Origin of the sequence: Mycobacterium sp. BK086 (assembly GCA_004362315.1) — a bacterium.
Classification (GTDB): Bacteria; Actinomycetota; Actinomycetes; order Mycobacteriales; family Mycobacteriaceae; genus Mycobacterium.
Genome location: SNWL01000010.1, coordinates 57672 through 115342 on the forward strand (window position 1 = coordinate 57672; position 57671 = coordinate 115342).

Annotated in this window: 51 protein-coding genes (1 of these 51 only partly in view); 20 read left to right on the forward strand and 31 right to left on the reverse strand. The window is 64.0% G+C overall.

The window, feature by feature from the left end; translation table 11 throughout:
* From EV580_RS32135 to EV580_RS32180, 10 genes are all read right to left on the reverse strand, one after another.
* Positions 1-124, reverse strand: partial view of a 3-isopropylmalate dehydratase large subunit gene (locus EV580_RS32135; protein ID WP_108055265.1) — the 5' portion only. The gene continues 1106 nt to the left of window position 1, outside the view; 124 of the gene's 1230 nt are visible here — the first part of the coding sequence; it begins with the start codon at positions 122-124; its stop codon lies beyond the left edge, outside the window.
* Positions 125-189: 65 nt separating this feature from the next.
* A complete protein-coding gene (locus EV580_RS32140) occupies positions 190-1569 on the reverse strand; it encodes an MmgE/PrpD family protein (protein ID WP_165934671.1) in 1380 nt (459 codons plus the stop codon).
* Between the two features lie 106 nt (positions 1570-1675).
* Positions 1676-2848 (reverse strand): amidohydrolase family protein, encoded by a 1173-nt coding sequence (locus EV580_RS32145; protein ID WP_108055263.1) that lies wholly within the window; start codon positions 2846-2848, stop codon positions 1676-1678.
* A 73-nt stretch (positions 2849-2921) separates the two neighbouring features.
* Entirely contained in the window at positions 2922-5447 is a 2526-nt protein-coding gene (locus EV580_RS32150) for a CaiB/BaiF CoA-transferase family protein (protein WP_108055262.1), read from the reverse strand.
* A gap of 29 nt (positions 5448-5476) precedes the next feature.
* Positions 5477-6691 carry an amidohydrolase family protein gene (locus EV580_RS32155; RefSeq protein ID WP_158279041.1) on the reverse strand — a complete coding sequence of 405 codons (1215 nt, stop codon included), beginning with the start codon at positions 6689-6691 and terminating at the stop codon, positions 5477-5479.
* Positions 6692-6890: 199 nt separating this feature from the next.
* Positions 6891-7604: a dienelactone hydrolase family protein gene (locus tag EV580_RS32160; RefSeq protein ID WP_255497306.1), complete on the reverse strand. Its 714-nt coding sequence runs from the start codon at positions 7602-7604 to the stop codon at positions 6891-6893.
* A 76-nt stretch (positions 7605-7680) separates the two neighbouring features.
* On the reverse strand, positions 7681-8625 hold the full coding sequence (locus EV580_RS32165; protein WP_158279040.1) for an acyl-CoA dehydrogenase family protein: 945 nt from the start codon (positions 8623-8625) through the stop codon (positions 7681-7683).
* Entirely contained in the window at positions 8625-9797 is a 1173-nt protein-coding gene (locus tag EV580_RS32170; RefSeq protein WP_255497305.1) for an acyl-CoA dehydrogenase family protein, read from the reverse strand. Before EV580_RS32170 ends, EV580_RS32165 begins: the two co-directional genes overlap by 1 nt.
* Positions 9785-10594, reverse strand: coding sequence for an enoyl-CoA hydratase/isomerase family protein (locus EV580_RS32175; protein ID WP_353619872.1), 810 nt, complete (start codon positions 10592-10594; stop codon positions 9785-9787). The genes EV580_RS32170 and EV580_RS32175 overlap by 13 nt, the downstream gene beginning before the upstream one ends.
* Positions 10595-10701: 107 nt before the next feature.
* Positions 10702-11622: a ParB/RepB/Spo0J family partition protein gene (locus tag EV580_RS32180; protein ID WP_108055258.1), complete on the reverse strand. Its 921-nt coding sequence runs from the start codon at positions 11620-11622 to the stop codon at positions 10702-10704.
* Positions 11623-12039: 417 nt separating this feature from the next.
* On the opposite strand from EV580_RS32180, the gene EV580_RS32185 reads away from it, so the two are divergent.
* The gene (locus tag EV580_RS32185) at positions 12040-12657 is read left to right on the forward strand and encodes a TetR/AcrR family transcriptional regulator (protein ID WP_108055257.1); all 618 of its coding nucleotides are present in this window, start codon (positions 12040-12042) and stop codon (positions 12655-12657) included.
* Here EV580_RS32185 and EV580_RS32190 read toward each other — a convergent pair.
* The 4 genes from EV580_RS32190 to EV580_RS32205 form a co-directional block, all read right to left on the reverse strand.
* Entirely contained in the window at positions 12654-12863 is a 210-nt protein-coding gene (locus EV580_RS32190; RefSeq protein WP_108055256.1) for a (2Fe-2S)-binding protein, read from the reverse strand. The two genes, EV580_RS32185 and EV580_RS32190, sit on opposite strands and share 4 nt — an antisense overlap.
* Before the next feature lie 34 nt (positions 12864-12897).
* Positions 12898-13110 carry a ferredoxin gene (locus tag EV580_RS32195; protein WP_199238897.1) on the reverse strand — a complete coding sequence of 71 codons (213 nt, stop codon included), beginning with the start codon at positions 13108-13110 and terminating at the stop codon, positions 12898-12900.
* Complete coding sequence (locus EV580_RS32200; RefSeq protein ID WP_158279039.1) at positions 13107-13964, reverse strand: cytochrome P450; 858 nt, start codon at positions 13962-13964, stop codon at positions 13107-13109. Before EV580_RS32200 ends, EV580_RS32195 begins: the two co-directional genes overlap by 4 nt.
* Positions 13965-14287: 323 nt before the next feature.
* The gene (locus EV580_RS32205) at positions 14288-14713 is read right to left on the reverse strand and encodes a Rieske (2Fe-2S) protein (protein WP_108055254.1); all 426 of its coding nucleotides are present in this window, start codon (positions 14711-14713) and stop codon (positions 14288-14290) included.
* 268 nt (positions 14714-14981) lie between these two features.
* Here EV580_RS32205 and EV580_RS32210 point away from each other — a divergent pair, with 268 nt between their 5' ends.
* The 3 genes from EV580_RS32210 to EV580_RS32220 are packed head-to-tail and all read left to right on the forward strand — an operon-like array spanning position 14982 to position 19395.
* Complete coding sequence (locus EV580_RS32210; RefSeq protein ID WP_108055253.1) at positions 14982-16802, forward strand: FAD-binding protein; 1821 nt, start codon at positions 14982-14984, stop codon at positions 16800-16802.
* Positions 16795-18414 (forward strand): AMP-binding protein, encoded by a 1620-nt coding sequence (locus EV580_RS32215; protein WP_132163817.1) that lies wholly within the window; start codon positions 16795-16797, stop codon positions 18412-18414. Before EV580_RS32210 ends, EV580_RS32215 begins: the two co-directional genes overlap by 8 nt.
* A gap of 18 nt (positions 18415-18432) precedes the next feature.
* Positions 18433-19395, forward strand: a complete 963-nt coding sequence (locus EV580_RS32220; protein WP_108055251.1) for a DUF2889 domain-containing protein — start codon at positions 18433-18435, stop codon at positions 19393-19395.
* A 1-nt stretch (position 19396) separates the two neighbouring features.
* Here EV580_RS32220 and EV580_RS32225 read toward each other — a convergent pair whose 3' ends face one another.
* The 3 genes from EV580_RS32225 to EV580_RS32235 form a co-directional block, all read right to left on the reverse strand.
* A complete protein-coding gene (locus tag EV580_RS32225) occupies positions 19397-20782 on the reverse strand; it encodes an amidohydrolase family protein (protein ID WP_108055250.1) in 1386 nt (461 codons plus the stop codon).
* Positions 20783-21118: 336 nt separating this feature from the next.
* Positions 21119-21889, reverse strand: coding sequence for an SDR family NAD(P)-dependent oxidoreductase (locus EV580_RS32230; RefSeq protein WP_108055249.1), 771 nt, complete (start codon positions 21887-21889; stop codon positions 21119-21121).
* 123 nt (positions 21890-22012) lie between these two features.
* The gene (locus EV580_RS32235) at positions 22013-22744 is read right to left on the reverse strand and encodes an alpha/beta fold hydrolase (protein ID WP_286171962.1); all 732 of its coding nucleotides are present in this window, start codon (positions 22742-22744) and stop codon (positions 22013-22015) included.
* 230 nt (positions 22745-22974) lie between these two features.
* Here EV580_RS32235 and EV580_RS32240 point away from each other — a divergent pair, with 230 nt between their 5' ends.
* From EV580_RS32240 to EV580_RS33985, 3 genes are all read left to right on the forward strand, one after another.
* Entirely contained in the window at positions 22975-24168 is a 1194-nt protein-coding gene (locus tag EV580_RS32240; protein WP_286171963.1) for a cytochrome P450, read from the forward strand.
* Positions 24169-24378: 210 nt separating this feature from the next.
* Positions 24379-24558, forward strand: a complete 180-nt coding sequence (locus EV580_RS33980; RefSeq protein ID WP_158279037.1) for a hypothetical protein — start codon at positions 24379-24381, stop codon at positions 24556-24558.
* Between the two features lie 439 nt (positions 24559-24997).
* Positions 24998-25852 carry an alpha/beta hydrolase fold domain-containing protein gene (locus EV580_RS33985; protein ID WP_166654985.1) on the forward strand — a complete coding sequence of 285 codons (855 nt, stop codon included), beginning with the start codon at positions 24998-25000 and terminating at the stop codon, positions 25850-25852.
* A gap of 123 nt (positions 25853-25975) precedes the next feature.
* On the opposite strand, the gene EV580_RS32250 is transcribed toward EV580_RS33985, so the two are convergent.
* The 4 genes from EV580_RS32250 to EV580_RS32265 all read right to left on the reverse strand — a co-directional run bounded on the left by EV580_RS32250 (position 25976) and on the right by EV580_RS32265 (position 29793).
* Complete coding sequence (locus EV580_RS32250; RefSeq protein WP_166654986.1) at positions 25976-26830, reverse strand: PucR family transcriptional regulator; 855 nt, start codon at positions 26828-26830, stop codon at positions 25976-25978.
* Positions 26831-26917: 87 nt separating this feature from the next.
* Positions 26918-27847, reverse strand: coding sequence for an SDR family NAD(P)-dependent oxidoreductase (locus EV580_RS32255; RefSeq protein WP_108055244.1), 930 nt, complete (start codon positions 27845-27847; stop codon positions 26918-26920).
* A 248-nt stretch (positions 27848-28095) separates the two neighbouring features.
* On the reverse strand, positions 28096-29088 hold the full coding sequence (locus tag EV580_RS32260; RefSeq protein ID WP_132163765.1) for an NADPH:quinone reductase: 993 nt from the start codon (positions 29086-29088) through the stop codon (positions 28096-28098).
* A gap of 183 nt (positions 29089-29271) precedes the next feature.
* Entirely contained in the window at positions 29272-29793 is a 522-nt protein-coding gene (locus EV580_RS32265) for a MarR family winged helix-turn-helix transcriptional regulator (RefSeq protein ID WP_199238896.1), read from the reverse strand.
* 121 nt (positions 29794-29914) lie between these two features.
* Between EV580_RS32265 and EV580_RS32270 the strand changes: the two genes are divergently transcribed.
* Together EV580_RS32270 and EV580_RS32275 are read left to right on the forward strand one after the other, a co-directional pair.
* Complete coding sequence (locus EV580_RS32270) at positions 29915-30442, forward strand: VOC family protein (protein WP_108055242.1); 528 nt, start codon at positions 29915-29917, stop codon at positions 30440-30442.
* Between the two features lie 26 nt (positions 30443-30468).
* A complete protein-coding gene (locus EV580_RS32275) occupies positions 30469-30906 on the forward strand; it encodes a DoxX family protein (protein ID WP_108055241.1) in 438 nt (145 codons plus the stop codon).
* 96 nt (positions 30907-31002) lie between these two features.
* Here the strand turns inward: EV580_RS32275 and EV580_RS32280 are convergent, their stop codons facing one another.
* Positions 31003-31572: a TetR/AcrR family transcriptional regulator gene (locus EV580_RS32280; RefSeq protein ID WP_133696900.1), complete on the reverse strand. Its 570-nt coding sequence runs from the start codon at positions 31570-31572 to the stop codon at positions 31003-31005.
* Between the two features lie 80 nt (positions 31573-31652).
* Here EV580_RS32280 and EV580_RS32285 point away from each other — a divergent pair, with 80 nt between their 5' ends.
* The 3 genes from EV580_RS32285 to EV580_RS32295 all read left to right on the forward strand — a co-directional run bounded on the left by EV580_RS32285 (position 31653) and on the right by EV580_RS32295 (position 36791).
* Positions 31653-32636: an amidohydrolase family protein gene (locus EV580_RS32285; protein WP_108055239.1), complete on the forward strand. Its 984-nt coding sequence runs from the start codon at positions 31653-31655 to the stop codon at positions 32634-32636.
* Between the two features lie 591 nt (positions 32637-33227).
* On the forward strand, positions 33228-34685 hold the full coding sequence (locus tag EV580_RS32290) for an APC family permease (protein ID WP_133696901.1): 1458 nt from the start codon (positions 33228-33230) through the stop codon (positions 34683-34685).
* A 96-nt stretch (positions 34686-34781) separates the two neighbouring features.
* Positions 34782-36791, forward strand: coding sequence for a primary-amine oxidase (locus EV580_RS32295; RefSeq protein ID WP_133696903.1), 2010 nt, complete (start codon positions 34782-34784; stop codon positions 36789-36791).
* A gap of 59 nt (positions 36792-36850) precedes the next feature.
* Here the strand turns inward: EV580_RS32295 and EV580_RS32300 are convergent, their stop codons facing one another.
* The 5 genes from EV580_RS32300 to EV580_RS32320 form a co-directional block, all read right to left on the reverse strand.
* A complete protein-coding gene (locus tag EV580_RS32300; protein ID WP_158279034.1) occupies positions 36851-37519 on the reverse strand; it encodes an IclR family transcriptional regulator in 669 nt (222 codons plus the stop codon).
* Between the two features lie 74 nt (positions 37520-37593).
* The gene (locus EV580_RS32305) at positions 37594-39177 is read right to left on the reverse strand and encodes an APC family permease (RefSeq protein WP_166654987.1); all 1584 of its coding nucleotides are present in this window, start codon (positions 39175-39177) and stop codon (positions 37594-37596) included.
* A gap of 140 nt (positions 39178-39317) precedes the next feature.
* Positions 39318-40046, reverse strand: a complete 729-nt coding sequence (gene fabG, locus EV580_RS32310) for a 3-oxoacyl-ACP reductase FabG (protein ID WP_108055500.1) — start codon at positions 40044-40046, stop codon at positions 39318-39320.
* A gap of 14 nt (positions 40047-40060) precedes the next feature.
* Positions 40061-41272 (reverse strand): CaiB/BaiF CoA transferase family protein, encoded by a 1212-nt coding sequence (locus EV580_RS32315; protein WP_133696912.1) that lies wholly within the window; start codon positions 41270-41272, stop codon positions 40061-40063.
* A complete protein-coding gene (locus tag EV580_RS32320) occupies positions 41269-42447 on the reverse strand; it encodes an acyl-CoA dehydrogenase family protein (RefSeq protein WP_108055234.1) in 1179 nt (392 codons plus the stop codon). Before EV580_RS32320 ends, EV580_RS32315 begins: the two co-directional genes overlap by 4 nt.
* Positions 42448-42557: 110 nt before the next feature.
* Here EV580_RS32320 and EV580_RS32325 point away from each other — a divergent pair, with 110 nt between their 5' ends.
* From EV580_RS32325 to EV580_RS32335, 3 genes are all read left to right on the forward strand, one after another.
* Positions 42558-43475 (forward strand): LysR substrate-binding domain-containing protein, encoded by a 918-nt coding sequence (locus EV580_RS32325; RefSeq protein ID WP_108055233.1) that lies wholly within the window; start codon positions 42558-42560, stop codon positions 43473-43475.
* 432 nt (positions 43476-43907) lie between these two features.
* Positions 43908-44849, forward strand: coding sequence for a class I SAM-dependent methyltransferase (locus tag EV580_RS32330; protein ID WP_108055232.1), 942 nt, complete (start codon positions 43908-43910; stop codon positions 44847-44849).
* Positions 44846-45754 (forward strand): SAM-dependent methyltransferase, encoded by a 909-nt coding sequence (locus EV580_RS32335; RefSeq protein ID WP_132163774.1) that lies wholly within the window; start codon positions 44846-44848, stop codon positions 45752-45754. The genes EV580_RS32330 and EV580_RS32335 overlap by 4 nt, the downstream gene beginning before the upstream one ends.
* 20 nt (positions 45755-45774) lie before the next feature.
* Here the strand turns inward: EV580_RS32335 and EV580_RS32340 are convergent, their stop codons facing one another.
* Both EV580_RS32340 and EV580_RS32345 read right to left on the reverse strand, forming a co-directional pair.
* Entirely contained in the window at positions 45775-46404 is a 630-nt protein-coding gene (locus EV580_RS32340; protein WP_108055230.1) for a TetR/AcrR family transcriptional regulator, read from the reverse strand.
* Between the two features lie 143 nt (positions 46405-46547).
* Positions 46548-48281: a helix-turn-helix domain-containing protein gene (locus tag EV580_RS32345; protein WP_132163775.1), complete on the reverse strand. Its 1734-nt coding sequence runs from the start codon at positions 48279-48281 to the stop codon at positions 46548-46550.
* A 228-nt stretch (positions 48282-48509) separates the two neighbouring features.
* On the opposite strand from EV580_RS32345, the gene EV580_RS32350 reads away from it, so the two are divergent.
* Genes EV580_RS32350 through EV580_RS32370 form a run of 5 tightly spaced genes read left to right on the forward strand, consistent with a single transcriptional unit; the run spans position 48510 to position 54476 of the window.
* Positions 48510-50141, forward strand: coding sequence for a flavin-containing monooxygenase (locus tag EV580_RS32350; protein WP_133696914.1), 1632 nt, complete (start codon positions 48510-48512; stop codon positions 50139-50141).
* Between the two features lie 2 nt (positions 50142-50143).
* Complete coding sequence (locus EV580_RS32355) at positions 50144-51517, forward strand: NAD-dependent succinate-semialdehyde dehydrogenase (RefSeq protein WP_133696915.1); 1374 nt, start codon at positions 50144-50146, stop codon at positions 51515-51517.
* Between the two features lie 15 nt (positions 51518-51532).
* Positions 51533-52582, forward strand: coding sequence for a 2,3-butanediol dehydrogenase (locus tag EV580_RS32360; protein WP_133696917.1), 1050 nt, complete (start codon positions 51533-51535; stop codon positions 52580-52582).
* A 37-nt stretch (positions 52583-52619) separates the two neighbouring features.
* Entirely contained in the window at positions 52620-53393 is a 774-nt protein-coding gene (locus EV580_RS32365; RefSeq protein WP_108055225.1) for an SDR family NAD(P)-dependent oxidoreductase, read from the forward strand.
* A gap of 24 nt (positions 53394-53417) precedes the next feature.
* Positions 53418-54476 carry an LLM class flavin-dependent oxidoreductase gene (locus EV580_RS32370; protein ID WP_133696918.1) on the forward strand — a complete coding sequence of 353 codons (1059 nt, stop codon included), beginning with the start codon at positions 53418-53420 and terminating at the stop codon, positions 54474-54476.
* Between the two features lie 1025 nt (positions 54477-55501).
* On the opposite strand, the gene EV580_RS32375 is transcribed toward EV580_RS32370, so the two are convergent.
* Together EV580_RS32375 and EV580_RS32380 are read right to left on the reverse strand one after the other, a co-directional pair.
* On the reverse strand, positions 55502-56401 hold the full coding sequence (locus EV580_RS32375; protein ID WP_132163781.1) for a hypothetical protein: 900 nt from the start codon (positions 56399-56401) through the stop codon (positions 55502-55504).
* A gap of 462 nt (positions 56402-56863) precedes the next feature.
* The gene (locus tag EV580_RS32380) at positions 56864-57142 is read right to left on the reverse strand and encodes a hypothetical protein (protein ID WP_133696920.1); all 279 of its coding nucleotides are present in this window, start codon (positions 57140-57142) and stop codon (positions 56864-56866) included.
* Positions 57143-57671 lie beyond the last annotated feature (529 nt).

The following is a 57671-nucleotide window of genomic DNA, read 5'->3' on the forward strand; positions in this document are numbered from 1 at the left end:
CGTCTGGGCGCATGAAGTCGAAGAACACGGCGGTGTCGACATCGACAACCACCACATCGCCGGGCTTCACTGAAGACTGGCCGGAATGACTCGCCAATATCTTCTCGATCGACGTCATACCCATGTCACGACACCTCGCAAATCATCAGGATCGACACGCCGCGGACGTAATGTCATTGCGGCACACCGCTACTTGGGGCTGAATAGGGGCGCTAACTCAGATACATCGGCCACCGAAGCAAGCGCCCGAGCTCGGCGGTAGAGCTCTTCGCTCTGTCTCTGGCCAAGCACCCGCTCGGCCATATTCATGTACTTCGCCTTGAACTCATCCTCGGTCATCGGATTGCCCGGATTGCCCTTCGGATAAAGGACTTCAGCGGTCAGCTCGCGGCCGTCGATGGTTCGGACCGTCACGCGCCCGGGCATCGAGTTCTTTACCCGCTGATACAACTCGACGTCCTGGTGGACCAAAGTTTTCTGGATCAGCAGCTGAACCTCGGGGTCGGCGACAGTCTCGTCGGTGAATTCATCGACGGTGACCTTGCCCCGCACCGCGGCGACTGCCAACGCGAAGGGCAAACTCGCTTGCGCGCTGACGACGGTCGAGACCCGATGTTTGGCGAGGAATGGCTCCACCTTTTGCCACGCGGCATCGATGACCTCGATGTCAGTGTGGTGCAGGTTGTGCTCGCGCATGATCGCCAGCAGCGCTTCCACTGGAGCGTGCAGCGTCACGTTCATCGGATAGCCCTTCACCCATCGGTCGACGATGACGAACGACTCCCCTAGACCATCCAGTAAGGCCGCGGTATCGAGGCGGCCACCGCAGAACATGCGTGCGAAGCCCTGCACGCCCTCCAACCCCAACTCTGTTGCCCGGAAGCCGGTTTGGGCCAACAGCGCCGCCGTGACGCCACGTTCACTCGCCATACCGCCGTTGAGCGAACGCTGCCACGAACCCTCCTCGTGCCCCTGGAACGTGCCACCTGTGAACGCGGCGGCCAGTCCCAACGCGGCGTTGGTGTGGTCCGGGGACAAACCCAGCACTCGCGCGCCGCCGGCCGCCGAGCCGAACGTTCCGTAGAGAGCGGGTACATAAAAAGGAATCATCGTGTCGGTGGGCAGCGTGGCCCGTGTGATGCGGGCCATTACTTCGTAGCCGATCACGATAGCCAAGACGAGATCTTTGCCGGGCCGCCTGCGTGACTCAGCGAGCGCCAGCGGCCCGGTGACGGCGAACGGATATGGGCGGCTGCCGGCACCGAAATCGGCGTATTCGAACCCTAGGGCCATCGTGCCGTTAGCCAGGGCCGCCCGCGACGTGAGCGTCTTGGCCCCCAGCGCAATGACCGTGGCTTCGGGCTGACCACCCCCATCGCCGGCAGCGAAATCGGCGATGGCACGGCCCCAGGGCTTGGTTGCGCCCACGAACAGGCACTCACCGAGGAAGTCCGCGAACGCTCGTCCGGCCTCGATGACGACGGCTTCGGGCAAATCATCGAAGCTCAGCCCCGAAACCCACTCGGCCAGTTCCCGTGTTACTAAACGGCCATCACTGATGGTGTCCAACCGGCCGTCCAGCACTGTCACCAGGCACCTCGCCGGCGCGACGCATCAAGCATGATCTCCAGTTCCTTTCGTCGTCGTTCGTCGGCGTCGCCGACGGCGCCGCCGGTCAGTAGTGGACGAACGGCTCGAAGGTCGCCAGTTCCGCGGCGGCGAAACCGGCCTCAAATCCGGGAAGTCGGTACAGCCGCGCGGTGTTATCCGCAAGCAGCGCCTGTCGCTCCGCATCCGGGACCTCGTTGGTCACCCGCATCGCCTGCTGCCGGTTATCGGGCCAGTCGGATTCCTCAGCTGGGAAGTAGCTGGCCCACAACAGGTTTGGAAGGCCAACCTTGCTGCGGTACTTCACGGCCGGGCGATCCTGGTGGAAGGTGAACCACGAATGTTTACGGATGTACTCGCTGGGCAGCGCATCGGGATCGGCGAGTTGGTAGATGGCAAGGTGCTTGTGACGCACATAGGCGATGTCCATGAACTCCAGCCAGTGGAATGTCCAGCCGGCATCGGCATGGGCGAAGACCAGTTGAACCCCTGGGAATCGGTCGAACACACCAGCGGCCACCAGCGGAACTGCGGCATCGGCCATCGGCGGTTTCAGGCCCGGCGCGATGCCACTCGGTGGCGCTGTCCGGCCGCCACCGACGGCGTACGGCAAGCTCACCGGAACACCGGTTTCGTTGACGGCATCCCAGAATGGGTCGTTGTCCGAGTCGGCAGACGTTCCACCGGATGGCCACGCGTCGAGGATCACGCCGCGCAGGTTGAGTTCCTTGACGCAGCGCAGCAATTCGTCGCGGGCGTCATCGCACGTGGTAGCTGGAATCTTCCCGAGCCCGATCAGCCGGTCGGGATTGTGACTGCTGAACTCGGCGATCCAGTCGTTGTAGGCGCGCACGCATGCGACCTTCAGATCGCGATCATCCAACGTTCGGATCGCATCCCACAAGTCAGACGAGGCATAGAGCACCTCCGCATCGACGCTGTCGCTGTCCTGAGCCTTGAGCCGCTCAGCAGGATCGTAGGCGCCCGCAAGCACCTCATCGAAGGAAATGGGCTTACCGCTGGTGCGAGTGGAGGATCGATAGCCGGATCCGGTCGCGGCCGTCTGCGGCAGCGGCACGGGGTCCAGTCCGTCCAGCACCCATGCGCTGCCACCGTCGACCGACTCGAGTTTGGGCGCACGGCTACGCAGATCGACGGGCAACCGGCTCGAAAAGAGATCCGGTGGCTCGACGACCCGCGAGTCGGCCGAAATCAGTTGGTACGAAGGATTCTCAGTCATTGGTCTCCAGCCATTCAGGGTCGAGGCACCAACTGGGACTGTTGCCCCAGGGCGCCAATATTGGGTTGTCGCGTCAGGAAAGTGCCATTGCCGCGGCGGTCTGGTCTGAAGGCCAGCTGATGACGGCCTCCTCTTTCAGCAGGGTGATGGTCCGAGCGTCGTAGCCGAGCTCCTCGAGGATCGCTCGAGTGTGTTCGCCCTTCTCACAGAAGGCCCCGCCGTGGCCGGGTGTACGAGAGAACCCCACCACGGGGGCATGCCGGCCATATGTACCGCCGAAGCTCGGGTGCTGCGATGCCGCCATCATGCCCACCGCCAACGATTGCGGATCGCGGTAGAGGAACGCGAAATGGGACATCGCGTCGGCCACAACGCATCCCACACCGGCTGCCACTGAAGCGGATTCCCATTCTCGTGCTGGCCGGGTTCGGAAGACGGCCTCGAGCAGTTCCGCCAGCGCCGCATCATGAACGTCGCGCGCAGCACGGGAAGCGAATCGTGGATCGCTGGCGAGGTCGTCGCGGCCAGCGACCGAACAGAACGCGGCGAATTGTTCATCGCTCAGCGCAGCAAGGAACACCCACCGCGAATCGGGGTTGTCATACGGCTCGATGGTCTCGGCATCGCGCAGCGGAGCGGTTTCGTACAGGCGATACGTCGCGCCGGTACCCAGCTGTAAGTGGTCAGGTGACCGCCGCGGCTGCTTGCCGTCATAGGCAAGCGCGTCTTCACAGTTTAGATAGATGTTGGACACGATCATGGCCGATTCCACATGCTGGCCTTGTGCGGTGCGCTGGCGTGCCAGGATGCCGAGCATCATGGCCGCAGCGTGCCCGGCGGCCGCGACCGGATCCGCGCCCGTCTCAGTCAGCGGGGGATTACCTTGTCCCGCTTGGTAGTCGGTGGTTCCGGCAAATGCCGCGATGACTGGGTCGATGGCCGGCTGGCGAGAATACGGGCCGGTCGAGCCATACGAGGCGCCGTACTGGTAGACGATGTCCGGTTTAATCGCGCGCAGGGTCTCCTCGTCGATTCCGAGTGACTCGGGCACCCCCGGCCGGAAGCTATGCACGAATACATCGGCGTTGGCCACTAGCCGGTGCACTATCTCGCGTCCCCGCGGATCCTTGAGGTTCAACGCGATACTCTCTTTGCCCTGCATCGCGCGAACCATGTTGTTGTGGCCCAGGTTCAGTACTGGATCCGAGACCCCGGCGCCGCCGGCCAGCGCTCGATAGGGATCACCGCGCACCGGTTCGATCTTGATAACCCTGGCGCCAAGGTCGGTGAGCAGCGCGGTCGCGAACGGCGTTGCGTAATAGTAGGCGGCTTCAATGATCGTGATTCCTGCCAATGGCCCGTCAGACAATTCAGCAGGAGCCGACGGCCTGGCGGGGAACGGCGATTCGGTTCGCAGCTTGGGGATCTCGTCGCTATGTTCTCCTGGCGTCGGAGCCGGCCCGCGCACGTGCGCCGGCGCGGTCGGGATCTTGGCCAGCGGGCCGACTTCGAGGATCGGACCGACGCGCGGGTCGGTTACTTCGACGGTCGCACCGTAAGCCGCCAGCTGCGGGTGCCTCAGGGCTTCCTGCGTCGTCTGCACAACGTCACCGCACACGTTGCCGTTGGCCACGTAGGCGTCCAACCACTGAGCGGCGGTGCATTCCTTCATCCGCTGCTGGATGAGCGAAATCAGCTCGCTTCTGGCCTCGTTGTCGGGGAAGCGGTAGGGCGCGCCCTTGAAGCGCTCGTCGTTCCATATCCAGTCGAAGCCCAGGACCTCGATCCACGCCGGAAAGAAGTGCGGTTCGGTGTGTGAGTGCACGATCCAGCGTCCGTCTTGGCACTCGACGCGCATTCCGATCAGATTGGCTTCGCGTGGATCACGATGGTGCGGAAGGGTATGCGCCTCGTCCTGCTTGGGGCTGGCCTCCACTGCCGCCTCAGCTGGCAGCTCTTCGCCATCGCGGAGCAGCCAGCGAACGCCCGGATTCTGCCGGCAACTGAGAGCCTGCAGCATCGTCGTCGTCACCAACTGACCTTCGCCGGTCAACTCGCGTGCTCGCAACGCCGCAAGGATCCCCTGCACCGCGAGCATGGCCGCGAAGTAGGACCCGTCCCTGCTGGCCCGAAAGACCGGCCGGTGGCCCTCGGCATGCCAGCCGGCCTGATCGCGGAAAATCCCAGCCTTGGCCATGACCAGCCCGTCATCGGCGTCCAGGCCAGCCAGCGGCCCTGTCCGGCCGAAAGCGGTGATGTCGCAGTAAACCAACGCCGGATTGAGTGAAGCGAACGCATCGTAGTCGATTGCACTGTGCCGCAACTTTTCTGGCGGCAGCGCGACCACCACGACGTCGACGGCCGGGACGAGCTTCCTGATCTGATCTCCGCCTTCCGGCGATCCCAGGTCGATACCTACGCTCTTCTTGCCCCGGTTGAGCAACAAGTACGCAGGCTCCTCCTCGGCGCAGTCGCGCTCTGAGATGTTGTCGACCCGGATCACCTCGGCGCCGAAGTCCGCAAGAACCATCGTCGCCAGCGGACCCGCCAGCCCTTCGGTGAGATCCAGAACCCGCAACCCTGCGGTAGCTCCGAGCATCGATGCCCGTCCCGTCCGTCGTCTATCGCCTACGCGGCCACGCTGATGGTGGAGGGCAGGTCGTAGGGGATCTTGTACATGTCAGCAGCGTTCTTCCACATGATCCGCTCGATTTCGCTGGGGGTAGCGCCCTCGCGCTCCAGGATCTCGCGGCCCAGTTGGTAATCGAACGGCCAGTTGCTCGATGAGTGCGGGAAATCGGGGCCCCACATGATGTTTCCGATCCCGATGTCGTAGCGGCAGGCCGCGCCGACCTCGTCGACGATGTAAACCACCGACACGTTGCGACGGAAGTACTCGCTGGGCAGCATCGGTAACCCCCAATCGCGGCGGTTACGCAGCACCGAGTCGTCGAATCTTTCCAGGAAGTAGGGGACCCATCCGGTGTGTACCTCGGTGCCGATGAATTTGAGCTGCGGGAATCGCTCGAACACGCCCGATGCGATCATCCTCGTCAAGATCGCAGGGAAACTGCCTGCGTTGATATCAACACCCATCTTCTTGGCGTTCTTTGTGTGCTGCTCCAACCCGGCACCGTCGGTGAGCCTGCCGAGATCTCCAGCCGGAAAGAAGAATTGGGTGTGCACGTTAATCGGCATGTCGATGTCGACGGCCGCCGCCCAGAACCGATCATCGATCGCGGCGGGGTCAGTGAACGAGCCGCTCGGGTAGGACTCGAGCTGAACGGTGCGCAAGCCGAGTTCGGCGCAGCGTTGCAGCTCCGAGATGGAGTCCTCGATGCCCGTCGTCGGCATGGTCCCGTTGCACACGAAACGCTCGGGCGCGTAATTCTGGAATGAGGCGATCCAGTCGTTGTAGACCTTGATGCAGGCGAAGCTGAGCTCGGGGTCCGGGCACAGCTTGATGCCGTTCCACACCGTCTGGACGCCGTTGAAGATCACTTCGGCGTCGGTCTCGTCCTCGATGATCTCCTTGACCCGTGCAGCAGGGTCATACGAACCCGGGAAGACGTCCTCATAACGCACGCCCCGATCCTTGATCTGCTTGAAACTATCCACCATCGAGGCACGATCGAATCGCTTCGTGGTCGATCGCGAGTACATGGACGAGAAGCCCATCGGCGACGGACGCTTCTGGCCCTCCATGATCCACGCGTGACCCTTGGTGTTCGGGGTCTCAATGATCCGCGGTCCCCGCTCCTTGAACTTCTCCGGCAAGTTGTCCTGCCACAGCGTCGGCGGCTCGTTCACGTGCCCGTCCGCCGAAATCGCGCGATATTCCACGCCTATCCTCCTCATTAGAATCCGTCAGCTCTCCGGCTTCCGCCCCGAGAGAGCGAGTCCGGCCGAATATTGCGGTTAGACCTTGTCCAAGTCGAACAACCTCTGTCCGACGATAACACTTTGTGTCACCCGACTGCCAGTTTTTCTGCCATTTGGGCAGCACGCTGTCAGCCAGGAAACGGCTCGCTCCGCGACAGTCTCAGCTCGCAGCCAAGTGGGTGTTCAGCCACTGCAGGGTCTGCTGCCACGCCTGCTTGGCCGACGCCTCGTGGTAGGACGAGCGTGCATCGCAATGAAACCCGTGCTCGGCGTCGGGATAGCGCACCAGGTCGGTCGGCACGTGGGCGTCCTGCAGCGCGTTGCGCAGGGACTCGACCTCATCGACCGATATGGTCTGGTCGCGGTCTCCGAAGAATCCCAGGTACGGGGATTTGAGCTTTGCGGCCAACTCGACCAGCGGCGGGATTCCGAAGCGGCCGCCGGCGATCCCACCTCCGTAGAAACTCACCACCGCGCCAAGAGCCTGCCGCTCCCCCGCCCAGAACGCGACGCTTCCACCCATGCAGAACCCCACCACTGCGGTACGTTGCGGTCCAAATCCGGCCTCGGCCACATAACCCAGTGCCGCATCGAGATCGGCCGCGAGGTCCTCGGCGTTGAGGGCCATTACGTGCGGATATACCTTCTCCATCTCGTCATAGGCGATCACCGGGTCACCACTGCGATGGAACAGATGCGGTGCCACCGCGAAGTACCCTTCGGCTGCGAATCGTCGGCACACGTCCTCGATGTGGTCGGTGACGCCGAATGCCTCCTGAATCACCAGGACTGCTCCTCGCGCCTCACCATCAGGACGCGCCTGGTAAACGACCATCGCCGTGTCTGAGCCTGCAACCTTGATCGTGCTCGTCATCTAGGTACCCTTTCAACTCTGAACGTTCCGCTTGGTTTCTCGTGGCGGCATGCGACTGGCAGGTCAACAAACAGCATCAGAACCGGCCCACGGCCAACGCGGCCAGCTCCATCGAGGACGGCTTGCTGCGCAATTCCTGGCCGATTTCCACCTGTTGGGACGAAGCCGACCCCAAGAGTGCATCCAGCGCGATTCCGCGGCGAACCAATGCCGGCAGCGGGTGCTCGTCGCTGAGTCCGACTGCGCCACATACCTGTATTGCATGCTTGGCCACCGCATCGTGCGCGGATCCGGCGACTGTCTTGGCCCACTGGGCCGCCGCCGAGGATCCGTCCTGCCAGGCCGCTGCAATGAGTGCGCGCGCGCCAACCATCTCGACGTGCGCCTCGGCGAGGCGGAACCGTACCGACTGGTTGGTCGCGATCGGGCGGCCAAACTGACGGCGGGTACTCACCTGTTCGGCGGCCAGGTCGACGATGTGATGAGCCAACCCGACCAACTCGCTGGCGATGGCCAACCTGGCGCGCCGCTCGATGTCGGACCATGGGCCGAAATCCGAAGTGGGAGTGCCCCATACCCGCTCACGCATCCACGCCGACCCTCGTGCCATGCCACCCAGCGCCGACTCCTCGACTGAGGCCACCACCAGCATCTGTAGCCGGCCGGCAACCGGCGCCAGGACGACGTCTGTCGCGGTCACTCGCCCGCGCAGTGCGATACCGTCGACCGTCACGACTCCGCTGCCACCGAGCTCTCCCCCGCCAGGCTGGCTCTTCACGGGCCACAGAATCTTGGCTTCTCCGTCGAGTCCGAGCATGGTGGCGATGGCGACGTCCAGAGCATTGGTGTCCGCAGCAAGGTATCCTTGCTCTTCGAACAGCGCAGTGAATGCAAAGGCCTCGTCGGTGTTGGCCAGATCCTGCCAATCGAACTCGGCAAGTGCGGTGCTGATGTCTGCGGCAGATCCCGCGAGCGCTTGCCGCAGCGATTCACGGACCAGGGCTTCAACATCGTCGTCCATCATCGCGATCCATCACTGTCTTTGGGCAACTGCAGGACTTTGTCGGCGACGATGGACCGCTGAATCTCGCCCGCACCGCCGAAGATGCTTGTTGCGCGGCTGTACCACCAGCCCGCCCGCCAGTCCTCTGCGGTGTCGTCGAAGGCGAACCCGGAGCGCTCCGCCAGCCGCGCGAGCTCGAAGATGGATTGCTCAGCGCGGGCCAACAAAACCTTGTCCGGCGACGCTTCGGGGCCCACCGCATCACCGGCGTCGAGGCGTCCGACAGTTTCAATCGCGCGAGCCCGCACAGTCTGCAACTGCAACCACGCGCTACCGATGGCCGCTTCGACGACCTCGTTGATGCCGACCTTGCCGAGGTATGACAGGAGCTGGCGAAACCGTAATCCGAGCCAGGCCTGACGTTGCGCGGCATACATTCCGCGTTCGTATTGCAGCATGAGCATCGCGACGCTCCACCCGTGATCGGGCGGGCCGATCATTCGATCGACCGGTACGCACACATTGTCAAAGAAGGTCTCGCACATCTCGTCGAGTCCGCTGGCGAATATCAAGGGCCGCCGCGTAATTCCGGGAGTGTCGGTATCGATCAAGAGCGCGGTAATGCCCCGGTGCCGGCTGTCGGCGGTACCCGTCCTGACGAGAGTCAGTAGGCGGGCCGCGAACTGGCCATGGCTCGTCCACACTTTCTGCCCGTCGACCACGACCTCGTCGCCACGGATGACACCGCGGGTGCGTAACGATGCCAGATCACTTCCGGCTTCGGGCTCCGAAAACGCTTGAGCCCAAACCTCTTCGCCCGCCAAAAGACGCGGGAGATAGGCGGCAGCCATGTCGGGTGCGTGGTCGAGCATGGCCGGGCCGATGACTTCGATCGATAGGTCGGTATCGGGGATCTCGACGCCTGCTCGGCAGAGTTCGTCATAGTAGGTCGCGCGGTGTCGGGGTCCGCCACCCAGACCGCCGAGAACCGCTGGCCACCCGACTCGCTTCCAGCCGGCTTGCCAGAGCGTGCTGGTTAGCGCCAAGCCGTTGGCAATGTGTTCACGGCGGTCGGCGGCGTGGGGTGCGGTGAGCTCGTCGGAATGCTCAGCCAGCCAGGCGCGCAGCGCAAGACGGTAGTCGTCCACGCTTCCCGCGAGAGACTGCATGTCCAGATTTACCGCCGCCATTGGTGTGCTCGCTTCGCGCTGGCGCGATCGACCTCTGCAGCACCCAAGGGGTTGCCCACCTGCGTGTACATCAGGGCGGTCGCAAGTGATTGGGCGCGACTGACATCCAGTGACTGCCAGAGAGCCTTGACCGTGCCTTGAACGGCGGCCGGCGGTTGGCCGGCTACCGCGGCGGCAAGTTCCTGCGCCCGAGCCAACAGTGAGGATCGTTCCACGATCTCGGTGACCAATCCGATCGTCAGCGCCCGCTCGGCGGTCATTCGTTCATGCAGTCCAAGCAGAGCCATCCGCATTACATCAGAGAACGGCATGCGGTAGCGCAGTGCGATCGGTTCGAGCGCGGCGACCAGTCCGTAGGTCACGTGCGGATCGAAGAACGTGGCGTCCGGTGAGCAGATCACGATGTCGCAGTCTGCGACCCAATAGAACGCACCGCCAGCGCACATCCCATGAACAGCCGCGATGACCGGCTTCCAGACCTCATTGCGACGCGGGCTCAATTGCCGCCCCGGATCTTCGTTTTCAGCCCAGGGATGCTGTTTGTCGAGGAATGGGCTGTCCCCGTCGAGCTTCTCGGTCACATCGACGCCGGTGCTAAAAGCCCGGTCGCCGGCTGCGGCAAGCACCACCGCCCGCACATTGTCATCGGCTCGCACGCGGGACCAAAGTTGCGTGAATTCCGAGCGCATCTCATCGTTGAAGGCGTTGAGCACCTCGGGTCGATCCAGGGTCACCGTCATGACGCCCTGGTCGGAGACCTCAACCCCGATCGTGTGATAACTCATGCGCCTCACCATCCGTCGTCACTGCACTGCAAATAATTTCGGCCCGCCGGGAAGTGTTCTGCCCGTACCCGATTGGGCATGGTTACGGCGTTCGGTACCGAGGTCGATCGGCACCGTTGTTACTGCGCCGCTGTCGCGGCACGCGCATCCAGTTCATGAGCGAAGTCCAGCCAAGCCTGAGCGCGACGTCGAGCCTCGGCGGCGATCTCGTCGACACGAGGAGGCGGCACAGTCTGTGCCCAGCGCGAGCACTCGGTGCTGATGACGTCGGTGTGGTTGAACCATTCGATAAAATCGACCGACACGTGATCCTCATTGGACACGACGACAAGGCCCCGGCCGGACGACGCGGTGGGCAGGCATACCCCTGGCATGGCGGAATCCTCGACAGCGCAAGGTTCAGCCACAGCATCCGAGACCGAGGCCTCCACCGCCCGTGGAAGATTTAAGTTCCGCCGTACGCTCCGTACGGTCTCAGGTGATACGCCTACCGACGCAGCGACCGACCGCAAGGAGGCGTCCGGTTGGGCACGAAGCGCCTCGGCCACACGCTCACGGATCGGTATGCCGTTCACGGGGCGCAGGCGGTTATCGCAGCCCATCCGCACCGATGTGTCCAACTGTGGAAGTTCCTCAGACGGGTCATCCGACGGCACTCGCAATCGCCCCACGGTTTTGGGCGACAACGCGCAGATTCCCGCGATCCGACGGTCGGACCAATGTGGGTGGACGCAAAGTACCCGACCTGCCGCCCACTTCCGCTCGCGCAACGTCAGCGGCAGGCCGTGATGAACATTGCGCCGGACAGACTCGATCAGAGCTTCGTCGGGACCGCCCGAGAACAGCGTGGCCTCCATGCGCACCAAACCCAACAGCCGCGCAGCGGCTACGCGGTGCACCCCATCAATGACCACCCCGGTGCCCTCGTGCACCAAGATCGGCGACCACCGGCCGCCGAGACGCATCAACCGCCGAACATGCTCCTGATTGACCCCGCCCTCACGGATTGACGACTTCACCACCAGTCGGGCCACCGCCACGGAAACAACGGCAGCACCCGGCCGAAGGGGCGGCACCCGGTGCGCCGTCTGCTGAGCCACTCTGCTCTCCCAAGGTCTGCGGTCCATATCAATACCCACACCGTCTGACGATTGCCGCCAAGCCGGCCATAGAGCCGATCTTGACTGTCATCGAAATGCCTAAGTGTCAGTAGGCTGCCAATTTACGGTGTCCGCGTCGAAGCTGTCAAGCATTTGGCTCCAGCGGTGCAGGTACTGCGCAGCGAGGATGCGCGCGGCCTCAACCCTGCCCCGCGTGGAGGGAGAACGAGGCGCGTCGCACGCGCGTTCCGTCGCCGGTGCCGACACTGCGCGTGCGAGTACACACGCCCAGCCCGTAACGGTGCGTTACGCTGAGCGACCTGATATCTAATTGGTCCAGCACAGGGGAAAGAGCCGGTGGTACCGACAAAGTCGCTTCCTCAAGCACCGTCGCTGCGAGACAGGCACAAGAACCAGACGCGGCGCGCATTGCGCGACGCGTCGCTCAGACTGTTCGCCAGACAGGGCTACGACGCGACAACCATCGAGGAGATAGCCGAGAAGGCGGGAGTTTCCACACGCACCTTCTTTCGCTACTTTCCGAACAAGGAAGACGTTCTGTATCACGGCGAACGCGACTGGGTACAAACTGTCATCGACGCTTATCCCGATCAGCCAACTTCGCTCAACGATCTCGACGCGATGCGTGTCACGCTGGAGGCGCTCGCGCCACATCTTGAGAAATCCCGACGCTCATTGAGCCTCTACCAGCGCGCGGTCGAATCGTCCCCGACATTGCGCGGCAGCGAGCACGACCACCAGCGTGAAAGCACGGACGTCCTCGCCCACGCGATTGCCACTCGTCGAGGTCAATCAAGCCCCGACGAAGGCTGCATCCTGCTGGCCTCGGTAGCGCTGCTCACATATCGCAGGGCCCTTGATGTTTGGCTCAACGCGACAGGCGACGCGGATCTCGCGACGTCCATCACCCGGGAATTCAAGTTGCTGACCGAGCAGATTGGGCGTCGTCGCTAGCGGGCCATTCCGGGTGGCCCGCAAGCGGCTTGGCCCCCGTGCGCATCTCGCATCGAGGCTATGACAGCCTGTACGGTCCGACGACAGCGCCCGCAGTCCGAACCGGCCCCGCACGCGGTCGCGACCTGTTTCGACGTCCACGCACCGTTTTCAACGGCGGTGGTCACCTCTTGGCTGGTGACGCCAAGGCAAAGGCACACGAACATCAGCTCCGTGACCTCCGACGTTGGTTGTGCCCCTTCATTGTGTGGTGGCAGTCTCGACACTCAACCGCAGTGCTGCTTCGGGGCAGTTGCGCACGCCGATTCGGGCGTCGGGTTGTAGCACCGGCGGCAAGTCACCGTGCACTGCCACGTCGACGTGTCCCCGCACGTCGGGCTCGAACACATCGGGGGCGAGGTCATAGCAACGGCCGTGACCTTGGCATCGGGCGACGTCGACGATGACTCTCATAATTGCTTTCCTAACCACATAGGGAAACGGTCAACCGTTCGGACGCCGGGAGTGAAAGCGAGTTCGTCGGGCCGAGCGACCGAATAATGGGGAATACGGGAATGCCACTCGCGCAGAGCAATTGCGAGTTGGATCCGTGCCAGGTGAGACCCGAGGCACCGGTGGATACCCGTACCGAACGCGAGGTGCGTATTGACCGTCCGGTTCCACCGCAAGACGCTGGCGTCTAAACCTGCGACAGGATCCACGTTCGCTTCGCTGAGTAGCACGCGAACCCGCTGTCCAGCGCTGACAGGACACCCGCCCAACACCGTGTCGGCGGCTGCTGTCCGGGTGACGAACGTGACCGGAGTCGCCCAGCGCAACAGCTCCTCGATCGCCCTGCGAGGAGTGGCCACAACCTCTTTGCGGTACTCCGGATTCTCGGCCAAGCACAGAAAGGCACAGTCCAGCGCCGCCGACATCGGTTCAATACCTTCGACAAGAAGGCCAAAGCACAAGTCGAGCAGCGAGTCCCTGTCCACCGGCGCACCGTCGATCTCGAGATCGAGAAACGCACTGAGTAAGTCGCCCCTGCTGTCGGCTTCACGACTATCGAGCGCTTCCCCGAAGTACCCGTAGGCTTCTGCGGTCATCGTCGCCTGATAGGCGATGACCTCGGGGTCATCCGACGGCTTACCGAGGACCCGGTTGGGACGGATCACTCCATCCTTGAGATCGAGAAACCATGGCAAGTCCTCGAGCGGCAAGCCAAACAGCGTCATCAGCGTCTGCGCGGGAAGTGGGATGGAGAATCGGGCAGCGAAGTCGATCTCCTGCTCGTTGGCGAACTCGTCGATAAGTTCGCGGGCCAATCTGCTGATAGTGCTCGCCAGCTGACCTGCCCGACTGGGCGCGAACAGAGGATCCAACACTGCACGCCAGGCCGCGTGAGCTGGGGGGTCGAGTTCGATGGGAGGCACGGGACGTAGGCCTCCCGGCAACAGCCGGCCGGCGGATGAGTAGATCTCCGGCTGACGTAGCACCTCTTCGGCCTCGCACCGTGTTTTAACCACCACGGCCGAGCCGGGTCCGGGAGCCGCATTGCGGACTGGCCGCAGGACCGGTCGCGGCGAAATCGCGACCTCGGTGTCCGATGCGTCATGGGAGTGACAGGTTTGGTTGCGGGGCTCCCGGGTCATTGCTGCTCGCGCGCTCCCAGCGGTGCGCGGTCGAGCACTGCATATAGGCAGCCCTCCACCACTCGCGTTGAGAAAAGCGTCAAACGTCGGTTGCGATCGGCGACGTAGCTCGGCGCGGACAGAAACGTACCGTCAACGAGCGAGTACCGATGGGCGTGAAGGGAGCAGGTGAGACCGCGCCGCGAAATCCGGGCGTCGGCAAGCTTCGCGCCAATATGCGGGCACCGGTTCTCCACGACCGTGAACCGCTTGCGGTGGAAGATCACCAAGAACTCAAATCCGTCAGCTTCAATCACGCAACGCTTGTGTCGTGCCAGGACATCGGCCGCCCCGAGGGGGATCGCCCACTCGTCGCCAACGGTCGAGGCCGCTGTCGACATCGCGCCCTCATCTGGCCGATGCGGTGTGCTCACGATTTGCATCCCGCAACTCCTGTCTAGGCGGAGGTGACGCCGGTTGGTTTGAAAAGTGGCGGTCGACTGCACAAGTGTCACTCGACTGCCAACATTAAGGTAGGCTGGTCTCACCTGTCAAGCAGTACGGACCGCCGAAACAATCTCGAGAACGTGCCCCATGTCGAGCAACTCGTTACCCCGGAAGGAACTGCAGTGAAACCCACAGGGAAACAAACCCTTCGCAGCGCCGTCGCTGCGATAGCCATCATCGGTACCGCCTCTCAGGACATCAGAAATGCCTGACGGCATGGCGTCGACACCCCGACCGTTGCGGATCGCCGTGCTGGTCAAGCAGATACCGGCGGTAGAAGAACTCCAACTTGGCCATGACGGTCGGCTCGTCCGCGATGGAACCGATCTCGAAATGAGCGCGTTCTGTCGGCGAGCGGTCGCCAAATCTGTCGAACTCGCGACGTCTGCGCCAGGTAGTTCGGTCACGGTCCTGACGCTCGGACCGGCATCCGCGGAGGAGGCGCTGCGCGAGGCGATCGCCTGGGCACTCGAACGCGGCGTTGCCGCCCGTGGTCTCCTGCTGACCGACCCGGTGTTTGCTGGCAGCGATACGATCGCGACGGCCCGAGCCCTCGCGGGTGCTCTCCGGCGCGAAGGTCCCTTCGATTTGGTCTTGACCGGGAAGAACTCACTGGACGCCGATACCGGTCAAGTGCCACCCCAGCTCGCGCAGCTACTCGACCTCCCTTTCGCCACCGGCGTCAAACGACTGGAGCTCGACTCGGATTTATTGCACCTCGGATGCGAGCACGAGGACAATTGGGTTGAAGTCGATATCGCGCTGCCGGCGCTTTTGTCCTGCGCCGAGCGGCTGTGCGACCCGGCCAAAGTGGCTCCGGAACAACGAGCAAACGTGGCGGCAAGCCTCATCCAGAGACTGGGCGCTACCGACATCGGACCCGGACCGTGGGGCGCGGCAGGCAGCTTGACGACCGTCGGTGAGTGCCGCGTGATGTCGGTCGATCGGCAGCGTTCGCTGACACCCGATGCGCCATTGGCCATCCAGGTCAAGGAGGCAGTGCGCCAACTCCTCGACCGCGGCTCACTCGTACCAGGCGATACGCAGCCAGACTCACCGTTGCCAGCGACAGGCGGCCGAGGCGGGGTCATCGCGGTGATCGCCGATCCAGCCCACGAGAGCTTGTCCCGAGATCTTTGCGGCTTGGCTGCACGATTGGCAGCCGAGACGCACGGTTCAACGCTCCTGCTCGCACCCGCGGCGATTAGTGCCGCCGCGGCCGGCGCATGGGGCGCCGATCGGCTGGTACGCATCAGCGGCTCGGAGATCGAAGAAGATGTCGCGTCTGCCATCGCAACGTGGGCGCGCACCGCGCACCCTCACGTCATTCTGGCCGGCTCCACCGCTTATGGCCGCGAGGTCGCATCGCGGGTGGCAGTGGCTGTCGAAGCCGGCCTCACCGGAGACGCGGTGGAAGTCGATGTAATCGACGGTCGATTCGTCGCCTGGAAGCCCGCGTTCGGTGGCCAGCTGGTCGCCGCGGTCACCGCGACGTCACCGATTCAGATGGCCACCGTGCGCGCCGGTGTGATGCCCCGATGGACGAGCAGGGACCAGGTCGCCGAGCAGGTGACGATCCAGTCGCCGTCGCGCGGTCGAGTACGCGTCCTGGCCCGGCGCCAAGAGGATTCGCTGCAGTCGCTGGATGAGGCCGCGGTTGTTCTCGGTATTGGCCAGGGCGTCAAGTCCGACGAGCTGCACCAGCTCGACGAACTCCGTCGTGTGTTGAATGCGGACATCGGTTGCACCCGCAAGCTGACGGACTCCGGCTGGATGCCGCATGCCAGACAGATTGGGGTCACCGGCCGCGCCATATCGCCGCGTTTGTTCATCGCGATCGGCACCAGCGGCAAGTTCAACCACATGGCCGGCGTGCGGTCCGCGGCCACCGTGATGGCCATCAACCCCGACCCCGATGCGCCGGTTTGGCAGCACGCGGACGTTGGCGTCGTGGCTCCGTTTCAGGAATGCGTTCCGTTGCTGGTCGAAGAGCTACGCCTCGCGATGCGAGGCGGTCATGGATGACGGCGAAACGGGCGGCGTTGCGCACGTCGGAACGATCCCACAAATGGCTCAGGCCAGCGCTGAACGATTTGGCGGTGCCGCGGCCATCGTCGACGGTGATCACCACCTAACCTTTGTCGACACCGCGCAGGAGATGCGCGCCGTCGCGGCCAGCCTCATCGCCCTCGGCGTCGAAGCTGGTGACCGCGTTGCGATCTGGGCACCGAATAGTGCAGCGTGGATCACCGCGGCACTCGGAGCGCACGCTGCCGGTGCCTGGCTGGTGCCGATCAACACACGGCTGACGGGAACCGAAGCCGCGTACATCCTGGCCAACACCGACGCGCGGGTTCTGTTCGTCGCGGATGGGTTCCTCGACCGCGATTTCGTGGGCTCGCTGCGGGGGGTAGCACCTGGGCTTCGTGCGCTGCGCAACGTTGTTCAACTTCCGCACCCGGGCGCGGTAGCGTCGAGCCGATGGGCCGAATTCCTCGGAGGTGGTAAACAAGTCCCGATCGACCGGGTCGACGCGGCGATCAACGCCGGGCGACCGGACGACATCAGCGATGTGATCTTCACATCGGGGACGACCGGCGTGCCCAAGGGGGTGATGCTCCGCCACGGTGCGAGCCTGGACGGGTACCGCATCTTCGCCGAGCGCTTCGGCCTCAGCGCGGGCGACCGCTATCTCGTCCCGACCCCGTTCTTTCATTGCTTCGGCTACAAGGCTGGCTGGATGATCGGTCTGATGGCGGGCGCCACCACATATCCGCTGGCGGTGTTCGACGCCACGGCTGCACTCGAACTCATTGACCGCGAACGCATTACACACTTCCCGGGACCTCCGACGATGTTCTCAGCACTGCTGGACCATAATCGGCGTGACGAGTTTGATCTCTCGAGCCTTCGTCACGCGATGATCGGCGCTGCGTCGATACCCGCCGAATTGGTCCGCCGTGTGCGCGATGAGCTCGGCGTCACGGACATTTTGTCGGCCTATGGCCTGACCGAGAATCACGCGCTGGCGTCGTTGACCGCCGCGCACGATTCGCCCGATGTCGTGGCAAGCACGGTCGGCACCCCGCTCCCTGGGGTCCGGATACGGATCGTCGATGACGCCGGGACCGATCTGCCGGGCGGCGAGCAGGGTGAACTACTCATCAACAGTCCATTGTTGATGAGCGGGTATTTCAATGACGACGAGGCGACCGCACGTGCGGTGACGGACGGCTGGTTGAGCACCGGCGACATCGGCTTTTTTGACGACCAGGGTTGCCTGCGTATCACCGACCGAAAGAAGGACCTGTTCATCGTCGGCGGTTTCAACGTCGCGCCGGCAGAAGTCGAGAAGTCACTCCTTGGCCTCGATTCGGTGGCGCAAGTGGCGGTGGTCGGGATGCCCGACGGCTATTTCGGCGAAGTAGGCGCCGCGTTCGTGATCCCGCGCCAGGGAACGCAGGTCAGCTCCGACGAGGTGATTGCCTACGCGCGCGAGCATCTCGCAAACTTTAAAGTCCCCCGCTACGTCGAGATCGTCGACGCCTTGCCCCTCAACGCGACCGGCAAGGTGCTCAAGTCCGAACTCCGTGAGCGTGCGCGCGCCGCCGCTGAGCGACGCACCCAACCCAGCTAACACATCAGGAGGATCACGATGTCGGTGACCGCCTCGACGCCACCGCGGCGCCGCGGATCTGTGCGGCGAACCGTCACCCACGACTGCACTCGGCTCGAGGGATTGAACGGACCGGTCACCGTCTTGGGCCGTGGCCGTGACCTGCTCACCCCGGATCACGGCGGCACACAGGTGCTGGACACGGCACAGCTCGATGTGCAGGCCGACTTCGCCACCGCGACGATCACATCGATCGTCGTCGAGCCAACGCATTCAAACCTGGCCACCCTAATCGGAGCCGGTGCGTTCAGCGGGTTCCGCGCTCGCGTAAACCAAGCCATGCCAGCGGAATCCGACTCGGGATCGTTGCGTTACCAACTCCTAGACGACCTGCCGACCGCCATCATGCTCAGTGGGCGGGCGCTGCGCGTCGCGGGACTTGGCCTCGACATGAAAAAGTCCTCAGGCGGCCTGCCCGTCGACATCTGCGCCGGCTGGGTCGCGGACGGAACATTGCTGAACGGGCTGACCGACAACGGGCCTCCGCTAACGCTCGGACCGGTGGCCTCCTCGGTCAAGTCCGACGACGATAGCCTCGGCTGGCACGAGATCGGCCCACTGGCCGCATACGGGACACGCCGCCACCGCCGGCTCGACGTCTGGCAGGACGACCGCGCCGTCCTGGTCGACGGCTTCTTCCGCGACAGTTTCGCCGATGCTCAGGGAGTGGAAACGGTCGTTCACGAATACACCGTCAGCGGTGCAGTAGATCCCGAGACCTCACGGTTCTTGTCGAGCGCGGCCGAAGCGGGGCCACTGCCCTACCCCGAGTGCCCACGCGCTCTCGCCAGCGCCCAACGGGTGGAGGGCCTGGCCGTCGGCGAGCTGCGCAACGTGGTCCGGACCGGCTTCGTGGGACCAGGCACGTGCACGCACCTCAACGACACGCTGCGATCTCTTCAAGACATCAGCGCACTGCTGCGACTGCTACATCGGGAATAGCTCAGGTGAGGCTGGCAACCTGCCTCAGGTCAACACCCAGCATTTCATCGATCTCGGCAATCTTCTGATCGCCCTCGGCCGGTTTAAGGTAGCCACCGCGAGCATCGAATTGCCTGATCAGACGCGGATCGAGCAGCGTCTCTGGGCGACTGACCTCGTCGAGGGTCGGGCCGATCCGGCTGGCGATCTCTGCCAACCTCGGACGATCAAGCTTGAGAACCCGAATAGCGTTCTCGCCCAGCATCAGTCGCAGTTCGTCCTCCGCTACGCCGGCGAAGGCGTCGCTGAGCCATGCCTTGGTGTTGGGCCAGGTTCCCTCCGAATGGGGATAGTCCCTTCCGAATGCGATGGTCTCGACACCGATCTCGCGGCGCATCGCGACCTCTGCGCGGTGCACGAAGGACAGTGACGTGAGGCAGTTGGTCTGCCAGTATTCACTGGGCTTGCGCTCGGCGGGAAGGTCAGAACGCGCGCGAACGTAGGCCTCATCGAGGTGACGCAGCGTCGCGGGCAACCAGTCTGCCCGAACCTCAGTCATGACGAGCCGCAGATCGGGATGACGGTCGAACACCCCGCCGAGCATGAGCTGCCACATCGGCTTGCGCGGACCGACATCCGCGAACAGGTCACCACCGGCACTGATCAAGGTGATGAACCGCTCCACCCAGTCCACATCGGCACCCCCTTCCTCCGCCTCGGCCTGCGCCTTCACGACCTCGATCGCGTCGAATAACAAGCCCTGAGGTAGCCCGAACCCGGCATGGACGAACAGTGGCAAACCCTGTTGCTCGCACTTCTGCCAGAACGGTTCCCAGTACGGGTCATATAGTGGCGGCGTGTCGCTGGTTGGAGTGAAACCGGGCGGATACGTACCGGCAAACCCCTGATCTGAAATCCAATCGAGTTCTGCGAGAAGCTGATCCAAGTCGTTACAGGCACCAGTGGCGCCCACAACCAGGATGCGGTCCTTTGCCGTCCCGAAAACGTCAGCCAGCCAGCGGTGGTACGCCCGTATGCCGGCCTGGCACACGTCGGCGTCATAGCGGCGGTTAGATGCGCCGTGGAAAGGTGCGGTGACGCGCGGATCGCCGAAGTAGACAAACTCTGCCGCCACACCTTCGCGATCCATCTGAGCAAGCCTCGTACCGACATCCCAGAGCCCGTTCACGCCGCCCGAGCGCAGAACGCGGTCAGGATCGACGAATTCCAGATTCTCTGGGCCGAAGTCCCGCTCGAGAAGACGATGCATGACAGACGTGTATGCCTCGTTCTCCGCGTTGAGTTGGGGAAGGAGCTCGTGGTAGCGCCTCTCGAGGTACTGCGGCCAAGCCTCGGCAGGCATCTGCGCGTGCGAATCCACGGATACGACGATCAAGTTTTCGGACATCACTTCTCCCTGGTTTGAGGCCTCGGCCAGGCAGCAGGGCGCTGCGGACTACTCGGCGTATCCAAGCTATGTCATTCGACTGCAATTTGATAGATGAATCGCACCTTTTCGGAACAAATCTTTGGGATACCATCTCAACTGATCGTACGAGCGCCCGAAGCCAAAGATCCTACGAGAGAAGGCCCTTTCTGGTCATCGGAAAAGCACTCCCCGTTCGCCCTTGGGCCGAGCTCTACACAGCAGCGCTCCGGGCGAAGTCCACAACCGGAGCGCTCCCACCCGTGCAGCGAACTCCCCGAGTCATTAGAGCCAGCCTGGGTGTGGGGTGTGCCCGACTCAGTGCGCCGTCCATCCGCCGTCGACCAATATTCGTTGGCCAGTGATGTAGCGGCCGGCGTCACTGGCGAGGAGCAGAAGTGCTCCGTCGAAGTCCTCAGGCTGCCCATGCCGGGGCAGCAGTGAGTTACGCAAGATCCAGTTCTGTACGTTGGATTCGTGGATGACCGAAGAGGTCATCTCCGTCTCGATGAAGCCCGGCGCGAGGCTGTTGATCCGGATCCCATAGCGACTCCACTGTGCGGCCCATTCCCTCGTCAGCGCCTCCATGCCGCCTTTGGTCGCGGCGTAGACGGCTTGCGGGAATCGCCCGATGCCGACCGAGGCGGTGATCGAAGTGATGTTGATAATCGAACCGTTGCCTGCCGCACACATCCCCGGGAACACTGCCTGTGCCAACAGGATTGGCGCCTCCACGTTCACCGCGAGTGTGCGCCGAATGTCCTCGTAAGACTCATCTTCGGCCTTCACACCGGCTGCGAGGTAGGCCGCGTTGTTCACCAGGATGTCGACGCTTCCGTCGAATGCGTCCAGGCAGGCACTCGCGGCTGTGCGGACCTGATCGGATTCGGCGAGGTCCGCAGTAATTGACAGTACGCGACCGGTAGACGCCGCTTCCTCGTCCAGAACGGTGGGCCTCCGGGCGATGGCAGCGACCCGCGCGCCCGCAAGCACGAGGGTTCGGGCCAGCCGCACGCCCAGTCCGGCACTCGCGCCGGTGACAATCGCTGTCTTGCCTTCGAGACTGAATAAGCTGTCCACGTTGGCCATACGGGATGCTCCTCTGAGTTTGGGCCCACATGGGGCGTAACGTCGGCCACGGCTTGGGCCTTGAGTGGTCGTCGGGGACAATGCTCACGCGGGGGTCCAGGCGCTCGCACACCGCCATCTGCGCTAGCCGCTGGGGGCGTAGCTCCGTGGTAGCCACTCGGCTGTCGCGGCAAGCTTCTCGGCGGTCCACTCAGGCTCGGTGAGCATGAGGTCATGACCGGTACGCAGCTCCCAGAAGCGCCCGTCGCTCCGCTTGCGAAGCTCGCTGGCGTCGCGGTGAGAGCTGCCCAGCGCGCTGACGATATGGCTTTGCGGGATAGTCCTGAGGGCGACTTCGTCGTTCAATTTCAGCGGTTGTTCGAAGCATCGCCACGGCTGTGGCGTGAGCCGCGGCAGCATCCATTCGCGCATCGCACGGTCGGTCACGCCGCACAACAGCGATAGCTCAGCTGTTGGTGGATGGCACAGCTCAATTCCGTTCAGTGTCAAAACATAATTGCGTAGAGCAGCGATCGGGCCGGGGGCAATATCGGCGAGCGACTCGCCGTCGGTTGGGACTGGCGCATCCAGGTACACGAGGTGTCCGACATGTCGATGCGCACGGTCGGCGGCACCGGTGATCACCATCCCGCCGTAGCCATGGCCCACAAGGATCGCCTCGCGCAGGTCTTCGAACCGAAGCACTCCGACGACATCGCGGATGTGGCACTCGAGGTCGACCTTGGGTCCCAGTAAGTGCGCTCGTTCGCCGAGCCCAGTCAGAGTCGGGGTATAAACCTGGTGTCCCTGTGCACGCAACAGCCCCGCCACGGGTTGGTAGCACCACCCACCGTGCCCACCGCCGTGCACCAACACATACGTCGCCAAGATGCTCTCCCGTTCCTTCCAAGACCACTGCTACGCGCCATCACGGGCGCCTAGTCGGCCCTGGACCAACACGGTGGTAATCGGCGCGCTGATCGCCGCCCCGGGTGGGGGCGCACCTCGTGACTGCGTTATGGCAGTGCTATGCCATTATGTTAGCGTACTGCCAGATTGCGGAGCACTGGTCTGATGGATGCGTCAATGGAAGCGGGGCGTCGGCTGTGAGCGTCACACGTGAGATCTACTACGACCCTTACGACGTGGAGATCCACGAGGATCCCTACCCGACGTTCAAGCGGCTTCGTGAGGAGTTGCCGCTGTACTACAACGAACGTCATGACTTCTACGCGGTGAGTCGGTACGCCGACGTGGAACGCGGCTTGATCGACAAGGAGAACCTGATCTCCAGCAAGGGTGACGTGCTGGAGATGATCAAGGCGAACGTCGTGATGCCGCCCGGCACGTTCATCTATGAAGACCCGCCTCTACACACCGTGCACCGCGGTGTGGTGGCAGGGGTGTTCACGCCCAAGCGCATGGCTTCCATCGAGCCGCTCGTGCGCGACTACGCCGCACGGTGCCTGGACGAGTTTGTTGGGGCCGGTCGCTTTGACTTCATCGCGAACCTCGGCGCCGAGATGCCGATGCGTGTGATCGGAATGCTGCTCGGGATCCCCGAGAGTGAGCAAGAGCAGATTCACGTTTTCGTCGATGACACCCACAGGGTGGGGCCGGACGGGACGATGGAATTCGACGACAACACCTTCGCCGCGGCCGGTGAGATGTACCGCCACTACATCGAGTGGCGTGCCGACAATCCCTCCGACGATTTGATGACCGATCTGTTGAATGTCGAGTTCGTCGACGAACAGGGCCAGAAGCGCCGACTGACCCACGGCGAAATCTTGATGTATGTGAGTCTGATCTCCGGTGCGGGAAACGAGACCACGCAACGACTGATCGGTTGGGCAGGCAAGGTACTGGCCGATCACCCCCAGCAGCGCCGCGAACTTGTGGAAGATCCGTCGCTGATCCCGAGCGCCGTTCACGAGTTGCTGCGCTTCGAACCCCCATCGCATCAGGTCGCGCGCGTCGCCGCACACGATGTCGAGTTCCAGGGTCAGACGGTCCCGGCCGGCAGCATCCTGCTCTGTCTGACCGCCTCAGCCAACCGCGACGAGCAGGTGTTCCCCGACGGTGAGACATTTGACATCCATCGCAAGTCCGCGCACGTGATGAGCTTCGGTCATGGTGTTCACTACTGCCTGGGCGCAGCCTTGGCACGCCTCGAAGGCCGGGTGGCACTGGAGGAAGTACTCAAACGCTTCCGCACCTGGGACGTGGACTGGGACGCCGCCAAACTCGCCCCCACCACCTCGACGCGCGGCTGGGACACACTGCCCGTCTTTATCTAGGGCGTGGTGCGGGCCGGTCGCCGACGCAAGTCGGCCGTCGCGACGTGCGCCCGACAAGCGTCGGAAATCCGCACTCGTTCAGTATGTTCCGCGATAGGAGCCGACACTTTGGCCTATACACAGGGGCATGGTGACATCCATGTGTGTGGGCCGTGTTGGCAAGCTGGCGGTATTTCTCGGTGTGGGGACCGCGGTCGTCATGGGATATGGATGCGCGACAGCATCGGCCGAGACGAAGGGGACAAGCTCACCAGCATCATCGAGTTCGACGCAGCCGTCGGATCCAAGTTCGTCGCCATCCGGGGCGGCTCAGTCGGCGAAGGGTTCGCCACGTGGGAAAGGGACTTCGCGCGCCGCGGCAACGTCACCGGAGCTGGGAACGGTGACTAGTACCGGCGGCGCACAGACCAGCTCTGCGGCGAGTTCCACGTCCGCTTCCCCCCCGCCCACGCCGACACCGTCGTCGTCTGGGACCTTCCAGCGTCAACCGGCCAGCGGCGCAACACTGTCGGGCGCCGAGCCGCTGAATTCACGTCAAGCCCCTACCGCAGCCGTTGCGGCCATCGTGCCCGTCAGCGTCCCAGGCCGGATCATGTCGAGTCTGGCGAGCCTCGTTCCGAGTCCATTCACCGGCCCGCCATCGCCTCTCGCTCCCGCACAGGCGACGGGGTTGTGGGCGCTTCTGTCCGCTGGCCACCGCGGGGCCACGGCCGCTGTCCCACGACCCGCCGGCGTGTCCGACGTCCAGGTCAGCGCCACGACGACACCGGTCAGATTCACCGGTCAACCGACGGTCGTGACGCAAGTCCTGGTCGCGGGGCTGCGGCTGGTGAAGGCGATCGGAAAGCTTGTCGGTTTGAATCTCGGTGGCGCTGGCTTGGCGATCTTGCCGAGCACGAGTCCTCCCCCGCTCGTGACCCAGGGCCTCAACGTGCACCAAACCGAGTTCGGCGGCTGGCAGGTGTGGATTCTGCAGCCCGCATCGCCATCGGGAAAGTACATCGTGGGCCTTCATGGCGGCGGGTTCAACCTTCAACCGACGATTCTGCATTGGTACGACTACGCCTCGATAGTGCGCAATACCGGCGCTACGGTCATCGTGCCGATTTATCCGCTGGTCCAGGAGGGGGGAACCGCAGCCACCGTGGTCCCGCAAACTGCGGACCTGATCTCCTCACTGATCGATCAACACGGGGCTGACGCGGTCAGCGTCTACGGAGACTCCGCCGGAGCCAATATCGCCCTCGCCGCTACGCAGGAGTTGGTGCGCCGCGGCGACCCCACTCCCGCTCGAATGGTGCTCATTTCACCGGTCGTCGACCTCTCGATGAGTAATCCAGCGATCTCACTGATCGATGATCCGGTGCTGGGTGGCGGCGATGGTGCAAACGCCAGTGGGCTGCTCTGGTCGGGCGGCGATCTGACCAATCCGCTGGCCAGCCCCTTGTACGGCTCCGTTGCGGGGCTTCCGCCAACCTGGGTCTACACCGGGTCATTGGAGTTGCTCGCTCCTGACGTGCTCCGCTTGCAGGACAAAGCGATTGCCGAAGGCGCCGACGTCACCTTCATTCTCCGCAAAGGGGAGATACACGATTGGGCAGGGCCTGGTTCGATCATTCCGTTTACCGAGGGGGCGTCCGTTCGCCCTCAGATCTATCGACAGCTCGTCGGTGACGAGGCCTGACGCGCCCTTTCGGGTTCACGATTGACAGTGTTGGGGTTCGGCTCAGCAATGTCTTCCGGCGAGCGTTCAGCAGGAGATTGCTTCTGACGCAACAGCTCCCCGGCATGCAGGGGTTGCGTGTCCCTACGGTGGTGAAAACGTACCGTGGTCGGGCGGCGAATCCGCTAGCCGCAGGGCGCACAGAGCAAACTGGGCCCGGAAACGGTCGGTGGGATCGTCGAGATGCCAGCCCAACACGCCTGCGGCACGGCCGAGTCGATCGGCCACCGTACTGTGGTGGACGTACAGTTCCTGCGCCGCCGAACGCAACGAACCAGTTCGGCAGAAGGCCTGAAGTGCAGCGATATCCAGATCGCCCATGTCGGTGTTCGCGAGCTCCTCGAGTGCCCTGACGTCTCGTTGGTCGCGCAGTTCTGCTCGGGGGATCTTGGCGAGCAGCGCAAAAACGCCAAGCTTGTCATATTTCACCAATGGCCGACCGGCCAAGGCAGGAGTGCCGGATGCCCGCGGTGCGGCGAAACGCAACGCCACAATTGCTTGCTCCCAGGACTTTTCGGCAACAGTGGGCGCGACGCTGCCTCCCACCCCCATACGCAGACTTCCGTCCGCGAACCGCCGCGGATGGCTCTGTCGTAATGCCGTACAGATATCAGACACCGTGGAGTCGTCGGCGCGGCGGGGCTGGATGAACATCAGCGCCAGTTCTCCGCATGGCGCGATCCGCACCTCAGGCATCCTTGACACCTGTTCCACCAGCATCTGCGCCTCCAGGACCGGATCGCAGGTGCGAGCAACCGATATTGCGGCGACACGCAACGGCCGTCGTGACTCGAGGCCGAGGAGTCGACGCGCCCGGCGCCGGTCAGCCAATGACGCACGGCCGTTCAACACCGTCTCGGTCAACGCCGCATCGGCTATGAACTCGCCGCTTGTGCGAGCAGCTGCGCGCGCGGTGTTGGAGTTGTTGGGTGACGTCATTGCCACTCCTTCCCTCGGCCGCGTGCTGTTCGGGCGAGGACTCCGGCACGTGCCGCTGCGCATCGACCTTGGGCCAAGTATGAACTGCTAGATGCTGACACCGACTCGGTCGCAGATGGCCATGACTTCTTCTTCGATGGACATCGGGATGATGAACTGTTGTGTCGCGGACACTTCCGCGAGGTTCGCTGCGATGTCTTCGGCAGTCGGTTGGCTGCCCGATTCGGCCAACCAGCCGTCGGCAAGCCCGACGAAGACCCGCGCGAAGCGCCCGGCGCCGGCGGAGTAGTTGTGGTGACTGACCGTGCAGCTGCGGCTCGCGAGAAAAGTTACTATCGGAACCACCAACTCCGGCTGGATAGCCTTGAAAAAGCCTGACTGTTCGAGAAATTCTGGATCACCCACCGTATCGGTGACCATCCGCGAGTAGCCGAACGGCAATACGGTGTTCGCCAGGATCCCGTGCTGGCCACCCTCGATGGCGATGGTGTTGGTCAGGCCAAACAGACCCGCTTTGGCGGCCGAGTAGTGGGCTTCGAACGGCTGGCCGAACATCCCCGCAGACGACGCGATGAATACGATCCGGCCGTAGCCTTGGTCTTTCATCACCCGAAATGCGGCCTGGCTCAAATAGAATCCGCCGTCGAGGTGCACGCTGAGCATGCGCCGCCATTCCGTTGGGGACAGGTCCTCAAACGCTATGCTGTTGAAGATTCCGGCATTGCTCACCACGGCGTCGAGCCGGCCGAAGCTGTCGACCGCGGTCTGGATGATCGACTGCGCGCCCTCGGGGCTGTCCACCGAATCGTGCGAGGCCACTGCGCTGCCACCGTCGCGCTTGATCTCATCGACGACCTCATCGGCGACGCTGGAGTCGGCTCCGCTGCCGTGCATGCTGCCGCCGAGGTCGTTGACCACAACGGAAGCGCCCCGCCGCGCGAACTCGAGCGCGTAAAGCCGGCCCAGACCGCGACCTGCACCGGTCACGACGACGGCCTGGCCATTGAAGTCAATCATGCTCTGCTCCTATTTGTGCCGCGTGGGCCGATCGCTCGACGCGTTCTGGTTTCACCACCGCACACAGTAACAAACTGGCACTCCCCTGCCACCAATACTGGCACTCTTCTGCCACCAAGTGCGACTGTGCTGAGCTGTTCCAGTTCGGGCCCCATGGCACGTCCGCTGATGCGCGCATGGGTACCCCTTCGGGTCGCGCGGCGGGCATGGTGCGCTGGGGAGGAATAGTCGCCTGGCTCAAGTGACCCTCACCGCGGATGCGGGCGCTCCGGGATCTCCAGCACCACGCGTCCGCGGACGTCCGATTCGACGTCGCCGTGCGCTCGTGCGATTTGCTCCAATGGATATCGCTCAGCAATCGGCACGATTAACTCATCCGTCGCGGCTGCCGCCGTGAGGTCCTGTGCCGCAAGCTGTTTAGCTTCGGGTGGGAAGTCGTCACTGCCCAGCAGGCGGAGCGTCACATTGTTGAAGAGGAGCGGCCAGAATGGGATAGCGGTGTCATCAGTGCGGGTGCCGTAGGCGGCGATGACACCGTAAGGAGCCAGCACCCTGGAGTCGAAAAGGGCGTTGTCGGACAGCGAGACCTCGACAACGCGCTCCACCCCGCGTGGAGCGAACTCGCGAACCGCCCCGGCCGCGTCGGGCTGGTCAAGCGCCACGATCCCCGCGAGGTTCAACTGTTGGGCAAGTCCGACGTCGCGCAGGTGGTGCACAGTTCCAATGACGGTGGCACCCGCGCGGCGGGCGAGTTGGGCAGCCAACGAGCCCACGCCACCGAGCACACCGTGGACGAGAACGGTCCGGCCGTGTACGGGTCCGTCGGCGAACACGCAGCGATGTGCGGTGATGCCGGGGATGCCGAGGCAAGCGCCGATGTCGTCGGGAACGTTGTGCGGCAGCGGGACCGCCTGACGGGCGGGTACGGTGGTGTATTGGGCTGCGGTGCCGAATGGCCGGTAGGACTGGGCGCCATAGACCCAGACGCGTTGGCCGATAAGCGTTTCGGGAACATTTGTGCCGACAGCATCGATGTATCCGGCGCCATCGCTGTGAGGAACGATGCGCGGGAACGCCATCGGATTGTTCAGCCAGCCGGCACGTTTCTTGATGTCACCGGGATTGATCCCGGACACTGAGAGTCGCACGCGAACCTCACCGGGAGCCGGTTCGGGGTTGGGTAGCTCGCCGTAACGCAGCACAGCAGCAGGTCCTTGGTAGTCGTACCAGCTCGCCCACATCACAACCTCACTACATCATTCGATCCGCTGGTCACATCGGCAGCGGTACCCGCTATCGAGCACGAGACATCGATCTCCTTGAACAATGCCACCGGCGCGATTCCTTCCGGCACTGCGGCCGGCGGCGTGGGGAGGTCGGCCAGCCGCTCCCACCGGTTCGTACATTCCCTGAAGCACTTTCGGTCACGACGGTGCAGCAGAGCGCAGATTGGGGTCCGCGTCGTAGCGGTGGTAGGTCGCCGACATCGCGCGTTGTGGATCGAGCCGGCCCAGGATGGCTTCGGTGATGTCAGCGAGTTGATCAATCTGTGCCGGGGTTAGTGCGTCGATCACGTTCTCCCGTACGTTGGCCGCGTGCCCCGGCGCTGCGTCGCGAACCTTGCGCCAACCAGCGCTGGTCAGGCGCGCATTGGTCGCACGCGCGTCTTCCGGGCAGGGCAGCCGTTCCACGAGGCCGCGGTCCTCGAGTCGCTTCACCACGTGGGACAGCCGAGGCGGGGTGGCGTTGGTCTGGGCCGCCAGCATACTCATTCGCAAGGTTCGTTTCGGCGCCTCCGACAGCATCGCCAGCACGAAGTACTCGAAGTGCATGAGGTCTGCGTCGCGACGCAACTGAGAGTCGAGTGCGGCGGGCAATAGCTCGAGGACCGACGCGAGCCGCACCCACGCCGCCAGTTCGCTCTGATCCAACCCTGTGGTGGCCACGACCCATCTTCTCACGGACAGTTGTAGCTACAAGAAAGTATCTGCTACGGTTAATGTTGTATCTACAACTAAAGTGCTGGCCTTCCGGCCGGGCGCCGTACTTCGAACGAGAGCTCAGTTGATGGTCGTCTCGCCTGTCCGCCTGAACCACGCGGTGTTGTTCGTGGCTGACCTCAGCCGCGCGGTGCGCTTCTATACCGAGGTCTTCGGTATGGAACTCGTCGCTCGCGAGGCAGGGCTCAATGCTGCTTTCCTACGGTTACCCCGGTCCGGAAATCACCACGACCTGGGGTTGTTCGGCGTGAACGTGGCGGCGCCTCGAGCGCATCGCTCCACCGGTCTGTATCACCTGGCGTGGCAGCTCGACACCGTCGACGAACTTGTCGAGTTCCGTCAGACGCTGCTCGTGGCCGGCGCCTACACCGGCGAAGCGAGCCATGGCGCCACCAAGAGTGTCTACGGCGCCGACCCCGACGGCCACGAGTTCGAGGTCATGTGGATGATCCCGCGCAGCGAGTGGGGCGCCTACGAGAGTGCGGCAGTCGTAGAACGGCTGAATCTGGCTGACGAATTGAGGATTTGGTCGGGTAGGCCAACGGCCGGCGAGCTTGTGTACGAATCTCCGGGAGCAGCGTTGCTCGACAGATAACCACCGCAATGAATGGAGCTCCACCAATGACCAATCCGATGCCCAACCGGGACGCCCGCCTTGACCCGCAGGCACCCATCGTCCTGAGCGTGTTCCGGGCGATCTTCGGGCTGCTGCTCGTGTGTCACGCCAGCGCACACCTCTTCGGCTGGCCCTCGGGACCAGCCGCCGGTGTCGGCCAGTGGCCATTCTTCTACGCGGGTTGCATCGAACTTGTCGTCGGTGTTCTGCTCACCGTTGGATTATTCACGCGCATAGCGGCTTTCATTGCCTGCGGCACCATGGCCTTCGCCTTCTTCACTCAGCACCTGCCGGCCGGCATCATCCCGATGACCAACGGCGGCGAGCTTGCGGTGCTGTACTGCTTTGGGTTCTTCCTCCTTGTTTTCACCGGTGGCGGCACCGTTTCGCTCGATGCCCTCCGCCACCGAACACCGCGACTTGTGCAGCGATCTGCACCGTAGCCGACGGCGAGTCCAGGACAGCCTCCAACACTGGGTCGGACTCGCTGCACGACAGGCCTTCCACGCACCCCAGTGGCTGCACGCTGCCTCGCGCGATCACCCCTCGGGCGCGACGGCCGCGGAGATCAGCAGCTCGGCAGCCGAATCGACCCGGGAACTCTGGCCGGTGACAAGTGCGTCCTGGCACAGCCCCCTGAGCCCGGAGACGACGAGTGTGGCGCGTGCACGGGCGGCGCTGCGTCGGTAACCCACTGCGACGAGAGCCGCACTGATGGGGTCGAGCATCACCTCGATGGCAGTGCGGGCATAGGGACCGTAGGTATCCGGGTCGGTGCTGGCCAGGCTGAGAACCTGTAACAGCATCCGCACGCTTCGGCGCTGACCGCCCCGGGTCAAGCCGTGCCACAACGCGCGCGCCGCATCGCAGAACTCGTCTGCGGTGCTGACATCGTGAAAGATCTCCCCGACTTTGGGGCGGCTGGCCTCCAGCGCCTGCGCCAACAGCTCGCCGCGGTCACCGAAGTAGTAGAGCAGCATGCGCTTGCTCGTCCCCAACGCCGCCGCCATCGGTGCCAGCGACATGTCGTTGACTCCGTGCTCTTCGAGATACCTCACGACGTCACGAAGCAGCTCCTCGCGCTTCACGGGATCCGGTGGACGTGCCATCTCTTGACTGTACCGATCGGTACGAGTACAGTCAATAATGTGCCGATCGGTACATAAATTCTTGGTTGAGAGGAATCACAATGAACGGCAAGATCGCACTCGAAGAGCACTGGGAGGCAGAGCAATTCCCCGCGACGGGCTCGCACGACTTCACCGAACCCGGATACTTCGCCGACGTACAGCGGCGACTCCAGGAAGTCGATCAGCGCATCGAGGACATGGATCGAACCGGCATCGACGTCTCAATCCTGTCGCTCACACAGCCAGGGATCGAGGGCATCACCGATGCCGCCGTTGCCATTGACACGGCTCGACGGATGAACGATCACGCCGCCGACAAGCTCGTCGGCCGCTACCCGCAGCGGCTGCGCATGTTCGCAGCGGTCCCGTTGCAGGACCCCCAGGCGGCCGCCGAGGAACTCGAGCGCGCGGTCAAAGATCTTGGCGCGGTGGGGGCACTGATCAACGGCTACAGCAACATCGGTGACGAGAACACCGCCCGCTATCTTGATGAAGCGCCAGTCGACGTGTTCTGGAACAAGGTCAGCGAACTCGACGTGCCGGTCTACCTTCATCCGCGCATCCCGCTGCCCAACCAGCAGCGCATCTACCAGGGCTATGAAGGGCTGCTCGGCTCGGCGTGGGGATTCGGCTTCGAGACCGCCACACACGCCCTGCGATTGATCCTGAGCGGGTTGTTCGATCGGTATCCGAATGTCAACGTCATTCTCGGCCACCTGGGCGAAGCGTTGCCGTTCACCCTCCCCCGTGTCGAACATCGGCTGCGCCACCAACGTCCAGAAACCCACGGCAGCCATCGCAAGCCCCCGACCGCTTACCTGCGCGAGAACTTCTATCTCACCACCAGTGGCGTGTTTCGGACCCAGGCGCTGATCGACACCCTGCTCGAGGTCGGCGCTGACCGAACCTTGTTCTCCGTCGACTACCCGTACGAATCCATGCACGAACTCGCACCCTGGTTTGACACCTGCCCGATCAGCGAGAACGACCGCATCAAGATCGGACGGACCAATGCCGCCACGCTGTTCGGGATCGGGGACTGAGTCGTCCGCCAGGCTGGCGGACCCCCGCCGGTGAGGTCGAGGGTGGGTTGGGTCGGCAACGCTGCTGCTCAACCCGCCGTCGACCCCTTCCGCACACCCCGTGCCGCTCGTAGGGCCCATTCGGTCCTGCAATCCGGTGCCGTTTCACAGACTGCGGCGATGATCGACAAATTGGCCACCAGCAGCCCGCCGGTCAACGCCAAACCCGCACATACACGCCAGCGGCCGACCCCCGGGGTCCGCCGCGAAACCAACCGTTAGCGGCACCGCTTGGTCGCCTCGTCGACCGCCTAATGTCATGCGAACAAAGACTTTCGGTGACTGAACCTGCCAACATTTCCGCTCCGGCCGGGCGCATTTCACGCAACGGCGACGCGAGCCAACCGGCAAACCCGACATGGCCCAGCAGTGCACTCGACACGTACGGAGCGACGACCCACGTTTCTGTTGGGTAACAGCAAATGCATTTCCCTTGGCGTCGTTCCGATTTCAAGACCGCGAATCGCCACCGCGACACAACCCTGAGATAACAGCAGCTTGGCACCCTCGTGCTTCACCAGGTCCGTGCTATTCGAGAGGTGCCGATATTCAATGTCCAACCCCAGCGATACTTCGCCCCCCGCCCCGTCGATCCGCACCGAGCGGTTGACCGGCGAACTGACGACCGGCTCGATCGTCTTCATGGTCGTCGCTGCTGCAGCACCCCTCACCATCATCGGTGGAGTCACACCGATCGGGTTCGTCTTAGGTAACGGTGTCGGTTTCCCGGCTCTCTACATCGTGGGCGCAGTCATACTGCTGTTCTTCGCCGTCGGACTATCCACCATGAGCCGCTACATACCCCAGCCCGGCGCCTTTTTCACATATGTGGGGCACGGACTGTCGGGGAGTTGGGGACTTGGCGCGGCGTTCCTGGCAATCCTGACCTACGCAGGTGTTCAGATCGCCGTCTTTGCCTACATCGGCGCCACCGCGACGACGGCAGCCGAATCCTTGGGCCTACCAACGCTTCCCTGGTGGGCGTGGACGCTCGCCGCGGTACTGCTAGTGGGTCTGCTCGGCTACCGGCGAATCGGGCTATCCTCGAAAGTCCTTGGCATCCTCCTGATCGCGGAGGTCGCCATCGTGGTGGCACTCGACGTGGCGGTGATCGCCCGCGGGGGCGCAGACGGACTGTCGCTCGCACCCTTCTCGCCGGCCGTGATCCGTTCGGGCAACCTCGGTGTCGGGCTGATGTTCGCGATTGCTGGGTTTGTTGGGTTCGAATCGACAGCTGTGTTCCGAGATGAGGCCAAAGACCCGGTTCGATCCATTCCCCGAGCCACGTATATCGCGGTAGCCGCGATCGGGGCATTCTATGCGGTGTCCGCGTGGGCGTTGGTCATGGCCTGGGGGCCCACCCGGATCGTTGACGTCGCCAGCGGCAACCCCGAGGCCCTCATGTTGAACACGACGTCGAAGTATCTGGGCTCGGCAGCGGGCATCGCCGTGCAGGCCCTGTTGGTAACGTCCCTCTTCGCTTGCGTGCTCTCGTTTCACAACGTGGTGACGCGTTATCTGCACACCCTGGGATCAGCTGGAGTGCTACCTAGAGCGGTGGGGCGACGTCACCCCGGACACGGCTCGCCGCACACCGCGTCGGTGGTGCAAACAGGCGCCGTCATGGCGGTACTGCTCGCGCTCGTCGCCTCCGGACTGGATCCGGTACTGCAGATTTTCACATGGCTCAGCGGAACGACCACGCTCGGTGTGATTGTCTTGATGGCGCTGACATGCCTGGCGGTACTGGTCTACTTCGCCCGCACGAGTATCGATGGTCGAATCTGGCAGACCAAGCTCGCCCCTGCGCTGGGGTTAATCGGGCTGGTGGCGATTCTGGCCATTGTGGTCGTGAACTATCCCACCCTGGTGGGCGGTTCGGTCGTGGTCGCCGTGGTGATCGAGGCTGTCCTGCTCGCAACTGTGCTGGGTGGGTTCGCCCTTGCGCTACTTCTGCGCTCCCGCCGTCCCGACGTTTACGTCGGGCTCACCGAGGCGATCGCGGTGTGACGCACCGCGATCGCTCCTCCCGACGAGATCGACAACCACACCCTCTGCGGGCCCTCGCAACGAACATCCCGACCATCGCAACACCCAGGAGTGCTGATGCGCATCGTTGAACCATCCTCGCCAGAACACCCCCTCACTCCCCTGACTGCTGACGAGATCACCCTGGCCACGAACATCTTTCGTGCCAGCGACGTGTTCCCGAAGGGCAGTCGATTCGTCAGTATCGAACTGCAAGAACCAAGCAAGGCAGAACTCGCCGACTATGCCGCGGGCAATGGGGTGCCGCGCCGCGCGTTCATGGTGATTCGCGATGTTGAGCAGGCAAAGACCTACGAGGCGACCGTGTCGCTCAGCGACGGGCGGGTGATCTCGCTCGCGCATATCCCCGGTGTGCAGCCGGGTCTTCTCTTCGACGACTTCCTGGCGGTGGAGGACCTCGTCCGCAGCGACCACCGCTGGCAGGAAGCCATGCACAAACGGGGGGTCACCGACTTCGAACACGTGATGATCGAGCCCTGGCCATGCGCCTACCTCGACGAGACGGATTCGCCGAACCGACGACTCAACCGGCCGCTGACCTACGTGCGCTACTCCCAGGACGAGAACGCCTACGCCCACCCGGTCGACAACCTGACTGTTCTCGTCGATCTCGACCGCCATGAAGTGCTCGAGGTCGTCGATCACGGTGTCGTACCGCTTCCGCCACGGCCCGGCGACTACTGGACGGAAACGAGCCTGGCCGATCCCGACAACGTCCCGACATTCCCTCGACTGCGTGACGACCTCAAGCCGCTGTTGCTCACCCAACCCGAAGGTCCCAGCTTCACCGTCGACGGAAACGAAGTCCGTTGGCAGAAATGGCGATTCAGGGTTGGATTCACACCGCGCGAGGGATTGGTACTCCACCAATTGGGCTACGAAGACAAAGGACGAGTCCGTTCGATCGCCCATCGGATCTCCATCTCGGAGATGGCGGTGCCCTACGCCGATACCGCCCCCACACAGATCCGCAAATGCGTCTTCGACGGCGGCGAGGACGGGCTCGGCAAGAACGCCAACAGCCTTACGTTGGGTTGTGACTGCCTCGGTGAGATCTTCTACTTCGACGTGGCGCTGTGCGATTCAGAAGGCACTGGACAGACGATCAACAATGCGATCTGCATGCACGAGGAGGACGCCGGCACGATGTGGAAGCACACCGACCTCCGTACTGGCCGCAGTATCGTCCGGCGCTCACGCCGCCTGGTGATATCCCAGTTCATGACATTGGCGAACTACGACTACGGGTTCTATTGGCATCTCTACCAGGACGGCACCATCGAATGCGAAGTCAAACTCACCGGCATCATGTCGATGGGTGCTCTTCACGACGGTGAGAGCCCCCGACATGGCACCAAGATCGCGCCAGGACTCTATGCGCCCCATCATCAGCACTTCTTCAACGCACGCCTGGATATGGCGGTCGACGGACCCCGCAACACCGTTCTTGAGGTTGACAGCCGCAGCGTGCCACCGGGGCCGGACAACCCCTACGGCAACGCGTGGGAAATCATTAGCACTCCGCTTGGGAGCGAACAGCAAGCGCAACGCGATCTCGACTTCCGCGCAGCGCGGTACTGGAAGATCATCAACGAGGACAGCACCAATCTGGTCGGTGACCCGGTCGGCTACAAGGTCATGCCCGGAGAGAACGCGGCGCACCTGTTCCAAGCGGACGCGCCGGCGTTCGGTCGGGCGGGTTTTGTCGCCCATCAACTATGGGTGACCCAATACGATCCTCGGGAACGCTTCGCTGCGGGTGATTACCCGTATCAGAGCCCCGGCGGGGCAGGACTACCCAGCTACATCGTGCACGATCGCGGTCTGCGCAATGAGGACATCGTGGTGTGGTACACCTTCGGCGTTCACCACGTGACGCGCACCGAGGACTGGCCGGTCATGCCGGTACACCGGACCGGGTTCTCGCTCAAGCCAACTGGATTCTTCGACGGCAACCCAGCACTGGACCTGCCCGCACCCGTACCCACGTGCTCCGGCGACCATGCACCGGCCGGCCAGTGTCACGCCGACCTCGACGCGCGTCACGACGGCGGGATGACACCGTGACCCGGCCCGCCGTCGCGGGTGCCTGAGCCGGCTGGCGCAACGCATCGCGGCGAAGCCTCCTAGGCGAGCAGTTCACTGAGCTCAAGCGCTGCGGGACAGAGAAATTCGAGTATCTCCTCAACTGAGGTGGTAATCCGATCGGTGGGCCCGATCACGGCGAGGGCACCGATCAGCCGACCGGATTCATCCCGAAGTGGGACCGCCACACAACTGGTGTCGGGGGTGAAGTCGTCGAGCCGGACGGCTGTGTCGAGTTGGCGGCCGTCGGACCTCCCCGACGGGCAAGAGGACACGGGCTTCGCGACGCGCCGGTGCTCATCAAGCAGGAGGCGACCGATCGCCGAGTGCTCGAAGTCGCGTGCCAATGCAAGCTCGCCAGGCACCGGATGGTCGGGGTCAGCGTCGGCGAGATGCACCGTGCCGCGCGGAAAAGTCAACAAGTGCACGCCTAAGCGAGTCCCGGCCCGAACGCGGGACAGCGCAGAACGTGCTCGACGCGACACGTGCACGGCGGACTCCGCTGCTGTGTCGGCGAATTCGATCGCGCGGCGGCCCAGTGCGAATCCCGACAGGTCGGGCAAACGCACGACGTACCCTTCGGCGGCGAGATGGTTGAGGAGTCGGTACGCCGTCGCCGGAGACAGATTGAGCGCACGCGCAATCTGCTGGCCGGTGATGCCTGGACCCGAGCGCGCCACGACTTCGAGCACCTCCAGCGCGTTGGTCACTGCGCGTGGTTGGCGCCCTGTCATTGGGGGATCACGCCGGGCCGGAAAGGATGCGCCGCCTCCAGGGCGCGCACTCATCCCTGGAGGTTCCCGCCGGTGTCCGCCCGCGGACCCCACAGTACGTCCTCGTTGGAGGTCACGTCGTAAAGGCCTATCGCGCGCACACTTTCAGGTCTGGTGTGGTTGACCCTTGCGTAGTAAACCACCGCGGCTGCCAACACGGCTGCCACCGCGAGCAGGCAGGCCGCGTTGCCGGCACGGTCCTGATAGACCACGTACGCCGCCACTAATCCCGCCAAGATCCCAGCTGAGAACCCAGCGCGCGCAACCGGTCCGGCGGTCGCCTCGCCGATCCGCCACAAGAACAGGGGGGCGGCCACGCTCACCCCGAGATAAGCCAACATGTACCCGAACACGCCGATGGCGATCAACGAATCGATCCATGCGCGCATCGGCACACCCAGCGCCATGCCAATCAGGGGCACGGCGGCAATCACCGGCAGTGCTACTCCGAGCGCGACGTAGGGGGTGCGGAACCGGCGATCAACGCGTGCCAGGAACCCGGGCAACATGCCCTCGAGGCCCACCGCAAAAGTCAGCCTTACCAGTGCGGTCAGCGAGGCGACCGCGCAGGCAACGAACGAGATCCCCACGGCCAGATCGAGGATGCGCTGCCATGCGCCGGTGTAGCCTTGCGCGGCCAGCAAATCGTGGAAGGGGGCCGTCGTCGCGGCGGGATCCACTGCGGTGACCGCGAATGCGTCGACCTGGGCCCATGTTGAGACGACAAGCACGCCGCCGGAGATGAGTGGCGCCCACCGAACAACCCGCGGCACCATCTGGAAGGGTTGGCGCGCCTCGGGTCCGAGAGCCGTGCCGGACTCGAAACCCACAAATCCCGACGCTGAGATGATCACACCGGCGACGAAACCGAACAGACCGGCGTAGCCGAGCGAGTCGGTGGAGGGTGCGACGACGAGAATCGTGGCCAGCGACGCATGGTCACCCGACGACGTCAGCAAGGTGACTGAGGCGGCCAGCACCGCGATGACCGACACAGCCTCGAGGGCGAGGAGCAGTCGCCAGGTTCTCAGCGCTCCACGGTGCACGATCAGCCCGACCACAACGACGATGGCAAGGCCCAGAAGCAACGAATCAGACGACGCCGTGCGACCAACAACCGCCCCGTTGTCAGCTGAGAATCGGGCAACCCGCCCCAAATACTGGGTTGCGCCAGCGATACACGCCATGCCGATGCCGCCGTAGCCAACCAGAAGCGCAGCGCCAGTGAGGAAGCCCCCCAACGGGCCGAGGCCCTGAGCGCTGAACGAATAGAGCGAACCCGGTGCGGCCATTCGGCGGGTGAACACGTTGATCGCTGCGGCGACAAGGGCAGCCACGAGGAGGGCCAGCACCGCCGACCACACCGCACCTGACCCAGCGCCCGCGGCAACGGCAGCCGCCGGTGCGGCGGAACTCGCTGCGGCGGGTGCGATAGAGCCCAGCGATTGGGCAAGCACCGCACCCGTTCCCAGCTGGCGGCGATTGAGCTCATGCACCGGCGATCGCGCGGCCAGCCCCAATACGGGCCGGCTCGAACGGATGGCGGCACCCACCTTCTCGACATCAACAACATCGCCTTGCGAATACTTCGGCACATCACCTCTGTACAAGGCGGGTGTAACGGGACCGTTTCACCCCGATCACCGGCAATTGCCACCAAACGCGACATGCGCCACGGATACCTGGATCTGCCCGCCATCCAGACGGGTCGCACCCCGCCCTCGCTCTGGTGGTGTCACATATAGCGTCCGCCGGTGACCTCCGCGACGGTCCCGGTCATGTAGGACGAGAGATCCGATGCATAGAACAGTGCCACGGAGGCGATTTCATCCGGTTCACCTGCGCGTTGCATGGGAACCTCAGCGAGTTTCTGGTCCCAGACGTGTACGGGCATCGCCTCGGTCATGGCCGTCCGGATCAGTCCCGGCTGGATCACGTTGACCCGCACGCCGAGATGCGCCACTTCCTTGGCGGCCGCCTTGGACAGGCCGACGATACCGGCCTTGGCCGCCGAGTAGTTGGTCTGGCCGATGAACCCGACCTTGCCGGAGATGGACGACATGTTGATGATCGAGCCGCCCCCGGATTCCCGCATGACGGCGGCGGCGTGACGGGTGCCGTTCCAGCAGCCCCGCAGATGGACGGTGACGACATCGTCGAACTGTTGCTCGGTCATTTTCCGCATGGTCGCGTCGCGGGTGATACCGGCGTTGTTCACCATGATGTCGACTGACTCGAATGCCCTCGTCGCGGCTCGCAGCAGTTCCGCCACATCCTCGGAACTGGCGACGTCGCAACCGACGCCGAGAGCGTTGGCCCCGAGCGACACTGCGGCTTCCTTGGCCATGCTTTCGTCGAGGTCACCGATGACGATGCGGGCCCCGTGGTCGGCAAACCGGCGAGCGATCGCCAGCCCGATGCCTTGGGCGCCTCCGGTGATGACGGCGGTGCGTCCAGTGAGCATGTCGAGTCCTTTCATCAACGCTTCGTCGGCTGGAATCGCTCGGCCTGCCGGGCGACGCCACCGGCGAGGAGGGCGTCGGCGTCGGCGGCATCCAAGCCCGACTCGATGAGCAGCGAGTGGGTGTGTTGGCCGAGTGCGGGCACGTCCCCCATGCGTGCCTCGACATCGGCGAAGGTGGCGGGAGGCAACAGCGCTGCGACCGGAGCATGCTCGGTGCCGATGCTGCGCCAGCGGTCGCGCTGACGGAGCTGCGGGTGGTCGAGCACCTGCTCGAGGCCTTTGACCTGTGCGGCAGGAACGCCTGCCGCCGCCAGTTGGGCGTCGAGGTCGGCGGCTGTCTGACGCTTCGTGTGCGAGGCCACGACCGCGTCGCATTCATGCCGGTTGCGGACTCGTGCCATGTTGGTCGCAAATCGCGGATCGTCGGCGAGTTGCGGTGCCCCGAATACCTCGGTGACCAGCGCACGCCAACCGCGGTCGTTCTGCACACCGATGAGAATTTCGCCGTCACTGGTCGGATAGGAATCGTAGGGAGCAATAGAGCTGTGGCTCAACCCCATTCGCGGCGGTTGGGCGCCAGTGCACATCTGCGTGTACAGCGCGTGGCCCATCCATTCCACCGTCGCATCGAGCATAGCGACGTCGATGGTGGCACCCTCACCAGTCCGGCAGCGTCGCAGCAGCGCGGCCAGGACCGCCTGTGACGCGTACATGCCGGCGGCGATATCGGCGGTCGGGATGCCGGTCTTGACCGCCGCGTCGGACGTCCCGGTAATCGAGATGAGGCCGGCTTCGGCCTGGATGAGCATGTCGTAGGCCTTACGCTGTTCCAGCGGCCCGCCGCGGCCGAAACCGGACATGTTGACAGCGATCAATTCACCCCGCGTGCAACGCAGTTCGTCAGCGCCGAGTCCCAGCCGCTCGACAGCACCCGGCGCCAGATTCTGCAGGAAGACGTCAGCACTGTCGACCAAGCGCCGCACGACGCCGCGGCCCTGGGCGGATTTGAGATCGACGGCCAAAGATTCCTTGCCGCGGTTGAGCCACACGAAGTGCGCCCCGGTGCCGTGGACGACGTGGTCGTAGCCGCGGGCCAGATCACCGCCGTCCGTACGTTCCACCTTGATCACCCGCGCGCCGAGGTCGGCGAGGTTGCGAGTGGCGAGGGGGGCAGCAACGGCCTGTTCGATCGCGACAACGGTGATCCCCTCGAGCGGCAGGGTCACGACGCGCTCCGCTGTGCCTGGCGGACCAGCCCCCCGCCGATGATCAGGCGCTGGATTTCACTCGTCCCCTCGTAGAGTCGCATCAGTCGAACGTCCCGATAGATTCGCTCGACGGCCACCTCGCGCATGTATCCCGCCCCGCCGTGGACCTGGACCGCCAAATCGGCTGTCCTTCCTGCCATTTCGGTGCAGTACAGCTTGGCCGCCGACGGCGCGATGCGCCGGTCTTCGCCGGTGACGTAGAGCCTGGCAGCCTCGCGGACCAACGACCGGCCCGCGAGCACCCCCGTCTGCTGGTCGGCGATCATCGCCTGAACGAGTTGGAAATTCCCGATCGGGGTGCCGCCCTGGGTCGCGGTCGCCGCGTAGGCGACCGATTCGTCGAGTGCGCGTCGCGCGCAGCCGACGGCCAAGGCAGCCATATGGATGCGGCCGCGCGCCAATGATGTCATTGCGGCCCGGTAGCCGATGTCGCCGTCACCGCCGACCAGCGCCTCGGGCCCTACGCGCACTTCGGTGAACGTGACATCAGCGGTGCGCGACCCCTCCTGGCCCATCTTGGCGTCCTTGCTACCGATGGTGATGCCGGGCACCCCTGCGGGCACCAGGAAAACCGCGATGCCGGTGCTGTTCTGGGTCGCCGCGGCGGTGCGCGCGAACACCACGAACAGGCCGGCCTCGGTGGCGTTGGTGATGAACTGCTTGTTGCCGTTGATGCGCCAGCCGTCCCCGTCGGGCGTCGCGGTGGTCTTGAGGCCCGCGGGGTTGGATCCGGCGCCGGGCTCCGTGAGTGCGAACGACGCCACGATGTCGCCCGAGGCGATTCCAGGCAGCCAGTGCGCCTTCTGCTCATCGGTACCGAACCCGACCAGAACCTGACCAGCAATCCCGTTGTTAGTGCCGAACATCGACCGCAGGGCAAGCGACGTGTAGCCCAGTTCCATGGCCACCTCGGCATCCTGCACGAGGTCGAGGCCCAGGCCGCCCCACTCCTGCGGGATCGCATAGCCAAACAGCCCCATCTCGGCCGCCCGCGCCCGCAGGTCGGCCGGGATGGCGTCGGTCGTCATGATCTCCGACTCGCGCGGCATCACCTTCGTGGCGACGAACACAGAGATCTGTTTGAGGACGTCGCTGAAGACATCATCGGGGACGTCGGGATTGCCGGTGTACATGCGATCACTATGACCCCATTGATTAGTGACAGTCCAATACCTAATTGGTCGCTCTGTATTACCCTGTGAACAATAATCTGGCCGATCAGTGGGATACGAGGTACCAGGGCATGGACATCGACCAGCTTCGCTCGTTCCTTGCCGTAGCCGAGGAGCTGCACTTCGGCCGCGCCGCAGAGCGATTGCACGTCGCCCAGCCACCGTTGAGCCGGACGATCAAACAACTGGAGCGCGAGCTGGGCACCCGGTTGTTCGATCGCAACACCCGCTCTGTCCGGTTGACGTCGTCGGGGCACGCTCTAGTGGACCCCGCCAAGGACGTCCTTGAGGCGCTGCGTCGCGCCCGCACCGCGGTCGAATCGGCCGACCACGGCGAGGTGGGAACGGTGCGCATCGCCTTTGCCGGTGTGTCGACACACCCGCTGATAGCCCGGCTCGCGCGGGCGGTGCGCTCACAGCGACCGGGGATCGTGCTGGAGATGTCCAGCCAGAATTTCGCACAGCCCGCGATGAAACGCCTGCTTGCCGGCGAGATCGACATCGCGCTGGGCCGTTGGGATGTCATCCCGGCTGACGTGGAGGCACGCATCGTGATGCGCGACGCACTAGTCCTGGCGGTACCGGACACCCACGCCCTGGCCAGCGCGCACCGCCTGTCGCTATCGCAGATTTCCTCGGACGCCTTCGTGACGCTGCCTCCGCACGAAGGCTCCGTGCTCCCCGACCGATTGCGCCGCCTGGCCCGTGCCAGCGGGTTCGTCGCCGATGTGGTCCAGGTGGCACCAGACACGCAGACTGCTTTGGCCCTGGTCAGCGCGCAGGTCGGCAACCACCTGACGCTGGCATCGGTGGCACGCAATGTCACCGACCCTCATGTGGTGTTCATCCCGCTCGACGAATCGGTTCCCGCGGCCGGCGATGTCCACCTGCGCGCGGCGTGGCGGCGCGACGACGACGCCCCCGCGCTGCGCGCGGTCCTGCACGAGTTGTCCGTCCTCGAAGACACCGCATCGTTGGCGGTCGAATAAATCACCCGAGCGTGACATCACGACACGCCTCTCCCAGCCGACTGCCGTCTAGTACCGACTTCCCCGAGGCATAACCAGCAGCGCCACTGCCATTTATTGCTCGGCGAGGTGTTAGGTCTGCCATCCGCGCAATTGGGGCTCGCGGGGGGAGTGTGAATCACATTCTCCAGACAGTGTGGTGTAGTCCTTCTGCGACAAGGGAATTCAACTCCGCCGCACGGGCAAGCGTCGGTCGCGGCGACGTCAGCTCGGCGCCACGGTCCCACCTGCAACGGCATAGCTGGATTCACTAAATGGCACATAGACTGCCAGTTATGGTAGTGTCGGGAAAACCACGAACTGACAGTGGTGTGTCACGATGGTCTGCCTGGCACCGCAGTGACACCACTGTCGTTGATCCGCACCAGCAGCAATAGACAAGGACGGTCGTTGATGGCACGTACCGATGGCGATTCCTGGGATCTCGCGTCCAGCGTCGGGGCAACGGCAACTATGGTTGCCACCGCCAGGGCAATGGCGGCCTGCGCCGAGCACCCGCTGATCACCGATCCCTACGCCGAACCGCTGGTTCGAGCCGTGGGCATCGACGTGCTGGCCCGCTTGGCCAACGGCGATCTCACCCTCGAAGAACTCAGCGACGCCGCCGGTGACGAGCTCCGGCGGCTGGCACAGGGCATGGCCGTGCGCACCTTGTTCTTCGACGACTTCTTCCTCGCCGCCACCCGATCGGGTATCGCTCAGGTGGTCATCCTGGCGTCGGGCCTCGATGCGCGTGCCTATCGACTCTCCTGGCCCGTCGGCACCACGGTCTACGAGATCGATCTGCCCAACGTCATCGAGTTCAAGACCCACACCCTCGCTGCGGTTGGCGCGGTGCCCACGGCCGAGCACCGCACCGTGGCGGTCGACCTACGCTCCGACTGGTCGACCGCGCTCACGGACGCCGGCTTCGACCCCACCCAGCCGACGGCGTGGAGCGCCGAAGGGCTGCTCAGTTATCTCCCGCCGGCTGCCCAGGACCAGCTCCTGGACACCATCACTGCGTTGTCGGCGTCGGGCAGCCGGTTGTCCACCGACAGCGTCCCGGTGCCCGAGGGGGTCGACGAACAGCACATGAGACGACGCATGCAGCAGACGACCCAGCAATGGCGCGATCTAGGTGTCGATCTCGACTTCAACGAGCTGGTGTATTTCGGTGACCGCACCCCGGCCACCACCTATCTGGGCCGTCATGGCTGGCAGGTGAGCGCCAGCACCTACAACGAGTTGTTCGCCGCGCACGGCCTGCCAATCCTTGACGAGAAGGAAGCCGCTGGCTTTGCCGATACGCAATACATCAGCGCCACACTGCTGTCCGCGGACCCTAAGCCATGACCCGCACCGAGGGCGACAGCTGGGATCTGGCCTCCGGTGTCGGTGCCACCGCGACCCTCGTCGCGGTAGGACGAGCGCTCGCCAGCACCGAACACGACGCGCTCATCCACGATCCGTTCGCTGCGCCACTGGTGCGCGCGGTGGGCGTCGACTACTTCACCAGGCTCCTCGCCGGCGGCACCGTGGACCCGGCGTCGCCGCAAGGCACCGTCGACATATCCGGTCTGATCACACCGGTGATGGCCGTGCGAACCCGCTTCTTCGACGACTACTGCCTGGCCGCCGATGCGACGGGTATCCGTCAAGTAGTCATCTTGGCCTCCGGGCTGGACTCGCGGCCCTACCGGATTGGGTGGTCAGCGGGCACCGTCGTCTACGAAATCGACAAACCGGAGGTTATTGGGTTCAAGACCGAGACCATGGAGTCGATCGGCGCGATCCCCACCGCCCAACGGTGCGCGGTGGCCATCGACCTCCGCGAAGACTGGCCTGCAGCGCTGCGCCGCAGCGGATTTGACGCCGACGCGCCTACCACATGGCTCGCCGAAGGGCTCGTGATGTATTTGCCCCATGAGAGCCAAGACCGGCTCTTCGACTCCATCACCGCGCTCAGCGCGCCCGGCAGTCAGCTGGCAACCGACTACCACCCGGACGGCGGGGCCGGCGTTGGCGGGGCCACCGCGCACGTCACTCACCCGGTGGAGGGCCAGGGCTTCGGGATGAACGCGTCCACGCTGTTCTATCCCGGTCCACGCAAGCCGGTAGCGGACTACCTCGTCCGACACGGCTGGCACGCGGTCCAGTACAGCAGGGCCGAGCTGTTCGACTCGTATGGACGTACGCTTCCGGCCACTGATGTTTTTGCACCGCTGAGCAATTCGCTGACGGTCGTGGCCACGCGGTAGCGAGCGGGACACGCTCACGCTCACATGGGCCAGCTACCCCGCCGGGGCAACTCGATCTGTTTCGCCGGGGGTGGAAGGGGGATCGTCGGGTCGGAGGCGAGGCCCTCGAGGATGATGGCCAGATACCGCTGCCAGCCGTCAGTGCCGGGGCCAAGGGTCGAAACCACCCCGAACATCATTGCCATGATCCTCGGCAGATCCTCAGCGACCAGGTCGTCACGAATCTGGCCACTGCGCTGAGCGCGGCACACCAGTTCGTTCAGCGAGTCATAGAATCGCTGGGCCGACTCAACAGGTAGCGCGCCGACGCTCCTGGCGGCAGCCAACAGATTGAACTCTCGGGCAGACAGCCTCAACGAGGCCTCCATCAGATTCTGCAACCCACGCCGCGGATCATCCTCTGCGAGTGCCTTTTCGATTGCCGGCGTCAGGTCTTCGACGACGCAAAAGTCGAGCGCGGCCCGAACGAGGTGCTCCTTGGTGGGAAAATGCCGGTAAAGGGTCCGGGCCCCGACGCCGGCGAAGCGTGCGACCTCGTCCAACGGCGCATCGGGCCCGCGCTCGGCGTAGACGCGGCTCGCAGCGCGCAGGATGCGTCCGACGTTGCGGACCGCATCGGCGCGCAGTCGTCGGTCGCTGGCGGTGGTCATCCGGCGATGCTACCAACCGGCAGTTGGCTGCCAGTTGAGTTGATCTCGGGCTCGGGCGAAGTCACTGACGTCGGTTGCGCAGTGTCCGTCGGCGCGGGGCCGGCGGCGTCCAACGCTGGCCCGCGTCCTGCGACACCGGCCCGTCACAGCGAGGTCTCACCCGTGTCCAGGCCGAGCAGGCGGAGCCGTCGATACAGCGTCGTTCGGCCCATACCGAGTAATGCGGCAGCTTCGGACTTGTTGCCCGATGCCGCGTCGAGTGCCTTGATGATCGCGTCCCGCTCGGCGGCCTCGAGCAGGGTCAGGTGACGTCGGGGCGGCGCTTGCTGCAAATGGCGCGGGAGGTGGCGGCGCTCGATCACCGACGTCGGTACCTGCTTGACCACCGTCGCCAAAGTCTGGACCAGCTCGGTCAGGTTGCCCGGCCAACCCCACTGAACGAACGACTGCAGTGCCGCAGGGGACATGGTGTGCCGGCCGGTGGGATCAACGCGATCGAGCACCCGTTTCACCAGTGCCGGTATGCGCTCTGGCGTGGCAGACAACGGTTGGGTGCTTGCCGCGTAACCGATCTCGTCAAGCACGTTGGACACCGAGACGCAGCACCGATCCCGGTCGGCGGTGACCATCAGCGCACTGCTGCGCTGACCCGCAATCGACGCGGCGAGATGCTCCCTCAACAGGGCGGCGGCGTGCTCGGCGTCGGCCTCAGGGATGTTCTCAGCGCGACGCAGGAGGACATCAGTTCCGTTGCGGAGCAGTTCTTGTGCGGCGTCCCAGGCCGTCGCCTGTGACGGATTGACGACGATCTCCTCGAATCGCTGGCCACTGGGGCGCGCCGGACGCAGAGATTGCGCACGGGTGGCACGCCCGGATCCCGCTGGACCCTCGACCACCACCACCGAAGGTGTGCCTTGCGCGTCGGTCGTCACGATCGACGACCGGACTCCAGAGTCGGGACTGGCGTCAACGGCGCGGCTCATAACGGGTTCGAGATCGGCGAAGTGCAAGACGAAGTGGGTTCTGGTTCCGTCGATTACCCTGCGCGCCAACACCTCCACCGTCGTGCCGTCGGGTTGTAGACGCAGTGTCCTCGCTGCCGTCCAGTCGTGGCTGTTGAGCAGTTCCCACAACATGACATGCGATGTCACGTCGATATAGGGCAGACCGGGCGTGTTGGCCAGGATCGACTCGCTGTCCATGACGACGGTCGGGCGTTGAGAGTTGGTGAAGCGGGTAAACGACATCGCCAGAGCGAGATCCTGCGGACGCGCGGAGCTTCGGAGACGTTCCTCGATCTGCTGCCCGATCTCACGGGTGAGCGACAACATCAGTGGGTTCGCCGACTCGATCGGGCCGCCAAGGGATATCGATCCGATCACCGAACCCGACGGCGTGCACACCGGCGCCGCCGCACAGGCCAGTGTGGCCAGCGCATCGTTGTAGTGCTGACTGCCGGAGATGAGCAGGGCCCGTTTCTCCACCATGGAGGTCCCCAGGCCGTTGGTACCGATCGAATCCTCGGAGTAGTCGAATCCTTCCGCGGCATGCACCCGGTCCAGCCGCCGCCGCGCGGTGCCGTCGCTGGCGCGACGGGCCACGATCGCGCCGCTGCGGTCGCTGAGAAACAGGGTGGTCCCGGTGTCGGCCAGATGTGACTGCCAGCGGTCGAGCACCGGGTCCGCCGCGCGACGCAGGATCGAGTCGGTGTCGATCTCGGTGCAACGCTGCGCAGGGTTGGCGCCGTCAGCACGCATACTGATGGATCGACGCCAGCTGCGGACGATGAGGTCAGGGACGACTCCGTCGGTGCGAACATCGCCCAGCAGGCCGACACGCATCAGCTCCTGACGGACCTGCCGCACTTCGTCGGACATATCGTGCTCCCTCACCGAGGCCGGTTAAGGCCACTGTGCGCCGAACGCTCGAGAAACTCCAATACATAATTCGCACCGCACTATTGCGTCCTGAGTATCAATCGTGGCCGGTCGGTGTGGTGCGCGGTGTTCCAAAACAGAACACCGCAGGTGGTGGTGTCTCCGCACACCATGGTGCCAGGAAAGTGAACTGCACCACACCGGTGCTGCAAACCAAGGAGCACTCTCATGGCTGAAACCGGCACAGCGACCACCCGCCGCCTCGACGCACTGGTCGTCGGCGCCGGATTCGGTGGCATCTACATGCTGCACAAGTTGCGCAACGATTTGGGCCTGGAAGCCGTCGCCATCGACAAGGCCGGTGGGGTCGGGGGCACGTGGTACTGGAACAAGTACCCCGGCGCTCTCTCCGATTCCGAGGGTTTCGTCTACCAGTACTCGTTCGACCGCGACCTCTACGCCCAGACCCCGTGGAAGACGAAGTATGTGCGGCAACCCGAGATCCTTGAGTACCTCAACGCGGTCGTGGACCGCTACGACCTGCGTGACCACATCGCTCTGGAGACCGCGATGACGGACGCGTCGTTCGACGAACTCACCGGCATCTGGACGGTACACACCGACCGCGGCATCACCTTCGAGTCCCGCTTCCTGGTCAACGGGCTCGGACTCCTGTCCGCCACCAACGTGCCCGACCTCCCCGGCATGAACGACTTCGAGGGCCGCCTCGTGCACACCGGTGCCTGGCCCGAGGATCTGGACCTCACCGGCAAGCGCGTCGGTGTCATCGGCAACGGCTCCACCGGCAATCAGGTCATCACCGCCATCGCGCCCACCGTCGGGCACCTGACGTCATTCCAGCGCACCCCGCAGTACAGCGTGCCCACCGGAAACTACGAACTGAGCCCGGCCGAGCTTCAGTCACACCGCGACGACTTCACCGTCAACTGGGATCAGGTGCACAACTCCAGCGTCGCGATGGGTTTCGAGGAAAGCACGATCGAGACGTTCAGCGTGAGCGCCGACGAGCGGGAACGCATCTTCGAAGCCGCGTGGAACAAAGGCGGCGGATTCTGGTTCATGTTCGGCACGTTCTGCGACATCGCCACCAACGAAGCCGCGAACGAAGAAGCCGCGAGCTTCATCCGCCGCAAGATCACCGAGATCGTCAAGGATCCGGAGACCCGCCGCAAGCTGATGCCGACCGGCCTGCACGCCCGCCGGCCGCTGTGCGACTCCGGTTATTACGAAACCTTCAACCGACCCAACGTGTCGATGGTGAACCTGAAGGAAACTCCGATCACGCACGTTACTGAAAAGGGCATAGTCACTGCGGACGGCGCTCTGCACGAACTCGATGTGCTCATCTTGGCCACCGGGTTCGACGCCGTCGACGGCAACTACAGGCGCGTCGATATCAGAGGCCGTAACGGCCACAGCCTCAGCGACCATTGGGCCGATGGACCCACGAGTTATCTCGGAGTGGCCACCACCGGGTTCCCCAACATGTTCATGATCCTCGGACCGAACGGACCCTTCACCAACCTGCCCCCGACCATCGAGACTCAGGTCGAATGGATCGCCGAGGCCATCCGCCACGTGTCGACCACCGACGCCGGCTGGTTGGAAGTCAAACCCGACGTCGAAACGGCCTGGACCGAAACCTGCGGTGAGATCGCTGATCAGACCCTCTTCCCGCGCGCCGCATCGTGGATCTTCGGCGCCAACATCCCCGGCAAGAAGCGCACGGTGATGTTCTACCTCGGCGGCATGAAGGAATTCCGCGCCATTTCCTCAGCCGAGATCGTGTCTGGATACCCGAGCTTCATTTCCAGCGCTGACGTCCTCGCGGAGGCGTGACAATGGCAAGCAAGTACGCCACCGTCAATCCCGCTACCGGCGAACTCATCCGAGGCTTCGAGACGATCGCTGACGCCGACGCCGAGAAGGCGCTCATCCGGGCGCACGAGGCCTACCTCGACTGGCGCAAAGCCGACCTCAAAGAACGCGCTGCCGTCATCGGACGGGTTGCCGATCTGTTCCGGCAGAACGCCACCGAGCTGGCCCAGCTGATGACCCTGGAGATGGGCAAACCCGTCACCCAGGCCAAAGGTGAGATCGAACTGTCTGCGTCGATCTTCGAGTACTACGCCACCAAGGGGCCAGAACTGCTCGCCGACGAAGTCCTCGACATCGCCGGCTCTGGTAAGGCGGTCGTCCGCACCGCACCGATCGGGGTGCTGCTGGGGATCATGCCCTGGAACTTCCCGTACTACCAGGCCGCCCGATTCGTCGCACCGAACCTGTTGCTGGGCAACACCATTCTGCTCAAGCATGCGGCCAACTGCCCGCAACAAGCGCTACGCCTAGCCGAGATGCTGGAGCTCGCTGGTGCCCCGGCCGGGGTCTATCAGAACGTGTTCGCCACCACCGACCAGGTCGCGACGATGATCGCCAACCCTGTGCTGCAGGGTGTTTCGCTGACCGGCTCCGAGCGCGCCGGTAGTGCTGTGGGTGAACTCGCCGGTCGGCACATGAAAAAGGCGGTGCTGGAACTCGGCGGCTCGGACCCCTTCATCGTGCTTCCCGGTGCCGACATCGACAACGCGACAACGGCCGCGGTAGCAGGCAGATTCGGCAACGCCGGACAGGTGTGCACCTCATCGAAGCGGATGATCGTCGAATCGTCCGTGTTCGGCGAATTCCTGCACGGGTTCGTCACCAAAGCCCGCCAATGGCAGCTCGGCGATCCGACAAACGCAGACACCAAGTTGGGACCGATGGCCTCACTCGCCGCGCGCACCGATCTCGTCGGCCAGGTCGAGGACGCCATCGCCAAGGGCGCCACAGTTCACCTCGGCGGCGAGATTCCCGACGGTCCTGGCGCCTTCTATCCGGCAACGGTGCTCACCGGGGTCACACCGGAAATGCGCGCCTACCGCGAGGAACTCTTCGGGCCGGTAGCCGTTCTCTATCAGGTTGATTCGGTCGACGACGCCATCGAGATGGCCAACGACTCACCGTACGGGCTCGGCAGCGCAGTGTTCACCGGTGACCTCGAGCAGGCCGACGACGTCGCCGATCGACTCGACGTCGGCATGGTGGGCGTCAACACCACCGTCAAGAGCGCGCCGGACCTGCCGTTCGGCGGAGTGAAGAACTCCGGCATCGGCCGCGAACTCGGCCGCTTCGGCCTCGACGAGTTCGCCAACAAGAAGCTCGTTCGCACCCTCTAAGTTCGGGAGACCACCATGCGCGCCGCCGTGTACTACGGAAACCACAAACTCGAGATCGAAGACGTACCCGAGCCGACCCCCGGCGAAGGGCAGGTCAAGGTCCAGGTCAGCCGCAACGGGATCTGCGGCACCGACCTGCACGAGTACTACGACGGGCCGATTTTCATCCCACCCGATCAGCCGCACCCATTGACCGGTAAAGCAATGCCGGTTGTCATCGGCCACGAATTCTCCGGCGTAGTAACCGAAGTCGGCGGCGGAGTCACCGCAGTAGCCGAAGGTGACCGCGTGACGATCGAACCCATCTACCGGTGCGGCCACTGCCGTCCATGCCGACGCGGCCAGTACAACCTGTGCACCTCAGTCGGCTTCCATGGCCTGATGGCCGACGGCGGGATGGCCGAATACACCGTGGTCCCGCAGAATCAGGTTCACCGGCTACCTGACAGCATCCCGCTGGAGATGGGCGCCCTCGTCGAGCCGATGTCGGTGGCCTACCACGCAGCGGTCCTCGGCGAAGTCACTGACCAAAGCCGCGCCCTCATCTACGGCGCGGGACCGATCGGCATCGGGCTGTGGTTCGCGCTGCGCGGCATGGGGTTGACCGAGATCGACGTCGTGGAGCCCTCCCCGACCCGCCGGAGGTCGATCGAGGCCCTCGGCGCGCGCACCCTCGATCCCACGGCCGTCGACGTCGCCGACCTGATCGCCGACCGCACCAGCGGCGACGGGGTCGACGCCGCCTTCGACGCCGCGGGCGTGGCGCCGGCCGTCGAATCGGCACTGGAATGCATCGGTGAGCGCCGCCCACTGATCAGCGTCGCGATCTACGACAAACCGATCACGACACCGCTGATCAACCTCGTCCTGCGGGAGCGCCGGATCCAGGGCACCATCTGCTACACCGGCGACGACTTCCGTGCGGTCATCGCGCTGATGGCCCAGGGCCACTACGACACCACCGGCTGGGTCGACACCATCCCGATGAGTGGCGTTCTCGAACAGGGCTTCGAGGCGCTCCGGGCCGGACGAAAAATGAAACTCCTCGTCGACCCAACCGGCTGATGCCACAACACCATTCACCCATCCCAAAGGAGACATCATGACCGTCGCACACGTCACCGGCGCCGCTCGGGGCATCGGCAAAGCCATCGCCCTCAGACTGGCCCAGGACGGCCATGACCTGGCCGTCTCCGACCTCCCGTCGATGAAGGACGAGCTCGCCGTCACCCGCAAAGAGCTCGAAGAGCTCGGCGCCCGAGCCGCCGCCCTCACCGGCGACGTGTCTGATCCCGATTCGGTCCGACGACTGGTCGCCGACACCGCAGCCGAACTCGGATCGCTCGACGTGATGGTCGCCAACGCCGGAATCGCCCAGACCAAGGCCCTTCTCGATGTCACCCCCGAGGAGTACGACCAGGTGCACGCCGTGAACGGACGCGGAGTCTTTCTCTGCTACACCGAGGCGGCGCGACAGATGATCAAACAGGGCACCGGCGGCAAGATCATCGGGGCGTGTTCCATCGCGGGGCACAAAGGCTTTCCGCTACTCGGCGTGTACAGCTCGTCCAAGTTCGGGGTTCGGGCGCTGACGCAGTCCGCGGCCCAGGAATGGGCGCAACACGGAATCACCGTCAACGCCTACTGCCCGGGCATCGTCGACACCCACATGTGGGTCGAAGTCGATCGCGACCTCGGCGCCATCAACAACGTCGGGGAAGGCGAGTCGATGAAGGCGATGGCCCTGGGCATCACGTTGGGCCGAGTCTCCACCGGCGAGGACGTCGCCGCGTTCGTGTCCTACCTGGCCGGCCCGGATTCCAACTACATGACCGGCCAATCCCCTCTCATCGACGGCGGAATGCTGTTCACCTAGGCCATCCCAACGCAAGGAGACGTCATGAACACACCACAACGGCCTGAGCTTCCGACGTTCGGGCTTTGGTACGACTTCCGCAATCCTCAACGGTGGCGGAAACCGGCCGGTGAGTTGTACCGCCAGTCAATCGATCAGGCGGTGTGGGCCGAGCAGCTGGGGTTCGGTTCAGTCTGGTTGAGCGAGCACCACTTTGCCGATGATCACTACGCGTCGTCGCCGCTGATGATGGCGGCCACGCTGGCTGCTCGGACGTCGACCATGCGGATCGGGACCAACATCATCGTTGCGGGCCTGCACAACCCGGTCCGCCTCGCCGAAGACGCCACCGCATTGTCGCTGTTGTCCGGCAACCGATTCGATCTCGGCGTCGGATTGGGTTACCGCGAACTCGAGTTCAGCGGTTTCGGCCGCACGGTCAAGCACCGACCTAGCCTTCTGGAAGACGCCATCGCGATCATCCGCCAAGCGTGGACCGGCAGCGCCGACGGCTACGAAGGCAAACGACTGTCCCTTCCCGCGCTGCCAGTGACGCCCGTCCCCGAGGTCGCCCCCCGCCTGCTCGTGGGTGCGCAGTCACCTGTGGGCATCGATCGGGCCGCCCGCGCCGGCGATGGTGTCATCACCCTGTCCAACGATCACTGCCAGGTTTACCTCGATGCACTGCAACGCCACGGCCGCAACCTCGATGAGGGCCGCATCTACGCCAGCCAATGGACCATCATCGCTGAAGATCCCGACCGCGTGTGGTCGCAGATCAGCGAGAACGTGCTCTATCAGATGAACAAGTACATTGAGTGGGGCTCGTTCGAGGGCCCCGACCAACCGTCGCAGTACACGAGCTCACAAGCCGTGCTTGACTCCGGCGCGTACCGGCTGCTGGACGCGTCGATGGCCGTCGACGAACTTGTCGCGCTGGCCACCGCATACCCACAGATCCGTGACTTCCACTACTGGGTGCAATTCCCGGGCGAGTCAATCGAATCCGGCTCCGAGCGCATCCAGTACATGGCCGATAGGGTCATTCCGGAGGTGACCCGCCGGCTCAGCGCAGTCGAACAACGAGTCGGTGAACCAGTTTAGATCGCGTACACGCGCACAAGTGTGTCTGTTGTGGAGCACTGGGGCACAACTGAACCCGGAACTCTCGGCCCTCCGGAGTCGCCACGCCTCGGTGCCGTTATTGCTCTCTTCACTGAAATGGTATTACCACCGCGGATCTGGCACGACATACCGCCGGCTAGAGGACCATGTCGGTCGTCCTCGCAGCGGCAAACCGGGACGGGCCGAAAGTCCCCCTAGTACCCGTCAAATGCCTTGCGGCGTAGCGACGCGCCAACACGACCAACCAGTCGAAGCGAGAGGGTCCCAGATATCTCGTCGTAGAGCGGCCCAGGCGGCGCCGGCACGCGCGGCGCGTATGGCAATGGCGACACGAAGCTGCGTGCCTGGAACGATCGTGCGGAAGCTGATAGCAGTGGAAATCAAGCTGGTGTGGCCGCTTGGCTCGATGGTGATTTGGCCGGTGTAATCGCGGAGAGGCAAGCCGGATAAGAGCTTGTACTCGAGTCTTGTCGGCGGTTCGAAACCTGTGTCTCGTGCGCGGATGGTCCGGCTCCACATATGTAGAGCGCCAACCGCACCCACACCGCGCTTGTCGGGGCTTCCCGGATGGTTCTAGGGCAACGGCGCGTGCGGGCGTCCATTCAGGCATCCGTTCGTGATCGGAGAAGACGTTCCAGGCGGTAGCGGGGTCGACGGTAACCCGGGCGAACATCGTTGTAGTGGGGGAAGCGTCCGACCACACCAGATAATCACGATGTGATACCGGAGTCGAGAACGGCGCTGCGCCCGATACAAGCCCGGGACCAATGGTGGGCCTCGATGCTCAATGAAGCACGCCACCCGATCACGTCGCAGCCCCACGGCCGGTAAGAGCGCCTGGCCTCCTACAGCACCCTAGCTGATCTACGTGCGTGGCGGCACGGGAGAATACGGCGGAATCGAATATGGCGGGTTACCAGTGATGTCGAAAACGACTATGACGAAACAGGTTCCGTCGAGGCTCCCGGATCCCCAGCGCCGACTTCCGCTCAGCGGGCCCAGCCTCAGTGCGGGACCAGGTCGAATCTGATTGAGTCACCAACAGGAAGAACGATCACGTGGTCGCGTCCCTTCTGCCAGTACGCAGGAACGATCACGTACTCCTGTGCCGTCCGAATGAGCAAGCGCAATCCGGAGTACTGGACGTGATATCGATTGTCCGCGCCGATAATGGAGTCTGACTGAACGCCGGGTCCCGCGATCGCTAGTCGATTCGCGCTATACAGCACCAAATCGCTACTCGTTGACGACCGCAGAGTGTTGGCCTTGTCTTCGCCCTCGCGATGACCACTGGCGCCGACATAGAGGTCGGTAACCCACAGCACGCCGGCCAATGCGAACGCGGCCACCATCATCGACCACAACGGATCGGTCGGTTGGGCATTGCCGCCAGCCGGCGCCAGAATTCGTCGACCCACGCCCACAGCGACGGCCATGCCCATGACCGCGATCGGCAAAGGGTAGCCTCGCGAATACGCCGCAGTGGGCAGGCGCGAGATTCCGTTCAGCACCACTATCGCGCACATGACGATGACGACGCCGATCGCGATGGTCGTCATTCGTTTGATGCGACCTCGCTGCCGGATGAGCGAAACTACTCGGTCCAACCGCTTGACGAGGGCGAGAACCGCGAGAATCGCCAACGCGCACAGGACGACTGGCGGAAGTGTCGCGTTCAGGCTGCCAACGACATAGTCGCTGGTCGAGAAGCCCAGGGAATTGGCGTCAATGCCAAAGTAGCCATATACCGCACTGACGTGCACCCGCCCGAAGAAATACAGCAGCGCGGTGATCAATGCCGCCTGCGACGCGATCGCGGTAAAGACGGTGATGACAACGGGTTTGGATACCGGGGGCGCAGCCGGGGACAGAGCCGCTGTTTCTGCTTCCCGTTCGGCGGACATGGTGGGGACTACCTAGTCGAGCTGCTCGTCGGCACGCCGGACGTTGGCGACGGGGCGGCGGAACCTGTCCTTGTCGTGGGCGTGGGCGTGGGCGTGGCAGGAGTAGTGGTGGTCGTTGAAAGTGCCGGAGGTGTCGTGGTGTTCGACACCGTCGACACTGACGCGACCGGTGGCAAGGGGTCGCCGCCCGTGGCGACGGACGCCGCTGATGTCGTAGCCGTTGTCGCCGGCCTAAGGGGTGTATTGGACACTTGGGGCGTGATCGGTCCGCCTCCGCATCCCACGAGAACCGCTAGGCCGAGGCCGATCACGGTTGCCGCGGCCACTCTCGCTGAAGTGTGCACGAAGAGCAAACAGCAATGAATTTCCATGATCCTCTCCCCGTCGCTGCAGAACTGCGGCGCAAGGCACACGCCTTCAACCACGCTAATCATCATCGTGAGTGGTCACGTCAGTAATGCACTACTCAACTTCCAGTCCAATAATCAGGTGGCCGATCAACCTCCGGAGCGGAAGATCGCACGAGGCCCCGATGATGAGAACTCCGCCGCCGTCGTCGTTGCCGCAGTGCGACTTCACGTCAGACGACACCCCTAATGCGCTGCGCATTCGATGATCCAAATCGCAGGTATGCTGCGGCGTCGAACTGGCGGTGTCTACGTCGTAGGTGTCGGCATTGGCTGCGATCAACGCGTGGATGGAACTCATCGGCTTGTGGACGATCCTTTTCTCGCCATCCATCGCCGTGAAGCTACCGCGGTGGGATATTCGACACCGTCCTCCTAGCCGAGACGCGCAGTCATTATGTGGCAGAACATATTTCGGCCATGCTCTCATGATGCTGGGGAGCGTTCTCGGCAGAGGTAGCAGGTGACTTCTCCAGGTCGACAGGACAGGAGGATGTGTCGGTCTCCACTTGACGTCTACGGTGTGAGGGCGACCCGGAGACGCGCGTCAGTGGAGAAGATCCAGCCGAGCTACTCGATTCGGCGAACGATTGGATGGCCGCTCTCGTCAAAGACCCGAGTACCGACGTGGCCCAACATATGGGTGCGTTCGCCATTCTCGATCGCCGGAGGGCCCTTTGCCCCCTACGCCGAGGACCTCGAACACGCCCAGAACGATCCGCTGAAGCCCACGCCAGAGCAAGTCTAGCCAAGGGGGTGCGGGAGCGCCGATTTGCAGCATCGATCCATTTTGAGCCCACACCTAGGCAAGAATTGAGGTCTGCGCGTCCTGGTTGAGAACAACGCACTGAGCTGGTCGGCCT

Excerpts from the sequence above, each read along its gene's own strand:
- EV580_RS32145 (WP_108055263.1), bottom strand. The coding sequence starts at position 2,848 with ATGACTGAGAATCCTTCGTACCAACTGATTTCGGCCGACTCGCGGGTC.
- EV580_RS32370 (WP_133696918.1), top strand. The coding sequence starts at position 53,418 with ATGAACACACCACAACGGCCTGAGCTTCCGACGTTCGGGCTTTGGTAC.
- EV580_RS32295 (WP_133696903.1), top strand. The coding sequence starts at position 34,782 with ATGCGCATCGTTGAACCATCCTCGCCAGAACACCCCCTCACTCCCCTG.
- fabG (WP_108055500.1), bottom strand. The coding sequence starts at position 40,046 with ATGCTCACTGGACGCACCGCCGTCATCACCGGAGGCGCCCAAGGCATC.
- EV580_RS32165 (WP_158279040.1), bottom strand. The coding sequence starts at position 8,625 with ATGGACGACGATGTTGAAGCCCTGGTCCGTGAATCGCTGCGGCAAGCG.
- EV580_RS32340 (WP_108055230.1), bottom strand. The coding sequence starts at position 46,404 with ATGACCACCGCCAGCGACCGACGACTGCGCGCCGATGCGGTCCGCAAC.
- EV580_RS32345 (WP_132163775.1), bottom strand. The coding sequence starts at position 48,281 with ATGTCCGACGAAGTGCGGCAGGTCCGTCAGGAGCTGATGCGTGTCGGC.
- EV580_RS32190 (WP_108055256.1), bottom strand. The coding sequence starts at position 12,863 with ATGTTCGTGTGCCTTTGCCTTGGCGTCACCAGCCAAGAGGTGACCACC.
- EV580_RS32215 (WP_132163817.1), top strand. The coding sequence starts at position 16,795 with ATGGATGACGGCGAAACGGGCGGCGTTGCGCACGTCGGAACGATCCCA.
- EV580_RS32225 (WP_108055250.1), bottom strand. The coding sequence starts at position 20,782 with ATGTCCGAAAACTTGATCGTCGTATCCGTGGATTCGCACGCGCAGATG.
- EV580_RS32275 (WP_108055241.1), top strand. The coding sequence starts at position 30,469 with ATGACCAATCCGATGCCCAACCGGGACGCCCGCCTTGACCCGCAGGCA.
- EV580_RS32220 (WP_108055251.1), top strand. The coding sequence starts at position 18,433 with ATGTCGGTGACCGCCTCGACGCCACCGCGGCGCCGCGGATCTGTGCGG.
- EV580_RS32355 (WP_133696915.1), top strand. The coding sequence starts at position 50,144 with ATGGCAAGCAAGTACGCCACCGTCAATCCCGCTACCGGCGAACTCATC.
- EV580_RS32205 (WP_108055254.1), bottom strand. The coding sequence starts at position 14,713 with ATGCAAATCGTGAGCACACCGCATCGGCCAGATGAGGGCGCGATGTCG.
- EV580_RS32375 (WP_132163781.1), bottom strand. The coding sequence starts at position 56,401 with ATGTCCGCCGAACGGGAAGCAGAAACAGCGGCTCTGTCCCCGGCTGCG.
- EV580_RS32350 (WP_133696914.1), top strand. The coding sequence starts at position 48,510 with ATGGCTGAAACCGGCACAGCGACCACCCGCCGCCTCGACGCACTGGTC.
- EV580_RS32360 (WP_133696917.1), top strand. The coding sequence starts at position 51,533 with ATGCGCGCCGCCGTGTACTACGGAAACCACAAACTCGAGATCGAAGAC.
- EV580_RS32260 (WP_132163765.1), bottom strand. The coding sequence starts at position 29,088 with ATGTGGGCGAGCTGGTACGACTACCAAGGACCTGCTGCTGTGCTGCGT.
- EV580_RS32365 (WP_108055225.1), top strand. The coding sequence starts at position 52,620 with ATGACCGTCGCACACGTCACCGGCGCCGCTCGGGGCATCGGCAAAGCC.
- EV580_RS32170 (WP_255497305.1), bottom strand. The coding sequence starts at position 9,797 with ATGGCGGCGGTAAATCTGGACATGCAGTCTCTCGCGGGAAGCGTGGAC.
- EV580_RS32255 (WP_108055244.1), bottom strand. The coding sequence starts at position 27,847 with ATGATTGACTTCAATGGCCAGGCCGTCGTCGTGACCGGTGCAGGTCGC.
- EV580_RS32195 (WP_199238897.1), bottom strand. The coding sequence starts at position 13,110 with ATGAGAGTCATCGTCGACGTCGCCCGATGCCAAGGTCACGGCCGTTGC.
- EV580_RS32280 (WP_133696900.1), bottom strand. The coding sequence starts at position 31,572 with ATGGCACGTCCACCGGATCCCGTGAAGCGCGAGGAGCTGCTTCGTGAC.
- EV580_RS32160 (WP_255497306.1), bottom strand. The coding sequence starts at position 7,604 with ATGACGAGCACGATCAAGGTTGCAGGCTCAGACACGGCGATGGTCGTT.
- EV580_RS32335 (WP_132163774.1), top strand. The coding sequence starts at position 44,846 with ATGACCCGCACCGAGGGCGACAGCTGGGATCTGGCCTCCGGTGTCGGT.
- EV580_RS32175 (WP_353619872.1), bottom strand. The coding sequence starts at position 10,594 with ATGGTGAGGCGCATGAGTTATCACACGATCGGGGTTGAGGTCTCCGAC.
- EV580_RS32325 (WP_108055233.1), top strand. The coding sequence starts at position 42,558 with ATGGACATCGACCAGCTTCGCTCGTTCCTTGCCGTAGCCGAGGAGCTG.
- EV580_RS32380 (WP_133696920.1), bottom strand. The coding sequence starts at position 57,142 with ATGGATGGCGAGAAAAGGATCGTCCACAAGCCGATGAGTTCCATCCAC.
- EV580_RS32230 (WP_108055249.1), bottom strand. The coding sequence starts at position 21,889 with ATGGCCAACGTGGACAGCTTATTCAGTCTCGAAGGCAAGACAGCGATT.
- EV580_RS32320 (WP_108055234.1), bottom strand. The coding sequence starts at position 42,447 with ATGTACACCGGCAATCCCGACGTCCCCGATGATGTCTTCAGCGACGTC.
- EV580_RS32250 (WP_166654986.1), bottom strand. The coding sequence starts at position 26,830 with ATGACGTCACCCAACAACTCCAACACCGCGCGCGCAGCTGCTCGCACA.
- EV580_RS32330 (WP_108055232.1), top strand. The coding sequence starts at position 43,908 with ATGGCACGTACCGATGGCGATTCCTGGGATCTCGCGTCCAGCGTCGGG.
- EV580_RS33980 (WP_158279037.1), top strand. The coding sequence starts at position 24,379 with ATGCGCGACAGCATCGGCCGAGACGAAGGGGACAAGCTCACCAGCATC.
- EV580_RS32270 (WP_108055242.1), top strand. The coding sequence starts at position 29,915 with ATGGTCGTCTCGCCTGTCCGCCTGAACCACGCGGTGTTGTTCGTGGCT.
- EV580_RS32290 (WP_133696901.1), top strand. The coding sequence starts at position 33,228 with ATGTCCAACCCCAGCGATACTTCGCCCCCCGCCCCGTCGATCCGCACC.
- EV580_RS32210 (WP_108055253.1), top strand. The coding sequence starts at position 14,982 with ATGCCTGACGGCATGGCGTCGACACCCCGACCGTTGCGGATCGCCGTG.
- EV580_RS32150 (WP_108055262.1), bottom strand. The coding sequence starts at position 5,447 with ATGCTCGGAGCTACCGCAGGGTTGCGGGTTCTGGATCTCACCGAAGGG.
- EV580_RS32285 (WP_108055239.1), top strand. The coding sequence starts at position 31,653 with ATGAACGGCAAGATCGCACTCGAAGAGCACTGGGAGGCAGAGCAATTC.